This is a genomic window from Streptomyces sp. YIM 121038 (genome assembly GCF_006088715.1).
In the GTDB taxonomy this organism is placed as follows: Bacteria; Actinomycetota; Actinomycetes; order Streptomycetales; family Streptomycetaceae; genus Streptomyces.
On sequence record NZ_CP030772.1, the window covers coordinates 922,744 to 967,890 of the forward strand.

General features: G+C 68.5%; 39 protein-coding genes and 4 pseudogenes (1 of these 43 only partly in view). 29 read left to right on the forward strand and 14 right to left on the reverse strand.

Features of this window, described 5'->3' with window-relative positions; genetic code table 11:
• A protein-coding gene (locus C9F11_RS46970) for a Uma2 family endonuclease (RefSeq protein WP_138968672.1) crosses the window boundary here: on the reverse strand, positions 1 to 183 show its 5' end (the start). Its footprint begins 384 nt before the window's first position; the window shows 183 of its 567 coding nt (coding positions 1-183); its start codon is at positions 181 to 183; its stop codon lies off the left edge, out of view.
• A 765-nt stretch (positions 184 to 948) separates the two neighbouring features.
• Here C9F11_RS46970 and C9F11_RS46975 point away from each other — a divergent pair.
• The 8 genes from C9F11_RS46975 (at position 949) to C9F11_RS47010 (ending at position 7,288) form a co-directional block, all read left to right on the forward strand.
• The gene (locus C9F11_RS46975; protein WP_138968674.1) at positions 949 to 1,977 is read left to right on the forward strand and encodes a beta-ketoacyl-ACP synthase III; all 1,029 of its coding nucleotides are present in this window, start codon (positions 949 to 951) and stop codon (positions 1,975 to 1,977) included.
• An 11-nt stretch (positions 1,978 to 1,988) separates the two neighbouring features.
• Positions 1,989 to 2,246: a phosphopantetheine-binding protein gene (locus C9F11_RS46980; RefSeq protein WP_138968676.1), complete on the forward strand. Its 258-nt coding sequence runs from the start codon at positions 1,989 to 1,991 to the stop codon at positions 2,244 to 2,246.
• Positions 2,247 to 2,319: 73 nt separating this feature from the next.
• Entirely contained in the window at positions 2,320 to 3,285 is a 966-nt protein-coding gene (locus C9F11_RS46985; protein WP_249402429.1) for a TauD/TfdA family dioxygenase, read from the forward strand.
• 6 nt (positions 3,286 to 3,291) lie between these two features.
• Entirely contained in the window at positions 3,292 to 4,029 is a 738-nt protein-coding gene (locus C9F11_RS46990; protein WP_138968681.1) for an AfsA-related hotdog domain-containing protein, read from the forward strand.
• Positions 4,022 to 4,756 carry an HAD-IB family hydrolase gene (locus C9F11_RS46995; RefSeq protein ID WP_138968683.1) on the forward strand — a complete coding sequence of 245 codons (735 nt, stop codon included), beginning with the start codon at positions 4,022 to 4,024 and terminating at the stop codon, positions 4,754 to 4,756. The genes C9F11_RS46990 and C9F11_RS46995 overlap by 8 nt, the downstream gene beginning before the upstream one ends.
• A complete protein-coding gene (locus C9F11_RS47000; protein ID WP_138968685.1) occupies positions 4,728 to 5,342 on the forward strand; it encodes a hypothetical protein in 615 nt (204 codons plus the stop codon). The genes C9F11_RS46995 and C9F11_RS47000 overlap by 29 nt, the downstream gene beginning before the upstream one ends.
• A gap of 128 nt (positions 5,343 to 5,470) precedes the next feature.
• Positions 5,471 to 6,268, forward strand: a complete 798-nt coding sequence (locus C9F11_RS47005) for a hypothetical protein (RefSeq protein WP_249402400.1) — start codon at positions 5,471 to 5,473, stop codon at positions 6,266 to 6,268.
• A gap of 27 nt (positions 6,269 to 6,295) precedes the next feature.
• Positions 6,296 to 7,288 (forward strand): aldo/keto reductase, encoded by a 993-nt coding sequence (locus tag C9F11_RS47010; RefSeq protein ID WP_138968689.1) that lies wholly within the window; start codon positions 6,296 to 6,298, stop codon positions 7,286 to 7,288.
• 57 nt (positions 7,289 to 7,345) lie between these two features.
• Here C9F11_RS47010 and C9F11_RS47015 read toward each other — a convergent pair.
• Together C9F11_RS47015 and C9F11_RS47020 are read right to left on the reverse strand one after the other, a co-directional pair.
• Positions 7,346 to 8,115, reverse strand: a pseudogene (locus C9F11_RS47015) (transposase family protein).
• A gap of 53 nt (positions 8,116 to 8,168) precedes the next feature.
• Positions 8,169 to 8,576, reverse strand: a pseudogene (locus C9F11_RS47020) (transposase); the annotation flags it as partial.
• 286 nt (positions 8,577 to 8,862) lie between these two features.
• On the opposite strand from C9F11_RS47020, the gene C9F11_RS47025 reads away from it, so the two are divergent.
• The gene (locus C9F11_RS47025) at positions 8,863 to 9,645 is read left to right on the forward strand and encodes a hypothetical protein (protein ID WP_138968691.1); all 783 of its coding nucleotides are present in this window, start codon (positions 8,863 to 8,865) and stop codon (positions 9,643 to 9,645) included.
• 137 nt (positions 9,646 to 9,782) lie between these two features.
• On the opposite strand, the gene C9F11_RS47030 is transcribed toward C9F11_RS47025, so the two are convergent.
• Positions 9,783 to 10,910, reverse strand: coding sequence for a helix-turn-helix transcriptional regulator (locus tag C9F11_RS47030; RefSeq protein WP_138968693.1), 1,128 nt, complete (start codon positions 10,908 to 10,910; stop codon positions 9,783 to 9,785).
• Positions 10,911 to 11,068: 158 nt separating this feature from the next.
• Between C9F11_RS47030 and C9F11_RS47035 the strand changes: the two genes are divergently transcribed.
• From C9F11_RS47035 to C9F11_RS47045, 3 genes are read left to right on the forward strand one after another with little or no spacing between them, the layout of a single operon-like run.
• Positions 11,069 to 11,527 carry a hypothetical protein gene (locus C9F11_RS47035; protein ID WP_138968695.1) on the forward strand — a complete coding sequence of 153 codons (459 nt, stop codon included), beginning with the start codon at positions 11,069 to 11,071 and terminating at the stop codon, positions 11,525 to 11,527.
• On the forward strand, positions 11,524 to 11,724 hold the full coding sequence (locus C9F11_RS47040; RefSeq protein ID WP_138968697.1) for a hypothetical protein: 201 nt from the start codon (positions 11,524 to 11,526) through the stop codon (positions 11,722 to 11,724). Before C9F11_RS47035 ends, C9F11_RS47040 begins: the two co-directional genes overlap by 4 nt.
• Complete coding sequence (locus C9F11_RS47045; protein ID WP_138968699.1) at positions 11,717 to 12,178, forward strand: hypothetical protein; 462 nt, start codon at positions 11,717 to 11,719, stop codon at positions 12,176 to 12,178. The genes C9F11_RS47040 and C9F11_RS47045 overlap by 8 nt, the downstream gene beginning before the upstream one ends.
• A 15-nt stretch (positions 12,179 to 12,193) precedes the next feature.
• On the opposite strand, the pseudogene C9F11_RS47050 reads toward C9F11_RS47045, so the two are convergent.
• Positions 12,194 to 13,125 (reverse strand): annotated as a pseudogene (locus C9F11_RS47050) (IS5 family transposase).
• A gap of 378 nt (positions 13,126 to 13,503) precedes the next feature.
• Between C9F11_RS47050 and C9F11_RS47055 the strand changes: the two are divergent.
• Together C9F11_RS47055 and C9F11_RS47060 are read left to right on the forward strand one after the other, a co-directional pair.
• Positions 13,504 to 13,992 (forward strand): hypothetical protein, encoded by a 489-nt coding sequence (locus C9F11_RS47055; protein WP_138967935.1) that lies wholly within the window; start codon positions 13,504 to 13,506, stop codon positions 13,990 to 13,992.
• 758 nt (positions 13,993 to 14,750) lie between these two features.
• A complete protein-coding gene (locus tag C9F11_RS47060) occupies positions 14,751 to 15,674 on the forward strand; it encodes a hypothetical protein (RefSeq protein WP_138968701.1) in 924 nt (307 codons plus the stop codon).
• A 432-nt stretch (positions 15,675 to 16,106) separates the two neighbouring features.
• Here C9F11_RS47060 and C9F11_RS47065 read toward each other — a convergent pair whose 3' ends face one another.
• Positions 16,107 to 16,784 carry a hypothetical protein gene (locus C9F11_RS47065; RefSeq protein WP_138968703.1) on the reverse strand — a complete coding sequence of 226 codons (678 nt, stop codon included), beginning with the start codon at positions 16,782 to 16,784 and terminating at the stop codon, positions 16,107 to 16,109.
• A gap of 598 nt (positions 16,785 to 17,382) precedes the next feature.
• Between C9F11_RS47065 and C9F11_RS47070 the strand changes: the two genes are divergently transcribed.
• Complete coding sequence (locus C9F11_RS47070) at positions 17,383 to 19,002, forward strand: ISL3 family transposase (protein WP_138968705.1); 1,620 nt, start codon at positions 17,383 to 17,385, stop codon at positions 19,000 to 19,002.
• Between the two features lie 781 nt (positions 19,003 to 19,783).
• Here the strand turns inward: C9F11_RS47070 and C9F11_RS47075 are convergent.
• Complete coding sequence (locus C9F11_RS47075; RefSeq protein ID WP_249402401.1) at positions 19,784 to 20,269, reverse strand: helicase associated domain-containing protein; 486 nt, start codon at positions 20,267 to 20,269, stop codon at positions 19,784 to 19,786.
• Between the two features lie 455 nt (positions 20,270 to 20,724).
• Between C9F11_RS47075 and C9F11_RS47080 the strand changes: the two genes are divergently transcribed.
• The 8 genes from C9F11_RS47080 (at position 20,725) to C9F11_RS47115 (ending at position 31,560) form a co-directional block, all read left to right on the forward strand.
• Entirely contained in the window at positions 20,725 to 22,383 is a 1,659-nt protein-coding gene (locus C9F11_RS47080; protein ID WP_249401520.1) for a Mu transposase C-terminal domain-containing protein, read from the forward strand.
• Positions 22,380 to 23,204, forward strand: a complete 825-nt coding sequence (locus C9F11_RS47085) for an ATP-binding protein (protein ID WP_138957288.1) — start codon at positions 22,380 to 22,382, stop codon at positions 23,202 to 23,204. Before C9F11_RS47080 ends, C9F11_RS47085 begins: the two co-directional genes overlap by 4 nt.
• Before the next feature lie 122 nt (positions 23,205 to 23,326).
• Entirely contained in the window at positions 23,327 to 24,016 is a 690-nt protein-coding gene (locus C9F11_RS47090; protein ID WP_249401519.1) for an ATP-binding protein, read from the forward strand.
• On the forward strand, positions 24,013 to 25,473 hold the full coding sequence (locus tag C9F11_RS47095; protein ID WP_212767777.1) for a hypothetical protein: 1,461 nt from the start codon (positions 24,013 to 24,015) through the stop codon (positions 25,471 to 25,473). Before C9F11_RS47090 ends, C9F11_RS47095 begins: the two co-directional genes overlap by 4 nt.
• A 109-nt stretch (positions 25,474 to 25,582) precedes the next feature.
• Entirely contained in the window at positions 25,583 to 26,272 is a 690-nt protein-coding gene (locus C9F11_RS47100; RefSeq protein WP_138957286.1) for an ATP-binding protein, read from the forward strand.
• A gap of 460 nt (positions 26,273 to 26,732) precedes the next feature.
• Entirely contained in the window at positions 26,733 to 28,781 is a 2,049-nt protein-coding gene (locus C9F11_RS47105; protein ID WP_138957285.1) for a histidine kinase, read from the forward strand.
• Positions 28,778 to 30,901, forward strand: a complete 2,124-nt coding sequence (locus tag C9F11_RS47110; RefSeq protein WP_138957284.1) for a GAF domain-containing sensor histidine kinase — start codon at positions 28,778 to 28,780, stop codon at positions 30,899 to 30,901. Before C9F11_RS47105 ends, C9F11_RS47110 begins: the two co-directional genes overlap by 4 nt.
• Positions 30,898 to 31,560 carry a response regulator transcription factor gene (locus tag C9F11_RS47115; protein WP_138957283.1) on the forward strand — a complete coding sequence of 221 codons (663 nt, stop codon included), beginning with the start codon at positions 30,898 to 30,900 and terminating at the stop codon, positions 31,558 to 31,560. The genes C9F11_RS47110 and C9F11_RS47115 overlap by 4 nt, the downstream gene beginning before the upstream one ends.
• Before the next feature lie 555 nt (positions 31,561 to 32,115).
• Here C9F11_RS47115 and C9F11_RS47120 read toward each other — a convergent pair.
• Positions 32,116 to 32,616, reverse strand: a complete 501-nt coding sequence (locus tag C9F11_RS47120; RefSeq protein WP_138957282.1) for a hypothetical protein — start codon at positions 32,614 to 32,616, stop codon at positions 32,116 to 32,118.
• Positions 32,617 to 32,742: 126 nt separating this feature from the next.
• Positions 32,743 to 32,985 (reverse strand): hypothetical protein, encoded by a 243-nt coding sequence (locus tag C9F11_RS47125; protein ID WP_138957281.1) that lies wholly within the window; start codon positions 32,983 to 32,985, stop codon positions 32,743 to 32,745.
• A gap of 556 nt (positions 32,986 to 33,541) precedes the next feature.
• Here C9F11_RS47125 and C9F11_RS47130 point away from each other — a divergent pair.
• Positions 33,542 to 35,794, forward strand: a complete 2,253-nt coding sequence (locus C9F11_RS47130) for a tetratricopeptide repeat protein (RefSeq protein ID WP_138957280.1) — start codon at positions 33,542 to 33,544, stop codon at positions 35,792 to 35,794.
• 62 nt (positions 35,795 to 35,856) lie between these two features.
• Positions 35,857 to 36,702, forward strand: a complete 846-nt coding sequence (locus C9F11_RS47135; RefSeq protein ID WP_138957279.1) for an AAC(3) family N-acetyltransferase — start codon at positions 35,857 to 35,859, stop codon at positions 36,700 to 36,702.
• 114 nt (positions 36,703 to 36,816) lie between these two features.
• On the opposite strand, the gene C9F11_RS47140 is transcribed toward C9F11_RS47135, so the two are convergent.
• The 3 genes from C9F11_RS47140 to C9F11_RS47150 all read right to left on the reverse strand — a co-directional run bounded on the left by C9F11_RS47140 (position 36,817) and on the right by C9F11_RS47150 (position 37,959).
• Complete coding sequence (locus C9F11_RS47140) at positions 36,817 to 37,041, reverse strand: hypothetical protein (RefSeq protein ID WP_138957278.1); 225 nt, start codon at positions 37,039 to 37,041, stop codon at positions 36,817 to 36,819.
• A 103-nt stretch (positions 37,042 to 37,144) separates the two neighbouring features.
• Positions 37,145 to 37,525 (reverse strand): hypothetical protein, encoded by a 381-nt coding sequence (locus tag C9F11_RS47145; protein WP_138957277.1) that lies wholly within the window; start codon positions 37,523 to 37,525, stop codon positions 37,145 to 37,147.
• Entirely contained in the window at positions 37,522 to 37,959 is a 438-nt protein-coding gene (locus C9F11_RS47150) for a hypothetical protein (RefSeq protein ID WP_138957276.1), read from the reverse strand. The genes C9F11_RS47145 and C9F11_RS47150 overlap by 4 nt, the downstream gene beginning before the upstream one ends.
• Positions 37,960 to 38,222: 263 nt before the next feature.
• Between C9F11_RS47150 and C9F11_RS47155 the strand changes: the two genes are divergently transcribed.
• The 3 genes from C9F11_RS47155 (at position 38,223) to C9F11_RS47165 (ending at position 40,955) form a co-directional block, all read left to right on the forward strand.
• The gene (locus C9F11_RS47155) at positions 38,223 to 38,474 is read left to right on the forward strand and encodes a hypothetical protein (RefSeq protein ID WP_138957275.1); all 252 of its coding nucleotides are present in this window, start codon (positions 38,223 to 38,225) and stop codon (positions 38,472 to 38,474) included.
• A gap of 695 nt (positions 38,475 to 39,169) precedes the next feature.
• Positions 39,170 to 39,529, forward strand: coding sequence for a hypothetical protein (locus tag C9F11_RS49595; RefSeq protein ID WP_249401518.1), 360 nt, complete (start codon positions 39,170 to 39,172; stop codon positions 39,527 to 39,529).
• 202 nt (positions 39,530 to 39,731) lie between these two features.
• Positions 39,732 to 40,955, forward strand: a complete 1,224-nt coding sequence (locus C9F11_RS47165; protein WP_138957274.1) for a hypothetical protein — start codon at positions 39,732 to 39,734, stop codon at positions 40,953 to 40,955.
• Between the two features lie 139 nt (positions 40,956 to 41,094).
• Here C9F11_RS47165 and C9F11_RS49600 read toward each other — a convergent pair whose 3' ends face one another.
• Positions 41,095 to 41,496 (reverse strand): DUF6193 family natural product biosynthesis protein, encoded by a 402-nt coding sequence (locus C9F11_RS49600; RefSeq protein WP_269078063.1) that lies wholly within the window; start codon positions 41,494 to 41,496, stop codon positions 41,095 to 41,097.
• Positions 41,493 to 44,315 (reverse strand): DEAD/DEAH box helicase family protein, encoded by a 2,823-nt coding sequence (locus C9F11_RS47175; protein WP_138957273.1) that lies wholly within the window; start codon positions 44,313 to 44,315, stop codon positions 41,493 to 41,495. Before C9F11_RS47175 ends, C9F11_RS49600 begins: the two co-directional genes overlap by 4 nt.
• Before the next feature lie 275 nt (positions 44,316 to 44,590).
• On the opposite strand from C9F11_RS47175, the pseudogene C9F11_RS47180 reads away from it, so the two are divergent.
• Positions 44,591 to 45,147, forward strand: a pseudogene (locus tag C9F11_RS47180) (transcriptional regulator); the annotation flags it as partial.

The window sequence follows — 45,147 nt, forward strand, 5'->3', positions numbered from 1 at the left end:
GGCGTCCAGCGCGTTCGCCAGGATGCGGGCCAGCCGGTTGTGCCTCTTGGATGCGCTGGGGCTCACCACGACCATCCCGTCCACGATCTCGATGCCAGCGCAGCGCTCCTCGGGCCAGGAGTCATACTCCTGTGCCGTGATCTGCTCATGCATCCACGCCGGAGCCACCGTCTCCGCGCTCATGACGTACCTCCCATGCCCGCGCAAGCGGGTTCGCTGCCTGCCGAAATCAGTTTACTGGCCCTGGCCGTGAGCGTCTTCGGCCCCGCCAAGACCAAGACCGATCACACAGGGATAGTCAGGTCGTGGGCGATCCGGAGCGTGATCCACAGGGCCAGGGGCGACCAGTGGGCATGCGTCGCTCGGAATGTCGTCTTCGCGGTAGCGGTGGCCAGGTGTATCTGGCTTGGTATCGGCGTGGTTATTCAGTTCAGATCGTCGCTTGGGTGTGCCCGACGGCCGGTCCTCGGCGTGAAGGATAACTCCAGGCCCCACCGCCTGCGAGCACCAACTGATGATCAGATAGGGGCGGATATCTGTGATAATCGGATCAGCCGAGTTCGATTTGAAGGGTCCCGGCGGGAAGCTTTCCATCGGCCTGTCATTTGGGTGGCGTCGATGCATGCCGACGACGGTGTGTCAAGTACGCGGAATCGTTCCGTCAGGGACGTGATGGCGTGCACTGAATTCACAATATGCAAATTCGCGGGAGAACGACGGGATTGCCTCAGCCTCCGCCACCGCGCACTTCGTAGACGATGCTCACCTACATGCGCTGGGGACGCGTGCCTCCCTGAGCCGTAACCGTCGCCCCGACAATGTGATTACGGGCTGCGGCCCGGATGATTTGAGTCGACAACGTTCGCCGTAGGAAAATGGGTCCTGTGGGTTTCTCTCTCATTCATGCAGAAGCGGTCGAACACCCCTGGCCAATAAGGAGTTGGTCCTATGAGTGCGACAGTGATCGCTGGCCTCGGGGGGTATGTTCCTCCACGGGCGGTGGGGAATGAGACCTTCGCGGCCCGGCTGGGTGTCACTGACGAGTGGATCCGTTCGCGGATTGGCACTTCCCGGCGTCATTTCGCAGGAGAGGGCGTTGCCACTGCGGCTCTTGCTGTGGAGGCAGGGCGGTGCGCTCTGGCTTCGGCTGGGTATGAGACGTGCGATGTGGTGCTGCTTGCTACGACGACACCGGATCGCACCTGCCCGGCGACTGCCCCCGAGGTCGCGTGGCGGTTGGGCCTGGAGACGGCTGCGGCATGTGATGTCTCGGCTGTCTGCGCGGGCTTCGTGTACGCCATCTCGCTGGCTCGCGGCCTCATTGCCGCGGGGGACGCCCGGAGTGTTTTGGTCATCGGGGCCGAGGCTGTCTCGACGATCGTCGACCCTGATGACCGTGCCACTGCCGCCGTCTTCGGGGACGGGGCCGGCGCGCTGGTGTTGAGAGCGGGGGCCCCTGACGAATCGGGGGCGGTGGTGGGGGTCGACCTCGGCAGCGATGGTGCACACAGCGATCTGCTCCAGGTTCCGGCGGGCGGGTCAAGGCTGCCCGCTACTCCCGATGTTCCCCAGCGTGACCGCTTCATGATAATGAACGGACCGGAGATCTACCGGCACGCCGTGCGTCGCATGGCCAGCTCATCACGCAAGGTACTTGACCGTGCGGGGTGGCGGACCAGCGATATCGAGGTGCTGGTGGTGCATCAGGCCAATCGCCGGATCCTGGGCGCGGTCGCCCGGGACTTGGACATTCCCGCACAGCGCGTGGCTCGCAACCTCGAGCGCGTCGGCAACACATCTGCCGCTTCGATCCCGCTGGCACTGAGCCACGCCGCAGACGAGGGCCTGCTCACCGCGGACGCCCGCGTGTTGCTCACCGCGTTCGGTGGCGGCCTGTCGTGGGGCTCGGTCGCACTGACCTGGCCGACCGTGACCGTGGTCGCCCCCACCCTCTTCGCCGACCGGACCTCTGACTGAAGGGCCTCTCTATGAACGACCGCACATACGCTGGGATCCTCGCTGACGTCAGCGAGATCATCTACTCCCTCAATGAGGTGGCCACAAAAGAGGTCTCGGAGTCGGACAGTCTTCAGGACGACCTTGACCTGGACTCTCTTCCGTTGGTCGAGATGGCCTGCGCGGCTGAAGACAAGTTCGGGATCGCGATCCCCCAGGAAGACCTCTTCGAATTCCGCACGGTCGCGGACGTCACCTCGTACGTACACAAGAGACTCGACAGGGCCTGAGCCTGTCCCCGCCTTGTCTTCTCTGATCGCGCATGGCCGCGAACACAGTTTCTGCCACGAGGGGTTGAAATCCATGAAGACAGACGAAGCAGCCATCGACTGCCAGCCGTACGCGACCTTGCTGGAAGAGCTGAGAGGGAGCCTGCCCGCGGTCCCACGGAATGATCTCCAGGGCTTCCTTATCCACGCGGCAACGGCTAGCAGGCGGCTTCCCTCCCAACTAGGGGAGAGACTCGACCAGTTCCGGACCCACAGCAATCACTCTGGCTACCTGCTCCTTCGGGGACTGCCCATCGTCCAGACCGAGGTTCCCGAGACCCCCAGGGCCGAGCCTGAGCCTGCCGAGCGACCGCTCATGGCCGCCGAGGCTTGGCTGGCGCTGCTCGGATCACGGCTCGGTCTCGCCATCGGGTACCGGGAGTCTTGGCACGGCTCGGTCCTGCAGGACGTTGTCCCCTCGCCTTCCGTACCTCACCCGCCAGTCGGAGCACCACTGTCGGCACTGCGGTTCCACACAGACCTCCCTTACCACCGGCATCAGCCCGACTACGTCATGCTGGCGTGCTCACGTACCGACCCGGGCCGGGTAGCCGCCACCATGGTCGCCTCGGCCCGCCGGGTCATCCCCCAGCTTGCCGAAGCGGACCGACGCCTCCTACACGACGAACTCATCCCTTGTCGAGTCGATCCCGCCTTTCGCGATGCGCACAGCACACCCGGTGATGTCAGGGTGCGCGTACTTTCCGGCCCCCAAGACGACCCGCACCTGGCGTACGACCGCGAACTGCTGGATCCCGGCACCGACGCGACGCGCGCGGTGCTGCACCGCCTGTCCGAAACCGTGGACAGGACCGCGACGGGCGAGCACTGGCAGGCCGGGGACGTACTGATCGTCGATGCCCGCCGCACGACCTACGCCTGCGTGCCCTACACCACCACCTGGGACGGCCGGGACCGCTGGCTGCACCGTCTCTTCATCCGCGACCCGCTGCGGCACACCGGCGCGGTCGTGCCCTTCGCCCCCGCCGAACCGAGGTGAGGTGCCGTGCATGAGGATTCTTCCGCCCTCTTCCTGGTCGGGGACCGCTTCAGCGGATTCGCCGGCCAGCAGGTACGTCCGGTGTCGCAGTTCCGCCGTGAGCTGGAGGAAGGGCGGTACGACTCCGACGGCAAGGAACTACGCCTGCTGTGCGGTCAAGGAATCGACGAGCCCACCTGGCACGCCATCCGCGCGGAGATCCATGCCCGGGGCCTTGAGGCAAGACTGGCTCCGGGTATGGCACCGCCGTTGGCGTGTCAGCCGGAGGTCAACAAGCTTCGCGAGCCCAATGTACTGATCGCCGACCTGGCGCTGACCGGCGGCGAGGGGTTCTGCGCCGCGCTGCGCGTGCACAACGACAACGAGCTCTTGCTGGATCACCCCAGTGACCATGTGCAGGGGATCGTGCTTGCCGAAGCCATGCGTCAGATGGCCCGTGCCGTGGGAGCACGCTACATCGATGTCCCCTGGCCCAAGCCAGAGTCCTATTTCGTCATGGACTGTTTGAACATCATGTTCAGCAGCTTCCTCTACCCCCTCCCGGCCATTATCACCGCACACCGCACCGGCCTGCGGCAGGGTTCCAGCGTGCGTTACCAGCTACACCTCACCATCCGGCAGGCCGGGCGCACCGCAGCCGAAGGGGACGTCGACGGCACGATCTTCCCCCAACGCTCCATGCAATCCGCCGAGCGATATCTGGCCAGCCAGACCGTACGCCAACTGCTGTTGCCCCATGACTGACAGCACCGGCTCCGGCGATGTCGCGGCGTTCTTCGACGTGGACGAGACACTGCTCGCCTGCAAGAGCATGCTCCGCTTCCTTGAGTTCTTCCTGAAATCACAGGGTGAGCCGACGGCGACCTACCAGCGCCTGACTCGGGAGCTGGCCAGTCGAGTCCATGCCGGAGTACCGCGGGAGAAGGTCAACCGTGCGTACTACCGCCTCTTCGCCGACGAGTCAGCTGAACGGCTCGCAGAGCTGGGCCGAACGTGGCTGGCCGCCGAGGCGAATCTCGGCGGACTGCTCCTGCCCGAGCCGATAGCCGATCTCGCCAGACACCGCATCGGTCACACTCCCGTCCATCTCGTCTCCGGCTCCTTCTTCGCCTGTCTCGACCCGCTCGCCGAGGCGCTCGGAGTCTCCGGAGCGCACGGCACCCCAGTGGTCATCCGTAGAGGTCGACTTACCGGGGAGGTGACCGTCCCCATGATTGGAAGAGCCAAGGCAGACAAAGTCCGTTCCCTGATGTCTGCCTCCTCCATCCCGCCCCGGCACTGCTTCGCCTACGCCGACCACGCCAGCGACCTGCCGATGCTGCAACTGGTCGGCCACCCGGTTGTCGTCGGCGACGATCCCGTCCTCACCGCCGCGGCCCACGACCGTGGATGGCGGCATCTACGCGGCATCCCCACCCCAACTGCCCCGGCAGGAGACAGCCATGCCCCACACACTCATGATCCTCGCTGAGGCCCGATGTCTGCCAGGAACCGAGGACGAGGCCGCCGCAGTGTGGCGGAAGATCGCCGACGCGATGAACACTCCATCCCAGCTCTACAAGGAACACGAGGACAACGTCCTCCTCAGCCTCACGCCCGTCACCGACGCCACACTGCCCGCCTACCTCGCTCAACAACATCGGAGCCAGCTTGTAACGTTGTCGCCCCTGCTGGTGCGGGACATCCGCAGTCAGGTCTTGGAGGAAGTGGAGACCGTCCGGCCTGCCAGCAGCGCATCCCCGTATGCAACCTGGCTGCAGGTCCGGCACGTAGAGGTCGTCCCCCAGCGCATCCCCGAATACCGGGCTTGGCGTGAAAGGACCATCTTCAACGTGGTGCGGGGCATGCCCATGATTACATCGTTTACCGCCTATGACTCGCTGATCAGCTCGGACCCGGGAGTGACCTTTCTGGTCGGCTACGAGGGGCAGCGTGCGGACATCGAGGCGGCGTTCATCTCGCCCGAATACGCGCGCATCGCCCAGGAGGCAAGGCAGTTCCTCGTCGGATCCCCGCCCACGCTCACGGTTAGGACATTCAAACGCCTCACCGCCTGAACGCGTCCTTGGAGTGGAGATTGGGTGACAGGACGACCGCTCTACCGTCAGGAGCAACGATGACGGCCTCGGCTACCCACCGCCTCACCCCGACCACCCAGGGGCCAGCGTATCCCCCCAGTGAACTGATGGACAGCGAAGGGCACTTCGTTGTCGTCGGCAGGATCCACCGCACGGCTCCGGACGGCTCGGTCGGCAGCCCCTGGGGCGCTGCGCTGGTCCACAAAGATACGCCGCTTCCCTCCTTCGGGCAGCGCCTTCCATACCGCATCGTCCGGGAACTGTCCACGCCCCTCTCCACGGCGGATCACGATGTGATCCTGCACACCCTGCCGCTGCCCCTGCCCTGCAGCAATGCCCCCATGGTTTTCGCACCGGAGCAACTCTCCCACCCCGGATGCGTCCAGCGCCCCAGCTACCCCCTGCACCAAGTCCCGATTCCCGACTTGCGACCGGCCGATGGACCGAAAGTGACCGAACCCATCGTGCTCGGGCAGTGGCTGCGAGCCTACGGAGAGGTACGCGCACAACTCACCGACCGCGGACGCAAGGCCCGCTTCAGCCTCGACCTCGAAGGCCTCATTCCCGACAGCCTCTACACCGTGATGTCTCTGCGGCGGAGCAATCTCACCCCGCCAACCCCTACCCGCCCCGGACCACTGGGCGTTCCCAATGTCTTCGTCACCGATCGGAAAGGCCGCGGCACCTATACAGCGGAGCTGCCTGATCCCTTCCCGCCACCGGACTCGACCTCCGCACCTGACCGGATCATCAACATCATCATTCTATGGATGAGCTACCAGCAGAACTACGGGGGTGCCATCGCGCTGTTCGGCCTCGGAGCCGACATCCACGCCCAGCTCAAGCTCCCCGACGCCGGGTTCCAAGAACTGGTGACTTCCGCACCCCACAGGCCCCGGCCCTGACCAAGCTTATCCGGGAAGGATCCCCCCATGGCAACACGGACACTCGGCGACAAGCTCACGGTCCCCTCCATCGGTCTGGGCTGTATGGGCATGTCCCACACCTACGGAACCGCCGACGACGAACAGAGCGTTCGTGTCCTCCACCGCGCCCTCGACGTCGGCATCACTCACTTCGATTCCTCCGACGCCTACGGCGCCGGTCACAACGAGGAACTGCTGGGACGAGCGCTGAAGGGACGTCGGGAGCAGGCCGTACTCGCCACGAAGTTCGGCATCACCCGTCTCACCATCCACCCCACCCTCAGCATCGAGCTCGATAACCGCCCCGAATACGTCCACGCCGCCTGCGATGCTTCACTGCGCCGACTCGACACCGACTACATCGACCTGTACTACCTGCACCGCCGTGATTCGTCTGTTCCCATCGAAGAGACTGTGGGAGCCATGGGCGAACTCGTCGCGTCCGGCAAAGTCCGCTTCCTCGGATTGTCCGAAGTCGGGGCTGAGGCCCTGCGCCGCGCCCATGCCACCCACCCCATCACCGCTCTGCAGAGCGAATGGAGCCTGTGGGAACGCGGCATCGAGGACAGCGTTCTTCCCATGGTCCGCGACCTCGGAATCGGCATCGTCCCCTGGGCGCCCCTTGGGCGGGGCTTCCTGGCAGGCACCTTTGCCTCACTCGCAGCGCTCCCGGAGAAGGACCACCGCCGAGCGGATCCGCGCTTCCAGGGGCCGAATCTCACTCAAAACCAGAACGTCGTGCTCCAGCAGGTACGAGAAGCTGCTCGCGCCTCAAGCTGCACGCCCGCCCAACTGGCCCTGGCCTGGCTCCTTTACCAAGGCCCCGACATCGTCCCCATTCCCGGCACCACGAATCCCGGACGGCTCAAGGAGAACGTTGCTGCGGCCACGATCGAGCTGACGCCGGAGACTCTGTCCGCCCTCGACACGGCCCTCCCCGCAGGCACCACGGCAGGCCCCCGTTACCCGCACGAGGCTATGAAGGTGGTCGGCGCCTAAAGCCTGTTGCAGAAGGCCGTGTTCGGGCAGGTCAGGGCTGGTTGAGGGGCACTTTGGTCACGTGGCCAAGGCGAGGTTGTGCATGTGGGCAACAGCGCGGACGGCGTGGTGGAGTCCGTCGCCGCGTTGTCGGCAGTCGCGCAAAATCTTGTAGTTCTTCAGCGCCGCGAAGGTGTGTTCCACCCGTGCTCGCACCCGTCGATGCTCTGCGTTGTCCGCCTCTTCGCCGGGCAGCAGGGCCCGCCGCTGGCGTTTGCGGTGCGGCACCACCAGGCCGGTGTTGACGTACGCGCCGTCGCCCAGCACGGTAACGCCTTCGCAGTGATGGGCCAGGCCGGAGCTCCTCCACACCTGTGCGTCGGCCTTGTTGCCCGGGGCTGGCCGGGCGTTGGCCACCACCAGGCGGGTGTCGGCATCGATGATGACCTGTACGTTCGCCGAGAAGCGGTAGTTGTGCGAGGAGGCGGCAACAGTGCGATCCCGGACCGGGATCAAGGTACCGTCCACGATCCACAACCGCTCCGCGGCATCCGCCGGAGGCGTCACCGGCTCCGGCGTCAGCAGCGGCCCCAGTTTCTGAATCACTCGCACACGGTGGCCGGCGAGACGCCGAACAGCGGCGCCAGTTGCCGCATGGTGAGGTTCGTGCGGTAGTACACAGCCACCAGCAACACCCGCTCGGCCAGCGGGAGACACCATGGCCGCCCCATCATGGGGCCATTGCCTCCGCACTCGCGAACCACCTTCAGCAGCCGCTGGAAGGCACCAAACCGCAGCCCGGTGAACGTCTCCACCCACAACGTCTCAGCCCGCAACACACCACCCATACAAGAGAAGTGCCCAGTTCACAGGCTTCCGCAACAGGCTTTAACCTTGTGATTTATCCGGTGCGGCGTGGTTTGGTGCCGACTTTGTGGTGAGCGGGTCGGCGGTAGGACTCGCCGGTGACCAGGAGCAGGCCCACGTCGTAGCGGTTCGCGGGGCGGCGATTCTTCGAGCCGGGCGGGCGCCCAGGGCCGGGGCGAGCGGGTTTCGGCACTGCGGCCGGTGTTGAGGTTCTGGCGTGCAGGTGTCGGAACCCGCGTCGTACTCGGGCCGGGGTGAGCTTGTTCGGTTCGGCTGGCTTCTCCCACGGCCGTCGCAGGTCAGTGGTCAGGGAGCGGGCGAGGCGGAGCTGGGTGCAGGCGGTGACGATCAGCCAGGTCCAGCGGTCCGCCGGCTCGGCTTCCCGCAGTCTCGGAGCGGTCCAGCCGAGTGTCTGCTTGATCATCCGGAAGAAGTGTTCAAGAAGCTGGCCGCAATGCATGCGTAGGAGAGTCCGGCTCGGGGCAGGCGCCGGTTATAGGAGTGGATGGCCTGCTCGCAGCCGCGGATGCCGTCCGCGCATTGCAGGAGCGGGAGGCCGAGGAAGACGAGGGTGGTGAGTCTGGGTGGACGGAAGCATCGCTGAGCTCCCCAGATCCCGCAATGGAGTGCCGTCCCGGACCTGAACCGCCGGCTGGTCGTGGATCTGCTCGCGTTGCTGGCCGCCCGGATCGTGGTCACCCCGGTCGGTCGGGGCGGGGGTGATCTCGGTGAGCGCGACGATGACGGCACCATGGGATCGTCTTGACGGCAAGATCCCCAACCCCGTTGGTCCGGAAGGCGCCGGAGACCTCACCGCCGACGAGCAGGCACGACTCGAGGCCTGCCTGGCCGGTATCGAGCTGCTGTCCACCGCAACGTGGATCGCGGGTAAGTCCCTCGACACCGTGGCCACCGGCCGCCTGTTCCGCAAGCTCCCGCACAAGCTGGAGCCGGAGCGCTGCTTCACCACCATCGAGGAGTGGGCCGAGACCGAACACGGCATCAGCCGGTCCCGGTGCAGCCAGCTCCGCGACGGCTGGCAGATCGGCGAAATCCTCAACGCTCGCGGCTACAAGGCCCCCGAGGGGCAGGTGCGCGAGATCGTGCCGTTCTTCAAGCGCCACGGCATCAAGGCCGCGGTCGGCGTGTACGAGATGGTCTTCCAGGCTGCGGGCGCGGACAAGGTCACCGCCAAGCGCCTACGTGAAACCGTGAAGCTTTTCCCCGGAGACCTGGCACTCAGCGACGAGGACGACGCCACCGTCATCGCCCAGTCCCTGGCCGGAGCCATCAAGGCAGCAACCCCGGTCATCCCCAAGTCGGCAAAAGGTGCCCTCCCGGCCGACCTCAAGCGTGACGTTGACCGGCGCTCCGTAGTGCTCGCGGGGCAACTGAACCGTGAGCGCATCCCGCGCAGTGAGGTCTTGAGCCACCTGCTAGCCGCCTTTGCCGACGAGGGGGACCCGCGGGTGTTCGACGCCGTCCTTGAACGGATGAAGGCCAGTAGCTGAAGACCGGACACGATGGGGCGCCCGGCCAAATGTGGTGGCCGGGCGCCCCGCCGCGTCTACAGGCGCACCCTACTCGTGGCCAGGGCACGGCATTCCAAAATTTTGGAATGGCTCACCCCGGGTGGGCCTCGTCGCTGTCAGCCCGCGGCTACCTCGCGGGCGGTGTCGGCGAGCCAGGCCGGGCCGTCGCGGTCGATGGCGCGCAGGGTGGAGCGCAGGCGGACGCGGGTGCGGGAGGAGGTGACCGTGCGCAGGATCGGCTCCAGCCGGAGCAGCGGAGCCTCGGCCTCCCGCCAGGCCCCGAGCAGGACCAGGGCGGTGAGTTCGGCGAGGATGTTGCCGAAATCCCGGCGGCCCCCACCGTGCGAGACGGCCGCGCTCTGCTGCAAGTACGGGAGTGCCGCGCGTGGATCGCCGAGGCTGAGCAGCGCCTCACCGGTATGCCCCGCGATCTCCGTGGGATCAATCCACCACGTATAGGCGGGGTCGGCCCTCTGGATCGAGTCCTGCAAGCCCCCGGCGGCCCGCTCCAGCGCGGCCAGGGCGCGTGTCCGGTCGCCTGCCTGCGCGAGGCTGCGGCCCTGCCGTGCGCGGGCCATGAGCGCGACCCGGCCCGGGACGTGACGGCCGCTCAGCACCTCGTCCGTGATAGCCAGGGCCTCACCGGGGCGGCCGGTGTGCACGTCCACCATGGCGATCATGTCCAGGACGAACCACTCCAGCGGGGCGTCACCGGCGAGCCGGGCCAGGGTGTGAGCCTCGGCCAGGGTGGCGCGCGCCTGGGGGAAGCGGGCCGCGTCGTGCAGCAGCCACCCGGCCACCTCACCGATCTCCGCGACCCGGGCAAGCTGCCGCTTGTCGGTACCGGTGATCCGACGGCGTTCGTCCTCCCATACCTGTACGGCGGCGTCCGCCACGCGATCCCCGCCGTGGCGGTTGTCGTGGGCGAGCAGCCAGCCCACCGCGTCGTGCACGTACGCGTCCGGCCCCCGCTCGTCCGCGCCGTCCAGCTCGCCCCTCGCCCGCGCGGCCGCCCGCTCCAACTCCTCCAGGGGCGCATTGAGCACGACAGCGAGCAGCGGCAGCCAGGCATCCGGCACGCGCAACCCGCGCTCCCACCTAGAGATCTCGTTGCGGGTCACCGTGGCCGTGCCGCTCACCACACACAGCCGCGCGGCGAGCTGGGGTTGGGTGAGCCGTGCCTGCTTGCGCAGCGCGGCCAGGTGCGCGCCGAAAGCGCGTCGCGCCGCCGTCACGGTGTCCATACAGGGGTGGCCTCCTCCCCTCCACGCTACGCGCAACTGGCCCCCTGCCTGGCCCCCCTTGCGGCTCCTCCACCCGCGCCAGCGAAGGAACTTCGATGGGGAGACCCCGGCGACCGTGCGACCGGCCCCGGGGCGTGGCCGACTACGAAGGAGTCGACATGGTCGAGCGTACGACAACCCCCGCTGCTGTCACCTGGCTCACGGAAGCGCGAGCGGACGTCCGTGGGGCGCTTGCGGCGTGGGACCGTGGCGACCTGGCCCCCGTCCCCGTCGGGCACGCGTGGGCCGTGGTCCGCCTGCCGCAGCGCCTCGGCTGGCTCACCATCCGGCGCCTGCGCGCCACCGGCGCGCCCCTCGGGCCGGTCCTGCACACCGAGACGCACGTCCTGGTCCTCATCCCGCCCGCGGCCGCCGGATCCTGGTACGCCCCGCAGACCACCACCTTGGGCCGGGGGGACTACATCGCGGCCCCGGACCCGGCCGTCACCGCACCGCGCACCACCCGCGCCCGCTCCTGGATCGTGGCGCCCACCCACCCGCTCCTCCTGACCGACCCCGGCGACCTCCACACCGCCTACCAGGCCGCCTGCGAGGCGCTGAAGGGGGCGGCGACGTGACCACCCCACCGGACGCCGAGGGCGAGGGATCGCCCCTGGACGCGGCCTACCGCGCGCACCTGGCCGACTGCTCCTGTCGGCATCTGGGCATCCTGGCCGACTGCCCCGAGGGCGCCCGCCTGCGCGCCCTGTCCAGGGGCGAGGACCCGCCCGCCGGCATCCGGCCCGACCGCAGCACGGAGGCCCGCGATGCCTAGGCCCACTCCCCTCGTCGTCCTCTACGACGTCCCCGACCCCAGCACCCTCACCCCAGGCCAGCGCTCCGGCGCCGACTGCGTCTGGTGCCAGCACCCGCTGCGCCCGCACGAGGGCATCGACCTCGGCGGGACCGGCGACTGGTGGCCCTGCGGCTGCGTGCCCTGCTGCACCCTCCAGAGCCGGGCCCTGGCCACGTACATCGACTGGTACGACCACGGCATCGGCTGCCTGTACTGCCCCCTGCGGCCCTGCGACCGGGCCCGCGCCCTGCACCAGGCCCACCTGGACGCCCGCCAGCACGCCGGGAAGCCGGACCCCACGTGCCTCGCGTGCCGGACCGTCATCGCGCCCGGCACGCCCATCCGCCCGCACCTCTGGCAGGCCGCGAACGGGGGCGGGCCGGTGTTCAGCTTCCTGCACACCCGCACGTGCCCGTCCGAGCGGGTGCCCTAGGCACTGTTTCTCGGATCACGTGCGAAGCCAGATGGCGAGGGCTGCGAGGGTGATGGTGCCGAGGTAGATGTAGCCGCGTTTCTCGTAGCGGGTTGCGACGGCGCGGAAGCCCTTGAGGCGGTTGATGGCCCGTTCAACGGTGTTGCGCTTCTTGTAACGCTCGCTGTCGAATCCGGTGGGCCGACCGCCGCGGGAACCTCGGTTTCGCCGGTGTCTTTGCTGGTCGAGGCGTTCGGGGATGGTGTGCCGGATTCCGCGTCGTCGCAGGTAACGGCGGTTCTTCCGGGACGTGTAGGCCTTGTCGGCCAGCACGTGATCGGGGCGGCTCCGTGGCCGCCCAACTCCGCTGCGGGGCACGGAAATCTGGCTCAGCACCCGCTCGAACTGAGGCCCGTCACCGTAGTGTCCGGGTGTCAGGACAAAGGTGAGGGGTCTGCATCGTCCGTCGGCAGCGAGGTGGATTTTGGTGGTGAACCCGCCGCGGGAACGTCCCAGGCATTCGCCGAGCGGACCACCTCCTCCAGCCGGACGACCAGTTTCCGCACCACCGGATCGACCTGGTTCGTACCCCGCCCCGCCCCCTTTTGAGGGGGCGGGGCCGAGGGGGCTTTCCTCGCGCCGGCAGCATGCTGGTGCGCCCGCACCGTGGTGGAGTCCACCGAGATGTCCCAGTCGATCCGGCCCTCTGCGTCCTCGGCCGCCTGGGCGCGAGACAGCAGCATCGCCCACGTTCCGTCCGCCGACCAGCGGCGATGACGTTTGTAGACCGTCTCCCACGGTCCGAACCGCTCCGGCAGGTCCCGCCACTGCACACCCGTCCGCACCCGATACAACACCCCGTTGATCACCCGCCGATGGTCACTCCACCGGCCTCCACGCGCACCACCACGAGGCAGGAGCGACTCCAGGCGATCCCACTCCGCATTCGTCAAATCCCCACGACCCATACACCCAGCCTGACCCCAACACCCATGTCACGTCAGGAGATCCGAGAAACAGTGCCTAGGCCCCCGGCCGCGCTACGCGCTACGCGATCCGGGCCCGCAACGGTCTCTATGGCTTTCTGTCGAGCGTGTGGCCGGGAGGGGAGGGGGCGGTCACTGTGTGGCTGGGTGGTGGCTTCGGGGCGGTGCGCCGTTCCGGCGCGTACGGCGGCGCCCCGTACGGCGGCGCCCTGCACGCAGGGTGTTCACTCCTGTGGCTCTCTTCGTGGGGCGGTGCGGGCTGGTCCGGTGTTCTGTTGTTCCGTGATTGTGGTGCCGTGTTCGCGGTATCACCGAACAAGAGGAGTTTCTATGTCTCGTCGTGCGCGTATAGCTGTCGGGGTGGCTGTTTCCGTGGCCGCGGCCGTCACTGCCGCGGCCCCGTCGGCGTCCGCGGAGGCAGCCCGTCTGGCCGGTCCGTCCGTGGTGACGCCGAACACCTGTGGCGGTCTCAACTCGGAGTTCACGGGCAGCGTGCTGCCGGATGCCCCGTTCAAGGGGGACCTCACCGTGGTCATCGACAACGTCACCTTCAAGTACACGCTCACCATCACCCCCACGGCAGCCAACGGCAACACGGTCAATGTCAACGCGCTCCTGCCTTCGGGCGAAGAGGTGTCCACCACCTCCAGTTTCATCCTCGACGTCAACAACCTGGGCAAGGGCAGCATCAGGTTCCAGTCGCCGACCGGCTCCGGCCGCAGCACCGACGTGTCCTGCACCGGCCTGGTCAACCGCTCCCGGGTCACCAAGATCACCGGCAAGATGACCGACCCGACCATCACCAACCACACCATCGGCGACTTCACCGTCAGCCGCCCCGCCATCTGATCCGGTCCCCCCATTACCCCCCAGATGTGCGTGAGGTCCCCTCACCAACAGGGGCCTCACCATTTCCGGGGGGGGCTGGTGGTTGACTACATCCGTTCTCATCCAGGACTGAGGGAGCATGTGGTGCCGGATGTGGCGGGCCGGGCCGGGGAGCGTCACCGTGCGCTGGTGCGGGAGCATCCGGAGTTGTCCGGTCCCGCTGGAGTCGAGGCAGTCCCGCTCAACCAGAGGTATCTGCTCAAGTGGCTCTGATTGAGCGGGACTTCGCAGTTCCACGGAATCGTCGGGCCGACGGTCTGTGGTCGTGTGCCTCGGATTGCGTGGGACCGCCGTGGTCGAGGCGTCCCGCTCAATCCGAGGCATGCAGGTCAGAGAGCGGCTATGCCTCAGTCCCAGCGGGATCGGACAGGAGTTGGTACGGGATCCGCAGCGGGTGCGTGTGGCAGAGGAGGTGATGGTGGTGGCGCCGGTGAAGGCGTATACGGCGGACCTGGTGAATGCGGCGCCGGATGAGTTTGTCCCGGCGAGGGGCGTGGGCATCCTCCACGCCAGCAAGCCCCGGGGCGCACATCAGGCTGCTGGTCCGTCTGCTGGTTTCCGCGGGCCCTGAGCATCACCTCAGTCACTGCTGCCGCCTGCCCGGCAGGCCTGATCTGGCTCTATCGGGGCAGTTGGCCCCACCTCACCCGGCTCGGTCTGGACCCACGCGCCAGTTCCCGGGCCACGTCCTCAGGGGGGACGAAGAAAGGGAAACGATCATGAACGCTGGCAGAATCCGGTCACGGGTCGCGATGGCGGTCGCTTGCACCCTGGGCTGCAGTCTTCTCCAGGCGGCCACCCAGGCCACCCCCGCCCACGCGGCCGAATGCCCCACCAGGACCGGCACCTACACCTTCACCACCGCGGAAGTCCTCCACTGCACCATCCCGACATTCGGCGTACATAGCGTCCGCGTGATCGCCTTCGGAGCAGGAGGCGCCGGCGCCGACGGCAAGCCCAATAGGACTCGTCGCATCGATCAGACCGATGTACTGGTAGGGACGGTCATCGATACCGGAGGCATTATCGTCGAGGAGCCATCGGAAGAAGGCAGTATCGATGATGTCCTCAGCGCTAAGGGCGCAACCTCGGGCGGAGGCGGGGGCTCAGGCGCTGGCGTGGAATGCGGCTTCACGATCGGTTACGACCCGGGACAGGTCTACCCCGCGGCCGACTATACGGTCATCGTACCTCCCGGTGTTGGCCAGGTGAGCGGCGGAGGGGGCGCTCGTGGCAGTGCCGCTCAGGTTCTCCTCCCTGAGGAAACCGGAATTAAGAACCTTGTCACCGCACAGGGAGGAGACGGCGGGGAAACGGCCAATGTTTCCGGCGCCAGAGGAGGCAGCGGCGGTTCCGTCGGTACGTCTGAGGATCCCACCGAGCGCGGCAGTTGTCAGGGGAGCACGCTCATCAGCGCGCGCAGCGGCGGGCGGGGAGGCGACGGCCAAGAGAGAACGCTGCAGTCGGGCATCACCATTGAGGGTGGCGCCGGAGGACTGCCCTCGACGCCGGTGCCCGAGGCCTGTGGCTCCTCCGGCAGGGGTGGCAAGGGGGGCGACGTGGTGGTCGACTCCGACGGCCAGGTCAATGCTCAGAGCGGTGCCTCCAGCCAGTCGGGCTGCGTGCAGATCATCCTCTCCTGAGGGCACCGGGCAGAGCGGAACCGGAGGGCCGGGGACTGGCGCGGCGGCTGATGCCTCGCTGCCAGTCCCGCCGGTGAGCCAGGATGTAGATCTGCCGCGGGTTTGGCGACAGGCGGCGGTGTGGCGGTGTGAGACCGGCGGTGTGGCGGTCCTGTGCCGGTCAAAACGGAAGGCATGGCGGTGGCCGGGCGGTCCGCTGCGGCTTCCCGGGGAGCCGGTGCCGCAGCTCGCGCGCGGTCGGCGTGCACACGTGCGCGTGCCCACGCGTGCACCCGAGCGGCCGGCCATGGTCAGAGTTCCTCTCATGAGTCCCATCTGACCCGCGGTCAACTTCCTCCGCATCTCGGGGGAGTCTCACGGCAGCGGATGCCGGGTGCGGTGTGCGGCCGGGCAGGTTCCGCAGGGCGGGCTTCCGGGGGCTGCCCTGCGGTCTCACTCGCCGAAGTCGAGCTGCAGGCACCCCGGCTCACCGTCAGTGCCGGGCTGCGAGAGGTCTTCATAAATCGCCTCGGAGCCTCCGTTGCCGCCGGTACCGGAGACGGTACCGGTGTCGGGGTTGACGCACTCCGGGGGCACCGGCTCTGGCACCATGCCACCCGTCCCACCCGTCACAGTGTTGGGGTCCTGGTCATGGCCAAAGCTGCCACCTGTCAAGCGGTCATAGAATTCGCCGCGGCTTCCTGGGTTGCCAGCTTGGGCACTGTTGAAATGGCTGTGCCAGCAGCTTCCTTCCTTGTAGGTGACGCTGGACGAGCCGACGGGCCCGCCAGGGCCCGGTTCATTCGCAAAGTAGCCGCCGCCGCTCTTTCCTCCTTCTGCGTTGGCGACGTTCCAGACCTCGCCGTTCCACAAACGCCTAATGACCTGGGTCGCATGAGCCTGCCCGTCGGCATCAACGCTGTCACCGACAAGGAGATCGAGCTCGACTCCCGGCTCAGTCTTGAGGGTGCAATGCGCGATGGCAGCCGAGCCCCCGCCCCCGCCGCCATAGAAATGGGTATCTTCGGAGCCATACCTGACGTCACCGTCCGCGCCGTCGCCTCCTGCGCCGATGACTGTAATGCCGATGCTGTATACCCCATCGGGGACAGGGCAGCTGAGGAGGTACATCTTGGTGGTGAAGGTGTATTTGCCTCTGGCGTTGCGGGGAGGGCAGACGGGGTCCGGAGCCTGGTGGGCGGGAGCGGCCGCGCGGGCGGGAGCGGCCACGGCCAGGGGCACAGAGGTGCCGAGCAGGGGCAGAGCGGTGCCGAGCAGGCCGAGTGCGGCTAGTGACGCTCTGGCCCCAGCGGAACGCGGACGACGCCTCATGACAGATACCTCCCACAACAGAAGCCGGACATAAAGGTACGGAACGGGATGTATGGTATCGGGTGGTGCGGGCCGGGAGGGCCCGCACCACGCCAGGGCTGACGGCGGTCTTCGTGAGCGGTTCTGATCCACTTCTTGCGGGGTGGTGGCCGAGGGTGACGGTCCGTCAGTCCGATAGGGGGTATCTGCGGCCGGAGGAGAACGAACCCGGCACGACCGTACCCGTCGGGAGTGTCCGGAGATGGGTGCGGGATCCGCGACGTGGTGGTCGACTCCAAGGGTGGCTGCGACGTCGGTAGCCGGGTCCTGGCGCGAATTCCGTGAAGGCGATCACGCTTCCGTACGCCGGTGACACGCGGTCACATTGCCGGGATCCTGGCTGACGTGTGAGGACCTGATGGCGCGGCTGCTCCCGCACCTGGAAGCGGTGCAGGTGGAGCAACTGGTGCGGGCAGAAGGCGTGTTATCTGTCGTGGCGCATTCGAGGGACGGGCGGGAGTACGCCTGTCCGGTGTGCGGGACGCCGTCGCGACGGGTGCACAGCCGGTACGGGCGTCGGCTCGCCGACGCCCCAGTCGGCGGTTGCCGGAGTGTGATTGAGCTGTCGGTCCGGCGGTTGTTCTGCGACAACTCAAGCTGCACCAGAGTGACGTTCGCCGAGCAGATAGAGGGGCTGACCTTCTTCTACGGCCGCCGTACGCCGCTGCTACGCGCCCTGCTGGAGGCGATCGGGGTGGCGCTCGCGGGACGGGCCGGCGGTCGGCTAACCGATATGCTGGGCGCCCCGGTGGACCGATCAGTGCTGCTGCGGCTGGTGATGGCGCTACCCGACCCGCCCGTGGGGACGCCGCGGGTCCTGGGCGTCGACGACTTCGCGACCCGCAAGGGACATGTCTACGGAACGTTGCTGGTCGACGCGGAGACACACGCACCGATCGACATGCTCCAAGGCCGCGAAGCCGGGCCACTGGCCCGCTGGCTGTCCGCGCACCCCGGCATCGAGATCATCTGCTGGGACCGGTTGGGGTCCTACAGCGACGCGGCCCGCACCGCCGCTCCGAGCGCGATCCAGGTTGCGGACAAGTGGCATATCTGGAACAACCTCGGCAAGGCCACCGAGCGGTGCGTGACCGTCCATCGCCGTTGCCTGCCTCCATGGTCCCCGGAGGTGGGGCCACAGCAGGCCGACATCAACGACAGCGAGGAGGCGTTCCCTGCCTCGCACCAGCGCACTGTCGAGCTCGCCCGCACCCGATGGCGCCAAGTCCACGACCTGCTCGATGCCGGGATGGGGATCCGCGCGATCGCACACTGGCTCGGCTGGGGACGGCACACGGTGCAGCGGTATGCCCGCGCCGCCCGCTGGCAGGACCAGGTCACTCTCCGCCCCCGCCGCACCAGCGCCCTCGACCCGCATGCCGACTACCTGAGGCAGCGGTGGGAGAACGGCAACGTGATGATCGAAGACCTCCAACACGAGCTCCACGAGCAGGGATTCGACGTCAGTTACTCCACCTTGCGGGACTGGATCAGCCGCATTCTCCCGCCCCGCGCGGCACCTCCCGCACCACCGCCGCGACCGCCGACCGTGCGCCAGGTGACCGGCTGGCTCACCCGCCACCCGGACACGCTGCGCGAGGAGGAGACCCGCCAGCTCAAGATCACACTCGCCGCATGCCCAGAACTGGCCACCGCCCACGAACACATCCGCGCCCTCGGACAGATGCTCCAGAACCGCCAGGCCGCCGAACTGCCCGCCTGGATCGAGGAGGTCACCGCCGACGAGCTGCCCGGCCTCACCGGCTTCGCCAAGGGACTGGCCACCGACCTGGACGCAGTCACCGCCGGCTTCACCATCAGCTGGAGCTCCGGTGTTGTCGAAGGACGCATCAGCGACCTCAAGATGCTGAAGCGGCAGATGTTCAACCGGGCTGGACTCCCTCTGTTGAGAAAGCGCGTCCTGCTCGTCGCCGCCTCCCGACGCTCACGTACCGTGACATACACCCGAGCCACGTGATCGCCTTCACGGAATTCGCGCCAGGACCCGCTGGAAGACGCCGTAGCCACTCCAAGGGCGAGGCCAGCACTGAGAAGGGCGCTCCCAGCCCGTCAGGCTGCGTGCAACTCATCCTTTCCTAGCCGGGCGCGAAATGCCGTGTCCCGCACGGACCGCGCAGGGCCTCGCTGGGCCTGACAGGACCGACCCCCCCTTGTCGCTGCGGGGCCCGCCTCGTTCCTCCTTGGCAGCCCACGCACACTCCCCACGAGATACCGACCAGCTGATCGCCTTGCATCTGACGGGGCACGCCCGAGCCTGGCCACGAGCCGTGGCCGTCGGCGTCCAGTATCACGCGCAGCAGCTGTCGGCGGACCATCCCCGCCGGGCCCTCGCCGGAATTTGGGAGGGCCCGGCGGGTTTCGGGGCCAGGCGGGGGCTGGGCATGCAAGGGTGTGCGGGATTCGTTGAAGCGGGGAGAGTGGCTGTTCGGTGGCGAGAGTCAGAAGGCGGCGGCGGTTCCAGGTGGAGCCGGCTGCTGTCGGCCCGCAGATGCGGGAGCCGGTGGAAGTGCCCAAGGCCCGGGTACCGCAGCGCGCGTACGACTGCTGTGCGGTGGAGCAGGTCCGTGGCTGGCTGGGCGGCACGGTGCTGGTGACCACGGTCCACAGGCAAGGGTGCCCGGTGTGGGGGCGAGAGACGTAGCCCGGGCGGCTCCTGGTCCTCGACATCGTCCAGGAGCCGCAGCACCGTGCAGCGACCGGTGAACGGGGCAGCGACACGCAAGGCACGCCGCACGCCCTCACCAGCGCATGCCGAGCGCGGACAGTTCGGCGCGCTCCTCGTCGGTCAGCTTGTCCGCGCGGCGCCGGGTGTTGTCGAGCCACCCGCCCAACTTCACCTCCTGGCCGTCGACGGTCTCAATGTGCTTGCGGGGCACGGTCAGGTGCCCCTCGCGGGCGTGGAAGGCGCGGGCGGCCGCCAGGCCGAGGGCACGCCGGTCGGCCTGCGAGCGGCGCGGCCGCGCGGCCACCGCCTGCCGCCGCTGCTCGGCGGGCGCGGCCTCGATGCCCACCGTGGTCAGCAGCCACTGCTGCGCGGGCAGCAGCCGCCCGAACTCCACCCGCTGCGCCGCGGCCCACGCGCCCAGGTCCTCGCCCTGGACGATGACGGCGCCCGCCGTGGCGGGCAGCTCGCCGCCGCCGGTGACGTGCACGCGCACCAGCGTGAAGCAGCGCTGCCATCCGGTGTCCCACACCGGGCACCACCCCGGATCGATGGCATCCATGGCCTCCATACGGCCCGCTGACAGCTCACCAGCCGACGACACACCCGATTCCCCGGCCGCCCGCCGCTCAGCGTTCCTGCGGGCCTTCTTAGCCGCCGCCCGCTGGTTCTTCGCCCACACCCCGATCGGGTTGTGAGGTTCGGGGAAGAGGGGTTGGGGTGTTCGGGTTTCCTCGCCATTGATGCGGGATCGTTTTTGTGCTGGTCGTTGGCCGTGTCAGCTGGTTGATCTTGGTGGCGGTGATCCGGATTTGGTGGTGATGACCCCGGACCGGCGGGTGGCGTGTTCGTCGGATCTCCTTCGTGGCGAGCTCTATAGCGCGTGTGTGCCCGAGCCGGGGGCGGATCGATGGGGTGTCACTCGTCTTGGGGAGGTCTCGGCCTGCCTCTCCGCGTGGGGGGCTCTAGCGTCGCTTCCGTCGCGCTCGCCACGGGCGTTGCTTGAACTGCCCTTGTGTGGGGCGGCTGTTGACTGCTGGAGGCTGGCATCGTGCCCCTTGTTGCGTTATCCGTTCACCCCTGTCACGGGTACCGATGACAGAGACTGGCGACGCGTCCGAGGCCATGGACATCGGTTTGGGGCGGCATCGGGATGAGCTCAGGCCTGCGGCGGTGGCTCAGTTGCTGCGGCTGCGGGCCGCGGGGGAGTTGACGACCGGACATGTACGGCTGGTCGCTGACGCGGTGGGTGTGCACAAGAGGACGGTGTGGAGCTGGCTGGTCCGCGCGGAGGAGACCGGCAGTGTGGAGAAGCCGGAACGTCGCCGGTTCCGGATCACCGAGGAGATCATCGATGTCCTCGCTGATTATCAGGGCAACGTGAAGCGCGCTCATGAGCGCCTGGTCGAGGTGGCGGTGGCGGCAGGGGAGAAGCCGCCGGGACTGACGACGCTGCACGATGCGATTGCCCGGGATCTTGATCCGGGGTTCATGGCGGGCCTGCGGGAGGGGATTCCCGCGGCTCGGGGGTTTGATCCGGCGTTCCAGCGGCCGGCGGTGGCCCGTAATGAGGTGTGGGAGGGGGATCACAAGCAGGCCGAGACCGTCGTGATGATGCCCGATGGCAAGCCGTCGAGGGTGTGGGTGACGTGGTTCGAGGACCGCGGCACCAGCTATGTGATGGGCTGGGCGGTCACCGCTGGCTCCGCGCACCGCGGTTCGGTCCTGGCCGCGGTACGTATGGCCGTGCTGCGCGAGGCCCCCTACGGCCCGCCCGGCGGGCTGCCGCACCTGGTGCGCGTCGACGGTGGCGCCGACTTCCTGTCCAAAACCGTCCTGCGCGCCTTCGGCCTGCTGGGCGTGCCGGTGCACCGGGTGCGCAGCGCCCGCCACAAGGGCGGTATCGAGCGTCTGAACCACACCAGCATGACCCGCTTCTTCGCCGACCTGCCCCGTTACACGAAGGCGCCCCGGCTTGATCACCGCCGCCGCCTCGGCGAGACGGACCCGCCGCTGACCTTCGAGGCGTTCGTGGGCCTGCTGGGCGAGTGGGTCGAGAAGCACAACACCGAGCACGTCATCGAGCGCACCGGTATGACGCCGCTTGCGGCCTGGCTGGCCGATCCCGCTGAGGTCCGGCCCGAGCCGAGCGCGGCCGAGCTGCGCGCCCTGATGCTGGAGAGCGACCACCGGCCCCGCAAGATCACCAGTCACGGGGTGGAGTTCAACAAGCGTGCCTACATGCCCGAGAACGGGGTGGGCCGGATCGGGCTCGAGGTCCGGGTGCGGTGGATGCCGCACCACCATCACGAGATCGATCTGTACACCTTCCGCGGCAACCGCTACCTGGGCCGGGCCTTCCTCAGCAACGAGGCCAGCGAGGAACTGCGCGCCAAGGTGCTGCACGACCGCGATGAGCACAGCGCGGAGCTGCGGCGGGCCTTGAAACGCTCCGGCGAGCGCAAGCGGGAACGCCACCTGCCGTCCACCCGGCCCGAGGTGCCTGTCCGAGCCCTGCGTATGACCGAGCGGGAGGCCCGCGCCGAACTCAAGGGCACCGTCCCGCCCCCGCTGCCTCGCCGTCGGGCACAGCCCTACCGGCCCCTGACCCCGATCCCGGCCGCGTGGAAACGCCCCGGCCTCACCGACACCACATCTAAGGACGACGCATCGTGACAACGGCCCCCAAGCACAAGCACATTGGCCAGCGCCGCCAGCCGGTCACCGCATCACCGGGCGAGGCATCGAGGCGCCGCCCCGACCTGCGCCCGCAGCACTTCCTCGGCCTCAAGGACTCCACGCTGGTCGCCACGGACACCCTGCTGCAGATCAAGGACACCGTCATCGACACCGTCGAGTCGAAGGCCATGTCCGTGATCTACGGCGACCCGGGGCTTGGCAAGAGTTTCTCCACCCGCGCCACGATCCAGGAGATGAACCCGGACCTGATCCTCCCCCTCGACTTCGCCCGTTCCCGCCCCGGGCCGAAGGACCTGCGCGAGGAGCTGTTCCACCAGATGCGGCTCAACTGCAAGATGCCCGGCACTGCGACCGCGTTCGACAAGCTGCTGCGCGAAGCCCTGCCGCGGCGTCCGTATGTGATCGTGTGCGATGAGGCCCAGCAGTACCGGCGGGAGAATTTCGAGTTCCTGCGCAAATTGTGGGACAACTGCGACCCCCAGCCCGCCATCGTCTTCGTCGGCGGCCGCGAGGCCTACGAGACCCTGCAGAGCGACCCGGCGCTCGCCTCCCGGATCTACATTCGCCTGGAGATCCTCGCGATGACCGAGGACGAGATCCTCAAAACCGTCCCCGACTCCCACCCCGTGTGGCGCGGTGTGGACGAGGCGCTGCTCAAGCGGGTCGACACCCAGTACGCGCTGGGCTCCTTCCGCGAGTGGGTCAAGGTGACCAAGCACGTCATCAAGGGCATGGAGTACTTCGGCGTCGAGCAGGTCAACGATGAGGTCGTCGACTGGGCCCTGGCCCGATGCTGACCAAGACGGCGGCGCGGCCTTTGGCGGCACCACGGCCCTTCCCCCTCGCCGGTCAACCAGCGCCCCCGGAACTGCACTTCCTCAGCCTTCCTGGGGCGCGCACCGTCCTCACTCCCGGTCTCGTGGCAGTCGATCACGCGCTCGCCGAGGCCTGCCAGCAGCAGCGTTTCCTGTGCGTACTGGGCGACGCTGGAGTCGGTAAGACCTTCGCCGTCCACCACGCTGCCCGTACCCGCTTCCCTCAGGCGCGCGTCTCGCTGCGTCTGGGAGCCAGGCCCCGGCCGGCCGACCTGCGCGCCCACCTGCACCACGCTCTCGAACTGCAGAACGCTGCGCCGGCCGAACCGGCGGCTGCCGACGCCCTGATCCGCCGTGCGCTGAGAGCCAGGCCGCGCATCGTGGTCGTCGACGAAGCCGACCGGATGCCCGAGGCATGCTTCGAGTACCTCCGGTTCCTGCACGACGACCTTCCCGGCGGACTGTGCACCGTCCTGATCGCCGGACAGCGAGGTGAACGGGCCCTGCGCGCCCAGCAGATGCTCCACACCCGCACCGCGCAGTGGCTCACCCTCCCACCGCTGGCCCGTGATGAGATTCCCCGTACCGTTCCCGTCCTGCACCCGCTGTGGCAGACCGTTGCACACGATCATCTCTGGTCGCTGGACGGCGACTTCGCCCACGGAAGCCTGCGCCGCTGGGCCCTGCTCACCCACCACATCCAACGCACCCTGACCGCCACCGGTGCAACCAGCCCCCACCCGGGTCTGTTGCGGCAGATCATCCGCCGTATCGACACCTCCCACCGCCCATGACCGCCCCCGCCCACCTCACCGCACCGTCGGCCCCGCCGCCCGTCACGCTCCTGCTGGACGCGAGCGACGACCGAACCATCCACCACGCCGCCCACCAGCGAGCCCACCCCCAGGGCGGCTGCATCACCGCCGATCCCACCCCGCACACCAACAGCCTCGCCTACCTCGCCCTGGACCTGCTGCGCGCCATGGGCCGCGACAGTTTTACCCGCCCCGACGCCGAGCGGATGTCCACAGACGCGGCCTGGCGCGCCGTGACCTGCTGGACCCTGACCACCGGGCTCAAGCAGGCCATCGTGCTGCGCGCCCACCGCCTCACCCCCGAACGCCTGGCGCGCCTGGCCACCTGGCGCGCCGAGACCGGCATCCGCCTCGTCCTCATCGCCCACACCTCCACCGAGGCCACCGAGTACCGCCTGCGGGCACGCCTTGCCGCCACCGGCCTCGCCGATCCACACACCGTCTCCGGCACCCCCGCCATCCTGGACGCCATCGGCCCGCCCGACACAAGCCGACGCCACGGCCCGCCCCCGCCCGATCACATCCCTCCGCTGCCCGACTTGCCCGATGGCGACGCCGCCTCCTTCCTCCAGGAGTGCAGACGCCACCTGAACAAGGACGACTTCGCCCGCACCGACAGCCAGTACCGGGCCGGCCACGCCGCCGCCCGCACCTGGCTGGCCCGTCACCCCAGCTTCACGCCCGCGGCGACGGCCACCGTCATATCCCCGGACGAGGGCACCGGCCCGCACGAACCCACCGACTGGAAGGACATGGAGAGCCTGCGCCTGTTCCTGTCCCGCCTCACTGTCTCAAGCCCCAGCCCTGGGCACACCCTCGCCCGCGTACGCGGTGCCCAGGCCCACTTCCTTGGCCGGCAGCTCCACCTCGACGTCCCTGACGACCTCGCCGCGCGCTGCGGCCCCGGCGTCACCACCGTGCCGATCACCCCGCACGTGGCTCACACTCTCACCACGAACCTGCCCAATCCGCTGCGCGCCGCCGCGGCAGCCGCCCTGCTGTTCACCGGCACCGACCCGTCCCTGCTGTCCATGACCCAGATCACCAGTGTCGACGAGCAGGCCACCCTCTTGGCCATCGACCGCGACTCGAGGATCTACATCGGCATGCCGCCCGGCCCCCGGCACATGTACGCCATTCCGGCCCGCGCCCGCCCCCTGCTTGCCGCCGCCCTCGCCTTCCGCCACCGCACCCCGCGCACCGCCGACCATTTCGGGCTGTTTGCCGGCTGCTTCGGCACCTCCATCCGCTTCGACCACCTCATCCGCGACGCCGGCCTCGACATCCCGGCCGTCACACACCCGCACCCCGCCGAGGACTGGCACACCGCCGCCCGCTGCCAGCACGTGAACGTCCCTGTCCCGGCCGCCCCCGCCGCCCCGGCCTTTTCGGCCCGGGCGCGTCTGCGCCCACCCACCACTCGACGTCCGCTCTGAGGCTTCCGGCACTGCCGCCGACAGCCGCTTTGACCGCAGAGGATCCCGACATGAGTTCTGCCCTTGGCCAGACAGAAGAGTTCGGCACTCCCGGCGACTGGCCCGACTGGTGCCGACCTGGGCACTGAACGCAGCCAAGACCGCGATCAAGGACGCCGTTGAGGGCGGTCGCATGACGTGCCTTCATGGCGACGCAGGTGTCGGCAAGACACTCGGCGCCTCCATCGCGCTGCGCACCATCGGATGCGAGCAAATGATCTGGCCATGGCTCCGCTTCAGTTCCACCGCGCGCACCCTGCGCGAGAAACTCTTCCACGCCCTGGTGCTGGACGGGCCTGTGCCCCACCGGCCCGCAGCGGTGGACGCGTTGCTGCACGAGGCACTCGCCCGCCGCCGCTATGCCCTGGTGCTTGACGATGTACAGAACCTGAACGCCGACTGCCTGCGTCTGATTCGCTCTCTGTGGGACGCGGGAGACAGCCACAGCCGTCCTGCTGTCGTGTTCATCGGTGACCAGCGCGGCTATAAGAAGCTGCGCAGGGAACAGGCCGCGCGGATCTCTACCTGGAACAGGATCGACCGCCTGGGAGCCGACGAGGTCCGCACCGCAGCGCCCGCCTTCCACCATGAGTGGGCGAAGGTGCCCCTAAACCTCATTGGCAAGGCCGACGCGTACGGTCCGCAGGGCCGTATACGAAGCGGACTGACGGTGCGATGGGCCTGTCCCGGGAGGAACGCGTCCCCTCCTGCGGCGACGCAGGGGTGCGCTGCCCGCCCGCCGACGCATCCCCGGGTATGACCTGCTGTTTGCCTTCCGGCCAGCCTCCAGCTGCCACCTCGGTCTGCTGTGCCTTGGCGGGGCCCTGATGGGTGGGCATCCCGTCCGCCGGGTGTGTGCGGTCCCTCCGTCATGTGAGCAGGGGAGACCGGCGCCTTGAGCGGCTGAGGAACACACCTGCGGTCGCTGGAGGGTGCTCCTCGGCTCGCGGTCTTCGGGGCCCGAGAATGCGCGGCGGGATGGCTTTTTTCGTACTTGCGTCTCTCTGCGTTGTCTTGAAGAGCGTGGTTCTGGGAGGTTCGTCACGTGACTAGAGCACCTGCCTTGTAGGGGCTGGGTCTCTTGTGCGGGTGACGTGGCGGGGTGGGCCGTGAACGAATCGGCAGGACTGGTACAGGAGCCGGCCCCGGGCACGGGGGGTGCGCGGGGCCGGCTGGTCAGGCTGCGGGCCGCGTGGGTGTTATGGATTCTTACGGCGGGCATGGGGATCCTCACCCTGGTGTGCGTCGTGCCGACCCGAGGGGACCCCCGGCCCGACTGGGACCCGTGGTTACTCGCCGTGGCGGAGCCCGTGCCGCTCGTCGCCTACGCCTACCCGGGCTTCGTGGTGGCCCGGCGTCGCCCTGGGAACCGGATCGGGTGGTTGCTGCTGGTGTCCGGGTTCGGGGGCGCGCTCGACGCGCTGGGGCACGCCTACGCTGTGTATGCAATTGGGCGGGACCTTCCCGCAGGCATCCTGGCGGCGTGGGTGTCCAACTGGGCCTTTGCTCTGCACTTCTTTCCGCTCTATTTCCTGCTGCTGTGCTTCCCTGATGGCGCGCTGCCGTCCGGCCGATGGCGGATCGTCACCTGGTACACGGGTGTGTGCGGAGTATGGGTCCCACTGTCCGTTGCCCTTTTGCTGGGAACGATTGACCGTGACTACTTCCCGAACGTACGCAACCCGCTCGGCCTCTTGCCGCTGGAGGCGTTCTACGTCCCATACGAAGCCTTGCTGTCGTCGGTGCAGGTGGCCGGCCCCTTCGTGCTCTGCGCCCTCTCACTCCTGGCCCGCTACCGCCGCACGAATGCAAAGTCCCGGCAGCAGTTCAAATGGGTGGCGTTCGCGGCGCTGGCGAGCCTGGTCATGCTGGCGGGGGCGGTGCTGCTCCAGGACCCCTGGATCAGCGTCGCTATCGATCTGATCCTCGTGACGTTCAGCGTGTCCATCGCGATCGCGATCGTCCGCCACAACCTCTTCGATATCGACCGCCTGTTGAGCCGGTCGTTGCTGTACCTGGGGATGACCGCGGGTGTGGCCGGACTCTACATCGGCGCCGTGAGCCTGTTCGCACTGATGTCGCAGCGTTTCATCACCGCGAAGGCTCCCCTGCTGGCGACCGGTGTCGTGGCGGTCGTCCTCCAGCCCTTGCGTGCGCTGCTGCAGCGCGTGGTCAATCGTCTGGTCTACGGGCTGAGGGAGGATCCGTACGCGGTACTGGCCGGCCTCGACCGCCGCCTGGAGACGGTGCTCGCCCCCCGCCAGCTGCTGCCCGAGGCCGTCGCGACCATCGCCAAGGCCCTGCGCCTGCCCTACGTAGCCGTCGAAGTGAAGCGTGCGGCGGCATACGGCGCCGCAGGAGGCCGCCTCGCGGTACACGGAGCCGAGCGCCCCGTGGCGCTGCGGCTCGCGCTGGTCCATCAAGGCGAGGAGATCGGCACGCTAGCGGTCGCGGCGAGAGCGGCCGAGGACGGCTTCTCGGGCGCGGACCTGCGTCTGCTCGCGGACGTGGCCCGCCACCTCGCGCAGGCGGCAGCGGGGGTACGGCTGTCGCTGGCCCTGCTGCAGGAGCAGGAGCGGGCGGTGACTGCACGGGCCGAGGAGCGCAGGCACCTGGCCCGGGACCTCCACGACAGTGTCGGACCGGTGCTCAGCCATGCCGCCTCGGCCGTAGAGACGGCCTGCGCGGCAGTGCACACCGACCCCAGCAGGGCCGCTGACCTCGTGACCGGGGCACTGGTCCATATCCGGCAGGGCTCCGACGACCTGCGCTGGATCGCGCTGGGGCTGCGCTCACCCGTCGATCAGCTGGGGCTGCGTGAGGCCGTTCTGGCTTACCTCGACCGCGTCCCCGTGACCGTGCACACCGACATGCCCGACCTGCTCCCCCCGATGCCTGCGGCGGTCGAGGAGGCGGTGTACCGAATCCTGACCGAGGCGGTAACCGATGTGCTCCGGCACGCTCGCGCCGCATGCTGCTGGGTGAGCCTGGAACTGAGCGACGGGCACCTCACATTGACCGTTGCCGACGACGGCCAGGGACCGCCCGGAGCCGCTCGGCCGAGCGAAGGGCTGGCCTCGATACGGGAATGTGCCATCGCGATCGGGGGCATGTGCGAGTTCCGTGCCCGCTCCGGCGGCGGCCGCGCGTACATCGCACGTCTTCCCCGCAGCCTGCCCGGCGCACAGCTCCCGGCAACCCGGGAGGCGAGTCCCTTGCAGCCGGGACCACGCCACCGCGACAGTGACCGTGCTGGAGGTGAGCCATGAACGAGCTCACGGGAGCTCACACGGCGCACACGGCGACTCCCCGCATACTGGGCTGGCTGTCACGTTTGGCGACGAAGCGAACAGCCTGGGGCCTGTGTATCGCTGCGATGGCCACCGCAACTGCGAATGGCGTCTTCGCAGTCCTGTCGCGTGCAACGCCACGCCCGGAATATCACCCGTGGTGGCTGATCGCCGCGGAATCCCCGACCGGTCTGATTTTCGCAACGCTTGGGCTGCTGGCGGCGACCCGCCGACCATGCAATCCCGCGGGGTGGCTGCTGCTGGCCGCCGGATTCGGTGCGTCCCTCGACCTCCTGAGCCATTCCTATGGGCTCTATGCGGTGCCGCGGGAGCTGTCGGGCGGCGTGCTGGCTGCCTGGATCAGCAGCTGGGGCTTCGTGCTCTTCATCTTCCCGCTGATGTTCCTCTTCCTGCTCTTCCCCAACGGCCATCTGTCGTCTGTGCGCTGGCGGTTCGCCGCCCGGTACGTGAGTGTCTGCGGGCTCATCAGCGTGTCCATCGGGGCTTTCGCTCCGGGGCCGCTGGGGTTCGGGTACTTTCCCTCGGTCTCCAACCCGGTGGGCATCGCAGCACTGCTGTTCAGCGTGACCCACGTGGGCCTCGTGTCGGTATTTGCGATCCTTGTCCCCTTTCTGGTGTCGGTTTCCTCGTTGCTGTTTCGGTATCGGAACTCCACCGGGCTTCTGCGCCGGCAGCTGAACTGGGTGGCCTGGGCCACCATGATGACCATCCTCCTGGTGGCGATACAGATCCTGGTGGGAGACAACCCTGCCGGAACGATTGCTGTTGATCTGGCGCCGGTACTCCTCGGCACGGCCATCACTATCGCGATCTTGCGCCACAACCTGTTCGACATCGACCGGATGCTCAGCAGCACGCTCATCTACGCCGGACTGACCGCCGGTGTCGTCGGCCTCTACATCGGCATCGTCAGCGCATTCGGGCTGCTGCTGCAACGTTCGGCCTCCGGGGTGGCTCCGTTGCTCGCGACGGGCGTGGTGGCCGTGGTGCTGCAGCCCCTGCGCACGCTGCTCCAGCGCTCGGTGAGCCGGCTCGTCTATGGCCTGAGGGATGACCCTTATACGGCACTGGCCCTGCTCGGCCGCCGTATGGAAGCAACGAGCGATCCGAAGAAGATCCTGCCCGAAGCTGCTGCGACCGTGGCCGAAGCTCTGCGTCTGCCCTACGTGGCCATCGAACTGGACAGCACTTCGGCGACGGGCATCGACCGGATGCGCGTAGCCACCCACGGCACCGAGGTCCGGGAACCGCTGAAACTACCCCTGGTACATCAGAGCGAAGAGATCGGCCTCCTGATGGTCGGGCTCCGCCCCTTGGACGAGCGCTTCTCGGCGGCGGATCTTCGCCTGCTGCGGGACGTGGCCCGGCACGTCGCGCAGGCCGCATCAGCCGTGCGGCTGTCGCTGGCCCTGCTGAGCGCGCAAGAGCACGCGGTCGCCGCGGCGGCCGAAGAACGCCGCCGACTGGCCAGAGACCTCCACGACAGGGTTGGCCCCGTGCTCACCGGAGCCACCTGGACCCTCCAAGCGGCCCTCACCAAGCTGCACACCGACCTCGACGCCACGCACGGACTGCTGACCACCGCCCTGGTCCATATGCGCCAAGGAACCGAAGACCTGCGCCGGATCTCCACGGGCTTGCGCTCACCGGTCGATCAGCTGGGGCTGCGTGAAGCCGTTCTGATCTATCTCGAGCGCGTGCCGCTGACCGTGCACCCCGCACTGCCCGACGAGATCCCGCGGCTGCCCGCGGCAACCGAGGAAGCGGCCTACTGGATCGTGGCCGAGGCGGTCGCCAACGTCCTCCGGCACGCCCACGCCGATAACTGCTGGGTGACCGTCGAACTGGGCGGTGCTCTCGTGCTGACCGTCGCGGACGACGGCAGGGGACTTCCCGACCGCTTCCGGCCCGGGGTGGGGATGGGGTCCATGCGCGAACGTGCCGCCGAGATCGGCGGAACCTGCCAGATCCATCCGCGTGCCGGCCAAGGCACCGAAGTCGTCACGCGCCTGCCGCCTTCCCTGCCCGGCGCAGAAACACAACACAGCAAACAGACAGTGAAGGGCGGGATCACATGACGGACCAGGACATTCGTGTCGTCATCGCCGACGACCACGCCTTCACCCGGTACGGACTGCGCGTACTGCTGGAATCCGATCCCGGCATCACCGTCGTCGCCGAAGCCAGCGACGGCCACGAAGCCGTGGAGCAGACCATCAAGCTCCGTCCCGACGTCGTCGTCATGGACGTACGAATGCCCAACGGCAGCGGACTGTGGGCGACCCAGGAAATCCAAAAAGCCCGCCCCGGAACCAAGGTTCTCGTCCACTCCGAGTACGAGGCAGACCCCAACGTCATGGCCGCGATGCGAGCCGGCGCCTCGGGCTTCCTCATGAAGGCCGGAGACGTCACACAGATCATCCGCGCGGTGCGCGACGTCGCCGCCGGCGCGTGGATCTTCAACCTCTCCGACACGGCCCGCATGCGCCCCTGGTTCGATGACCTGCGCACAGCCCGACGCGAAGCCGCCTTCCCCCAACTGACCTCCAGGGAAAGGGAGATCCTCAACATCATCGCTACCCCGAAGCAGACCACCGCCAGCGCCGCGGCCCGCCTAGGCATCAGCACCAAGCGGGTCGAGAACGCTGTGACCGACATCAAAGCCAAACTCGGCGCCACCGACCGCGCGCAGCTCATCACCATGGCGCGCACCGCAGGTCTCGGAGCAGTGCCATGACCCGCTCCTCCCGTGCCCCCGGTCGGACACTCCCGTGACTGTGGGAATGCTGCAGACACACGCTGGTCCCAACAAGACATCGGGGACGGGACCAACGGGAGAGACAGATGCACGGCAAGAAATCAGCACACCACAAGACATGGTCCGAGGGGCGGCGCAGGAACCGAAACTGGGCCAGGACCGTACGGTTGTGGACACCCGTCGTGGCGACTGCCGTCACGACTGCCATCGCCGTCTACCAGGCATGGCACGGACAAAGCATCTGATCAAGTACGGGATGACAGGCTCCCCTTCAGCTATATGCCCGTTGTCCATCTGCTGCCCAGTGGAGTCCGAGGTCGGCGAGTTGCTGGAGCTGCTCACCGGTGAGTCGGGCCTGTCGTTGGCGTGTGGTGTGGAGGCGCTGGCGTCAGGTTCTTCGGCCACACCCCACACAACGTGGCTCACGCCCTGTGGACACCGTCACTGCCTGCCGTCTTCCCGCTGCTGTGCCTGCTCCCGCGTGCCGTGGTCTGCGGTCTGTGTCCAGGGCAGGCCAAGGCCGTGGAAGAGGGCTTACTGTTGTGGGGGGTAGGTGTGGAAGCGGGAGCGCACCGCGTTCAGCCGCCGCCGCAGCTGCACCTCGATGCCGTTGATGCGGGGCCGGTAGGTGTCGTGGACGCAAGTCCTGCCGTCCTCGCCGACCAGCGGCCCGACGTCCTCCAGATACTGACGGGCAGCGGTGACGATCTCCATCAGCCGCTCGGTACGCGAGCGCGGCACACGCGCCGCGCCCGCGGTCTTGACCCGCCGGTCGCCTGTGGCCGGTCCGATCCGCAGCTCCAGGAGCGCCGCGCGCTGCTCCTCTGCCAGCCGGGGCCACCTGCGGTGCTGGTCGCACAGCCACTTGCCGAGATCATCGCCGCGGAAGATCCGCTGTCCGGTGAGGAGTTCGCCGCGGCGCCCGCCCTCTTTGTAGAAGGCTTCCAGCAGGACGAGTTTGCGCTCGAAGGCGGCGTTCCAGGGTGCTCCGTCCTGTACCCGCCACACGCCGAGCTCCTCCAGCGCGCGGACCACGTCGCGTTCCTGCTCCCGCGCACCGTAAGCGGGTCGGCGGCACTCGCTCAGCAGTCTCCCTATCCGCACGTCCTGCCCGTCGGCGCTGATGGTCTCCTCGATGCCGGGCAGGCGGTGCCCATATGGCTATGCGTGCAACCGAGCCGCCTCCAGCAGCAGTTGCCGGGCCGACGCCTGCGGCTTTCCCATGCACCCGTATTCGCCAAACAGGGCGGACAGGTCCGCGGGCACCCGCCGCGGCCGCCCATGCCAGACCTCTAGCCCTTCCTCGGGGCCGAGCTCGGCGGTCAGGGTGCGCAGGGCGTCGCGGGTGCGGCGCCACTGCCGCCGCACCCGCTCCAGCCGGACCACCACGACCCCTAGCCCCACAGCCCGCTCCTGCTTCTCCGTCGACTTTCGCCCCCGCCCCCCCTGCCTGTCCCTCGGCCCGCTCCCGGTCCTGCATTTCCACCTGCTCCTGACCCTGTCCTGCGGCCCGGTCCAGGTCGGACTCGGGCTTCTGTTCCTGCGCCAGCTCCTGCCTTCCCGCGAGCTCGGGCACCTGATCCTGCTCGTGTTCCTCCGCCACCTTCTGCTGCTCCTTGTCCTTCTTCTTGAACAGAGGGACGCGGGTGTAGCCGAGGGGGAGGGTTTCGTGCCAGTCCACAGGTACGCGTAGGCGCCTGTTGCCGCGGAGGCTGGCTTCGCGGAGCCGCATCAAGGCCTTCACGCATCTTCGACCTGTGTGTGGTGCGTACTTCGTCCCGCGGACTGCCGTGGAGCGCCTCCCTGTGTTCCACGGCTGCGTCATTGCGCTGGTTTATGCGCAGAGCACGGCTGGAAGTCTGTGTCACGGAGCCCTAGGCGCTCTATTCCGGGGGGACTGGTGGACGCGAGCCTGGTGTGGACGGCGGCGGGCACGTTGGGGACGTGTGCCGGGTTAGGTATGACGTGGATCCAGTTACGGGTCCAGCCGGTGGACAACCGTCAGGACCCGGTGCCGCGGACGCCGTCGGTGCTGGGGGCGTCGGTGGTGCCGCCCACTGGGCGGTTGCCGGTCGAGACGCGCGGCCGCGACCTGGTGCTGGGACAGTTGCAGGAGTGGTTGCGCAGGCCCCCGGCGGCAACCATTGTGCTTGTCGGGCTTGGTGGTGTCGGCAAGTCGACGGTGGCGGTGGCGCTGGCCGAGCGTGCTCTCCGCGGAAGGAGGGTGCGCCGTCGGGGCAGGCGGGTGTGGTGGATTTCGGCCGCGGATGAGTTGAGTCTCACGGCCGGGCTGGTCACGGTCGCCCGGCAGCTGGATGCCACCCCCGCCGACCTGCATGCTGTGGCATCAGGGGCGCCGGACGCCCCTGACCGGTTCTGGTCGCTGCTGGAGCAGACAGCGCCCGGATGGCTGTTGATCTTCGATAACGCTGACGATCCTGCGGTGCTTGCCGGGGGTATGTCGAGATGGCGGGGCGGATGGAGGCGTTCCGTCGCGGGAGGCGGATCAGCGGTGAGTGACGGAACCGGCTGGATACGTCCGTCCCCGTGCGGACTGACCGTGGTGACAAGCCGGGACTGCGACCCGCGAACGTGGGGGCGGCACGCCAAGGTGCGTCCCATAGGTCCGGTGGATGAGGACGCCAGCGTCCGGGTGTTGCTCGACCTGGCCCCCCAGGCGGGAGACGAGGCCGGAGCGCGGCTGCTGGCCCAGCGGCTGGGCGGCCTGCCACTGGCGCTGTATCTCGCCGGAACATATCTGGACTCCGCCGTTGCGCGGTGGCGAACCTTCACCGCCTACCACCACGCACTCGACAGCGCTGGGAGGGCGCCGCTACTGGACGACCCTCAGGCGGAGTCTCGCGCCATGGTGACGCGGACGTGGGAAATCTCCCTGGACGATCTGGCGCGATGCGGAGTGCCGCACGCGCGTCCCCTGCTCCGCCTGCTCTCCTGCTGGGCCGCCGCAACCTCGATACCGCTGGACCTGCTCGACGTACGCTACCTCGCGTGCCTGCTTCGGCCGCCAGCCGCTGGCCATGCCGGTGAGGGGGACGAGAGCGACGCAGACCAACTAGAGACGGCGCTGCGCGGCCTGAGCAGGCTGGGCCTGATCGAAGCGCGGATATCCGGTCCGCAGACTGCGATCGTCATCCACCCGGTGGTGGCTGACAGCAACCGTATTCACCTGGCGTCGGGCGTCGCGCGCCCGGGCGAGCCGGACGCGGATCGCGTTCGGCGAGTCGCCGTCGATCTCATCACCTCGGCCCTGTCCGGTCTGAGTCCGTACGCGCCCGCCGACTGGCGACGCTTCCAGTTGATCGGTGCGCATCTGCATGCCCTGTTCGGCACTGTTGCCCTGCACTTGGTGCATGAGCCCCTCGCAGCGCTGATCTCAGCCGCCTGCACCACAGCTTGCGCCCTCGACCAGAGTGGAGCCATCAGTGTCGGCGAAAGCTTGTGCCGTGCTGCGTTGGACCACGCGTCCAGCCTCGGTGAGGATCACCCTCTGATCCTCCAACTCCAGCACCAGCTTGCGTGGGAGACGGCCACCATGGGCGGCCACGACCAAGCGGAGGGCATGTACCGACTGGTGTACCTGGCACGTCGGCGGATACTCGGCGAGGATCATCCCGACACGCTGGTCACCCGCCACGAGCTGGCCTGGGTCGCCGCCGCCCAAAAACGCTGGGCAGAGGCGGAGAGCGGCTACCGGAGTGTCCTGCCCGCTCTCCAAAGGACACTCGGTGAGGAGCACATCGCCACTCTGTACACCGGTCACGAACTCGGCTGGGCGCTGGCGAACCAGGGGCGGCTGGAGGAGGCCGAGGCCGAGCTGCAGCCCGTCCTGCGGACCCGGCGACAGGTACTCGGCGAGGAACATCCGCACACACTGACGACAATCCACGAGTTGGCGTGGATTATGGCCAGGCGCGGTAGGTCTACCGAAGCGGAGGTGATGTACCGGCAACTGCTGGACGCGCGCCTGCGGATACTCAGCGACGAGCACCACCACACCCTGTCCGCCCACCACGAACTGGCCTGGGTCCTGACCCTGCAAAGTCGTTGGAACGAGGCGGCGGCGGAGTACGAGAAGGTCCTGAGGGCCCGGCGCCGGGTGCTCGGAGAGCCCCACCCCGACACACTGGCGACCCTTTCGGCACTCCAGCAGCTCGAGCACGGTCAAGTCGCCGACGCACGCCACGTCGCCTGAGAACACTTCACAACTCACCACTCAGATCACGCGGAGCACCGGACAGAAGGGAACGCGGCATCATGGTGATCACTGCCGAACAACTCGTCGCAACCATCGACGAACTGGCACTGGCGCAACGGCCGGTCATGATCCATGCATCGCTTCGGTCCTTCGGCGAGCCCATCGAGGGCGGAGCGGACGCTGTACTGGACGCCTTGCTCTCCCGCGGCTGCACCGTGTTGGTCCCGTCGTTCACCGAACCGCAGTTCGGCGTCATTCCACCAATTACGATGCGCCCGGCCCGCAACGGCATCGACTACGCGGCTCTGCCCGACGAGGCGGCGGCCAGACCCGAGGCAGCCGCCCACTACACCGTCGACTGCGGCGTCATCAACCCAGGCATGGGCGTACTGCCGACCCGACTGCTCGCCCGAGGCGCGGCGAGGCGCGGCCAGCACCCGCTCAATTCCTTCGCAGCCATCGGGCCACAAGCCGCCGAACTCGTCGACACTCAGACCCCGACCAATGTGTATGGACCCGTGCGTGCCCTTGCAGACACCAACGGCTCCATCCTTCTGGTGGGTGTCGGACTGAACCGGATGACCGCGCTCCACCTGGCCGAACAGGATTCCGGCCGACAGCTGCCCATCCGCTGGGCGCGCACAGCAGACGACCGAGTGATCATGGTGGAGACAGGCTCGTGCTCAGAGGGATTCCCACGCTTGGGACCCTGGCTGCAGCCGCTGGCACGCACTGCCCGGGTGGGCGGGTGCCTGTGGAGCGTCTACCCAGCGAAGGAGACCCTTGCCGCCGCGGTCGACGCCATGATCTCCGATCAGGGCGTCACCCACTGCGCCGACGCCGGTTGCCTCGCCTGCCGGGACTCGGTGGCCGGCGGTCCGATCGGCCCGATTTCGCTGGGATGACGCAACCGACTCCACCAACGGCAGGGGCCGGGCGGCCCGGACGGAGCCCAGTGGCTCGCCAGCGACCAGCTGGAATACATCCGCTACCTGTGAGACGACCTCTACGAGCCTGGCCTACAGCTCCAGCAGAGCCCAGAGCCGGTTGCCCGGCTCGTCGCGTCCGGTGTCGGCCCCGCAGGAAAGCACCCCCAGCGCAGCGATCTCCTCCAGGAACGCCTCGCCGCTTGGGCCGGGCCCGTCCTGGTGGGAGAGCGCCATGACGAGTGCGGCGCCGTCCTGGTCGGCGACGTGGACGGTGATGCGCTGGCCGCCGTCGCCGAGCGCGGCTAGCAACGCCATCCATTCGCCTCCCGAGTCCGCTGACGGCCGCCGGGCTGAGCGCCCGTCACATGCTCCCTTGTCTCGGGCGTGGCCGCGGCGTCGGCGGTGGCCTGCAGGATGCTCATCGGGCGGTGTGCTCCTTCTCGTCGTGGCGGGTGAGATAGGTGAGCTGGAGCCAGCGCCGGGCGTCGTAGCCCTCGGCGCCGCGCCACGGAGCGGCCAGGTGCCACACGCTGTTCCAGGTGGCGCGCACCCGGCGCAGCCGCTCGGCCTCGACGGCAGGCCCGGCGCTCTGCCGGTAGAGGAGGTCGTGGTGCAGGGCGGCGGCCAGGTGGGTGAGCGCGGTGGCGAAGCCGAGGGCGGTCCTCTGTGCGTTGCCGGACGGGCCGTCGTAGGCCAGCGGGCGGACCCCATCCATGAGGTAGTCGTGGACCGCCTCGACGTCGGCCCAGGTCAGCTCGTCGGCGTAGCGCAGCAGGCACACCGGCCGGTCCGCGGTCATGGGTGGGCCCGCCGGGCGCGCTCGTCCGCCACCACCGCATCCGCCGCCTGCTGGGCCTCCCACCAGTCGCTGTGGTTCTTTGCCTCGGCAGCCTGCCGGGCTTCGCGGAAAGCGACTTGCTGCCAGCGGTCGACGTCATATCCCTCGGTGTCCCGCCAGCCCGCGGTGAGCCGGCAGAGCTCGTTCCAGTGCCCCATCCGGGCCTCCAGCGCCTCGGCGGTGCCGTCGTCGGCGAAGTCGCGGCGCAGCTCGAACAGCTGCCGATTGATCGCGGCCCCCAGGCCGTGGGTTACCCGGCAGACCTCGGGGTCGTTGCGGTGCGCCAGGCGCAGCTCGTGCAGCCGGGCGGTCATGAAGGCGTCCAATGCATCGACGTCGGCGCGGGTGATGTCGGCGGTGTACGGCAGCGTGAAGATCGACTCGGTCTCGGTCATCGAACCGTCTTGACTCCCCTCCACTCCGCGACCCTCTGCAGCACGTGTCATGTGGTGCTCCCTCCCTGCGGGCGTCCCGGTGCTTGACTGTTCGTCATGTCCGGTCTATCGCCCCGGCACGGCCCGGGGAGCCCGTTCGGCTAAATCTGTCAGGCCACCCCTGGGGCTGAACACGGGCACTGCACCCTCCAGCCCTCCGGTACACCCACCCGTTCGGCCGCAGATGCTGGCTCGGTGAGGCGCCGGGCCCAGAACATGAGGTCATGACGACGAATGGGCCCACCCCGGGCCATCCTTACGATCCCGCACTCAACGAATCGCTGGTCGGCTCCGCCTGCTACGAGGCGATGGCCACCGGCGCCGTGGGCGTCGAGACGGTGCGCCAGACCGGAACCATGGTCAAGACGCACCTTGAGCAGCGCGGCGAGACCCGCCGCACGAAGATCAACGCTGATGTCGAGCGCGAACGTATCCAGCAGTCCGCGCCCCCGCCGCCGGACGGCGACAACCCCTGATCAGGACGGCTCACCACCGCCGGGGCAAAACACCCGCCCCGGCGGGCACCTCCAGCAGACGGGGCACGTCGGATCATCGCGACCAGATGATCCAAAAGAAACGACATAGAGGGGTCATCAGCGGGCGTTGCGGACGTTCGCTGTGGTCCGCCACCACCTGGTACTGCCGGTCCTGGACGGCCTGGACGAGATGGACCCCCCCAGCCCCCCGACAACACCCCCGCCCCCGCCGCGCCCGCGCCCCCAACGCCTACCAGGCCTCACACCCGATACAACCTCCCCCGAGCCCTGCAATCGCGGGCCCGCGGATCCCACCCACCTCGGAAGGCACCACGCCGTGACCAGCCCGCCCCCCACCGCCCAAGCCACTGCCCGTCTGGAGCCGGTCCGGCCCAGCACCGCACCGGTCGCCCACGGCGCGGTCATCATCAGCGCGATCGAGACCGTGTGGAAGGAAATCCGCGCCCGCCACCCGGCCGTGCCGGACATCTGTGTCACCACCCCGCCCACCGCCAGCAAGCACGATCCCACCAGGTGCACCACGCTGCGCACAGGCCGCCGCTTCGTCCGCGACGGCCGCCTGGTCATGGAACTGCAGGTCGCAGCCGCCACCTTGAGCCACGGAGTGCGTCTGATGCTGGAAGGGCTGCTGCACCATGCCGCCCACGGGCTGGCCCTGAACCGGGGGATCACCGATGTCAGCGGCGGCGACCGACGCTGGCACAACAAGCGCGTACCTGGCCCGGGAGGTGGGTCTGCTGCCGCCCCGCCGCTCGGACCCCTTTGTCGGCAGGGCCCACAGCATCCTCACCGACACCGAGGCCGCCCGGTGGACCGACGTCATCACCGCACTCGACGCCGCGGCCGCCGTCCAGCTCCAAGCCGCCGTCCAGATGGTCGAAGCCCCGCGCACCGCCCGGTCCGGTACCCGCTTCGCGATCGCCTGTGAATGCGTCCCGCCCCGCCGCCAGCAGGTCACACCGTTCTTCTATGAGCAAGGACCCGTGCTGTGTGGCCTGTGCCTGACCGTGTTCCGCCGGCACCCCGGCTCATGACCAGGGTGCAGGGCACTCGTTGGGCAGGGCGCTCGCGTAGAAGTGCACAGCGGGCCCGGGGCTGTCACCGCGACGGCTTCGGTCCTCTGGTGCTGGCGGCTGCGTCCAGGACTCGGCGGCCCGCCCTGCCGACGAAGCCGTACGCATCCTGCGTACCGCTGCCCTCGTACCGATTGTCAGTGGTGGTGTTCACAATGGGGGCATGCGTGAGCACAGTGGGCCATTCGGTAAAGGCAGTCTCCGGCAACTTCTTGCAGGTCGCCTGGACAAGGCCATGAAAGCGATCAACGCCTGGGACGCGGATGATCTGTTGGCGTCGCCCGAGACCGACATCATTGAGCACTTGATCGATGAGTACGGAGCACAGGCTCCCGTGGTGCATCGGGACCGGATGCAGCGACTGCCCTCGAGCGACCACATCTCGACCGTTGACGATTTCATGGGGCGCCGGGAGATCCGGCAGACTGAGATCACCTTCTTGGTGCCCTGCGAGGGCGACCTGGACCTGATGAGATACCGCCCGGGTGCCTACACGTCGTTGCTGAGCGGACAGACCGCGAAGATCGTGGGCTCAGAGATCGAGGTGATCTGGCGTGGGAAGACCTCTGACCCCGCCGTCGTCCTGCACAAGATCAATGATGAACTCGACATCATCGAGAAGAACCTGGACAGCGCACGTTCCGAGATCGCGGGCCACAACGAATTCCTGAGGAAGACGGTGTCCGAGCGGGTGTCGCTCAGGAAGCGCAAGATCCTCGCCGATCGGGAGCTCGAAGCTGCTCTCGGGATCCCTGTGCGGCAGCATGACGGGCCGCCAGCGTTCTCCGTTCCCGTCAGCCGTCGGCAGGTGATGCCCCGGCGCCATCCCGTAGCCGCGCAGCCGTTCCAGCCCGAATGGGAACTCCTGGAGAAGGACTACGAAGAGGCAATTCGCGTCATTACGCACTCCCGTAACGCTCTCGAGCGGACCCCTGGAACCATCGCCAAACTGGGCGAGGAAGACATCAGGAACCTGCTCTTGGTCAGCTTGAACAGCACGTTCATGGGAGCAAGCGGGGGCGAGCTGTTCAACGGGGACGGCAAGACGGACATCCTGGTCCGTGTGGAAGACCGCAATGTCTTCATTGGGGAGTGCAAAATCTGGGACGGCCCTAAAGTCGTCGGTGATGCACTCACCCAACTCTTGAAGTATCACGTGTGGCGCGATTCAAAGGGCGCCCTGCTGCTCTTCATCCGACGGGGAGACGCGACGAGCACGATCCGCAAAGCGATCCAGAAGATCGAAGAGCACCCGAACCACAAGCGGACCCTTGATGCCCGGCCGTCCGACGGCCGCTACGACTTCGTGATTCGAGCCAACGACGATGCCGAGCGGGAAATCCACCTGGCATTCCTTCCCTTCATTCTCCCCCTCAAGCAGGACTGACTGGCACAAGGGACCGCCGACCCCTCACGCCCCGATGCAGCAGCTGCTCCACGGACACGGAACTTCATGACGTCGCCGCAGCCGGCTTGCTCCCGGCCTGGCCGGTCAGATTCCGGCACACGGCCGCGTGCCCGATTCTTCAGCCTTCGTGTGTCTGCTGCTTCTGTGTTGCGGCTTCATGAGCTGCGAGTTCCTCGGGGGTGCCGAGGAAAGCGGGGCCGCAGCCTGACGGGAGGTGCTGGATCACCATGGCGATGGCCTCCCGCGCTGTGGCTGCCGGGCCTACCGTCTGGCTCCGTAGCGGGCCGGAGACCCGGTAGGTGCCGCCAGCGGCGGGCCGAATGTAAGGGATGTCCCAGGTCCACCGTGGTTCGGTACAGCGGCTGAAGTGCAGCTCTCCCATCCCAGTCCAGGGAAACAGCCGCCGCAGGCGGGGTTCCTCGTAAGCCGCTTCCAGCAGCTCGCCCCGCACCCGTCCCTCAGCATGCACTGCCTGCCAGCCCGCTTCGACGCGGACTTCGACGCTCGTATCCCATTTCACACCCCTATCGTGCCTCCAGATCCGTCCGGGGCATGCCCCGGTACCGGGCCGCCCAGCTGCTCCTGCGCGCTGTCGTGGGCCGTCTCCGCCCAGGGCAGGCCGAGACCTGCGAACAGCGCCTGCTGCTGCGGGGGATAGGTGGGGAAGCGGGAGCGCACTGCGTTGAGGCGTCGCCGCAGCTGTACCTCGATGCCGTTAACGCGGGGCCGGTAGGTGTCGTGAACACAGTGCCGGCCGTCTTCGCCGACGAGCGGGCCGATCTCCTCGAGGTGTTGGCGGGCGGCGGTGACGATTTCCATCAGCCGCTCCGTGCGGCTGCGTGGCACGCGGGCCGCGCCCGCAGTCTTGACCCGCCTGTCGCCCGTGGCTGGCCCCATCCGCAGCTCCAGGAGCACCTGGCGCTGCTCCTCTGCCAGCCGGGGCCACCGTCGGTGCTGGTCGCACAGCCACTTGCCGAGATCGTCCCCGCGGAAGACCCGCTGTCCGGTGAGGAGTTCGCCGCGGCGCCCGCCCTGGGCGTGGAAGGCTTCCAGGAGGACGAGCTTGCGTTCCCACCCAGCGTTCCAGGGTGCGCCGTCCCGCACCCGCCACACGCCGAGCTTCTCCAGCACGCGGGCAACGTCCTGCTCCTCGTCCCGGGCGCCCCAGGAGGGTCTGCGGCATTCGCTCAGCAGTCTCCCGATGCGTACTTCCTGCCCATCGATGCTGATGGTCTCCTCGATGCCGGGCAGGAGGTGTCCGTACCGGTCCGCGTACTCCCGCGCTGCCTCGACCAGGAGCTGCCGTGCTGAGGCCCGGGGTTCCCACACGAACCCGTACTCGCCGAGCAGGGCAGCCAGGTCCGCGGGCATCCGCCGCGGCCGCGCGCGCCAGACCTCCAGGCCTTCCTCGGGCCCGAGCTCTGCGACCAGGGTGCGCAGGTCGTCGCGGTCGCGGCGCCACTGCCGCCGTACCCGCTCCAGCTCCCACCCCAGCCGCACCACGACCTGCGGCTCCTGCGCGAGCTCGGGCACCAGATCCTCCCCGAGCCCCTCCGCCAGCTCCTGCTGCTCCTCGCTCTCCTTCTCGAGCAGGGGGATGCGGCTGTAGTCGACGGGGAGGGATTCCTGCCAGTCCACCGGCACCCGCAGGTGCCCGGTGCGCTGGTGGTAGGCGGTGACGGCGCGCATGAGGCGTTCGGTGTCGGCGGTGACGGGGTCGGACAGCACGGTGATCTTCAGCCAGTCCGCGACCACGGCCGCTGAGCGCTGCCGGGTGAGCTCCAGCATCTGCTGGAGCTCGCGCGCGCGTTCCTCGGCCCGCTCACGCGCCTCCGTGGCCGGCTGCACGCGGTGGGGGCCGCGGCTGCTGCTGCGCCCGGCACGCTCCAGCCGCCGTACGGCTTCCTGCGGCCCCTCCGGCTCCTCGTCTGCGCGGTCGGTGTGGTCGGGTTCGTAGGACTCCAGTGCGCGCAGCATGTTGATCACCGGCACCCAGTCCGGCCCGACCAGCGTGTCGTCAGCGGCCTGGGCGAGGTGGAGGACGGGCACGATGATGGAGGCGACCTTGTCCGGGTTCCCGTGGTCGTAGCGCACGGCGCGTCCGGCGATCTGCAGGAGGTCGCCCTGCGCCGCGCGCGGGTCCACGAGGGCGACGGCGTCGACGGCCGGGACATCCACGCCTTCACTCAGCAGCCGCACGGAACACACGACCGCCAGGTCCACCGGCCGCCCCCGGAGATCTGTGCCCGCCGCCAGCGCCGCCAAGGCCCGCTGCCGCTCCCTGGCCGGGGTGCCCTCATGCAGGGCTGCGGCCCACACCCGCCGCGGCGCCGACGTCCCCTGCCCATGCAGCACCCGCGCCAGCTGCGCCAGCGAGGCCGCGGCCGCGCGTGCTCCAGCCACAGTGGAGTGGTAGGTCAGCAGCCGCCGGCACCCCACCCGCCCTGCGGCCCGCAGCACGGCCCCCAGCGACGCGGTGAGCAGTTCCGCCCGCACTCCCGCGTCAGCCCGTCCCCGCGCCGCGACGAGCTCGCGCAGACGCGCCTCGTCGACCTCGGCGGCCACCACGGGGCTGTGCGCGAGCTTCCCGCGCCGCTGTGCCTCCCGAAGCCCCAGCCGGTAGGCGACGGGGCCGTGCCTGCGCTCTGAGAGCCGCACCACCGGATCACTCGCCCGAAGCCGCCCCTGCTCATCCCAGTGCACCGCCCCCAGCAGCCGCGGTGTCGCCGTCATCGACAACCGGTGCCACGCGGGCACGAGGTGCTGCTCGTTGATCCGCCCCCACACCCGCGAGGTCTCGGTGTGGTGGGACTCGTCGCACACCAGCAGGTCCCATTCCGGCAGCGGCCGCGCCCCGTCCCGCTCCACACTCAGCCGGTGCCCGGCAATCAGTGAGTTCTCCACGCTCGCGTACGTCGCCAGCACCGTGAACCGGCCGCCCTGGGCGGCGAAGGCGTTCGCGTGCCACGCCACCACCCGCGGGTCCGTCGTCACCCGCACCCCCGGCTCACCGGCCAGCGCGGCGTCCCGCGGCGCGTACACCGCGATCACCGGCCCGCCGCGTCCGGCCGCGCGCAGCACCTGGTAGGTCTGCTCGAGGAGCGCCCGTGTGGGCACCACCATCAGCAACGACCCCCGCGCCGCGACCAGGCCCGCGATCCGCGCGGCCACCCACGTCTTGCCCAGCCCGGGCGCCATGTGCAGCTGGGCCCGGAACCGCGGACGCCGCGCCCTGGGGGAGGGGGTGTAGACCCGCATGATGGCGGCGACGGCGTCGTCCTGGTGGTCGTAGAACGCCGCGAGCTCGGCCTCCGACCGGACGGCCGCATCCACCTTCACGATCAGCTCCCGGAGATGCTCTGCAGGGGTGCCCGCGGATCAGCCGAACACCCAACCAACTTCCTTTTGTGACAACCTAGACCGCCACGCCCGGCGCTGTCTGCCGGATGCGGGACATCCCTCCTCGCCCGAGCGAGCAGTCGAACACACACCCCAATCACCACCTCGAAATTCCGGCGATGAAAAGCCTGTGAAATGGCCGTCAACTCACTGCGGAGTAGCGGGAATTGCGGTAGTGTGTAACCAAGCGATTATGGTGATGGGAGGAGGGGAAAGTGCCGGAAAGGACGATGGAGTTCGGTAAGTACGGTGCCCATGGCGTCAAGGGCCACGAGGCTGTTGCCCGGCAGCTCGACCGGCTCGCTGGATTCATCGCCACGCCCATTACCGCGCGCCGTGGTCTGATGGCCCGTCTGCACTACCTCACCCGCACCCCCCACGCCCGTGAAGCGGCCCGTGCGGCCGGCCTCACCGTCACCGACCGCACCCTGAAGGCCTGGCTGGCCGGCCAGCGCAGCCCCTCCAAGCAGAACCTGCAGCACATCGAGACGGCCTACCGCACGGTGCGCCGCCGTAACGTGGCCCGGTACCTGACCAGTCGTCTCAATCGTGAAGGCCGCGGTACTCGGGTGGAGTTCCACCCCCTGAACCAGTCCCGTGTCAGCCGCCCCCACCAGCGGGTCGTGCAGTTCCGTACCCTCAACGTCCGCCACTGGGACCGCATCGTCGACGCCTGGAGCACCGGCAACGACGCGGCCCTGGACGACGCGTGGGTGAATGACGCGGTGGTCGACCTGGCCACAATGGGGCCAGTACGAGAACGTCACCAACA

Bases quoted from the DNA above. Each gene is read 5' to 3' on its own strand.
- C9F11_RS46975 (WP_138968674.1), top strand. From the start codon at position 949: ATGAGTGCGACAGTGATCGCTGGCCTCGGGGGGTATGTTCCTCCACGG.
- C9F11_RS46980 (WP_138968676.1), top strand. From the start codon at position 1,989: ATGAACGACCGCACATACGCTGGGATCCTCGCTGACGTCAGCGAGATC.
- C9F11_RS46985 (WP_249402429.1), top strand. From the start codon at position 2,320: ATGAAGACAGACGAAGCAGCCATCGACTGCCAGCCGTACGCGACCTTG.
- C9F11_RS46995 (WP_138968683.1), top strand. From the start codon at position 4,022: ATGACTGACAGCACCGGCTCCGGCGATGTCGCGGCGTTCTTCGACGTG.
- C9F11_RS47000 (WP_138968685.1), top strand. From the start codon at position 4,728: ATGCCCCACACACTCATGATCCTCGCTGAGGCCCGATGTCTGCCAGGA.
- C9F11_RS47005 (WP_249402400.1), top strand. From the start codon at position 5,471: ATGGACAGCGAAGGGCACTTCGTTGTCGTCGGCAGGATCCACCGCACG.
- C9F11_RS47010 (WP_138968689.1), top strand. From the start codon at position 6,296: ATGGCAACACGGACACTCGGCGACAAGCTCACGGTCCCCTCCATCGGT.
- C9F11_RS47030 (WP_138968693.1), bottom strand. From the start codon at position 10,910: ATGGACACCGTGACGGCGGCGCGACGCGCTTTCGGCGCGCACCTGGCC.
- C9F11_RS47035 (WP_138968695.1), top strand. From the start codon at position 11,069: ATGGTCGAGCGTACGACAACCCCCGCTGCTGTCACCTGGCTCACGGAA.
- C9F11_RS47045 (WP_138968699.1), top strand. From the start codon at position 11,717: ATGCCTAGGCCCACTCCCCTCGTCGTCCTCTACGACGTCCCCGACCCC.
- C9F11_RS47060 (WP_138968701.1), top strand. From the start codon at position 14,751: ATGAACGCTGGCAGAATCCGGTCACGGGTCGCGATGGCGGTCGCTTGC.
- C9F11_RS47065 (WP_138968703.1), bottom strand. From the start codon at position 16,784: ATGTACCTCCTCAGCTGCCCTGTCCCCGATGGGGTATACAGCATCGGC.
- C9F11_RS47070 (WP_138968705.1), top strand. From the start codon at position 17,383: ATGGCGCGGCTGCTCCCGCACCTGGAAGCGGTGCAGGTGGAGCAACTG.
- C9F11_RS47075 (WP_249402401.1), bottom strand. From the start codon at position 20,269: ATGGATGCCATCGATCCGGGGTGGTGCCCGGTGTGGGACACCGGATGG.
- C9F11_RS47095 (WP_212767777.1), top strand. From the start codon at position 24,013: ATGACCGCCCCCGCCCACCTCACCGCACCGTCGGCCCCGCCGCCCGTC.
- C9F11_RS47105 (WP_138957285.1), top strand. From the start codon at position 26,733: ATGGGGATCCTCACCCTGGTGTGCGTCGTGCCGACCCGAGGGGACCCC.
- C9F11_RS47110 (WP_138957284.1), top strand. From the start codon at position 28,778: ATGAACGAGCTCACGGGAGCTCACACGGCGCACACGGCGACTCCCCGC.
- C9F11_RS47115 (WP_138957283.1), top strand. From the start codon at position 30,898: ATGACGGACCAGGACATTCGTGTCGTCATCGCCGACGACCACGCCTTC.
- C9F11_RS47130 (WP_138957280.1), top strand. From the start codon at position 33,542: ATGACGTGGATCCAGTTACGGGTCCAGCCGGTGGACAACCGTCAGGAC.
- C9F11_RS47135 (WP_138957279.1), top strand. From the start codon at position 35,857: ATGGTGATCACTGCCGAACAACTCGTCGCAACCATCGACGAACTGGCA.
- C9F11_RS47140 (WP_138957278.1), bottom strand. From the start codon at position 37,041: ATGGCGTTGCTAGCCGCGCTCGGCGACGGCGGCCAGCGCATCACCGTC.
- C9F11_RS47145 (WP_138957277.1), bottom strand. From the start codon at position 37,525: ATGACCGCGGACCGGCCGGTGTGCCTGCTGCGCTACGCCGACGAGCTG.
- C9F11_RS47150 (WP_138957276.1), bottom strand. From the start codon at position 37,959: ATGACCGAGACCGAGTCGATCTTCACGCTGCCGTACACCGCCGACATC.
- C9F11_RS47155 (WP_138957275.1), top strand. From the start codon at position 38,223: ATGACGACGAATGGGCCCACCCCGGGCCATCCTTACGATCCCGCACTC.
- C9F11_RS49595 (WP_249401518.1), top strand. From the start codon at position 39,170: ATGTCAGCGGCGGCGACCGACGCTGGCACAACAAGCGCGTACCTGGCC.
- C9F11_RS47165 (WP_138957274.1), top strand. From the start codon at position 39,732: ATGCGTGAGCACAGTGGGCCATTCGGTAAAGGCAGTCTCCGGCAACTT.